Origin of the sequence: Pseudomonas sp. T1.Ur, from assembly GCF_023516725.1 — a bacterium.
Lineage (GTDB): Bacteria > Pseudomonadota > Gammaproteobacteria > Pseudomonadales > Pseudomonadaceae > Aquipseudomonas > Aquipseudomonas alvandae.
The window spans coordinates 4335628-4392644 of record NZ_JAMGSN010000001.1 but is presented as its reverse complement, the minus strand read 5'-3'; the positions used below and the strand labels follow the sequence as shown (position 1 = coordinate 4392644).

Genomic DNA, 57017 nt, shown 5'->3' with positions numbered 1-57017 from the left:
GCCGATCAGGAAGATGAAATCCTTGGATTCGGAGTCGAACGTGGACGTGGGCAACGCCATGGCGATGCCCATCAGTAAACTCAAGTAAAACAGCCAACCGGCGGCCTGAAGCAGGCCGTGCTTTAGCCTGTGCATAATCGGTATCCTAAAGTCAGTTGCAAGCTGCAAGGGGCAAGCTCCAAGCTGCAAGCTCAAGCAAATGGGCTTTGAGCTTGAGGCTTGCAGCTTGAAGCTTGCGGCTGCTTTACCAGCAAATACCTTCGGTCCGGCCACTCGGGGAGGTGGCCTTGGACATGAAACCAACCAGGTCGATGACCTGCTTGCCTTCCGGTACGTTCTCGGTCAGCGCGCGGAACTTCTCGTCGCGGTTGCCGAGAATGATGATGTCGGAGCTGTCGATCACCGCGTCGAAGTCGGAGTTGAGCAAGGACGAGACGTGAGGAATCTTCGACTCGATGTAATCCTTGTTCGCACCGTGGACACGGGCGTATTCGACGTTGCTGTCGTAGATGCGCAGGTCATAACCCTTGCCGATCAGCATTTCCGCCAGTTCTACCAGTGGGCTTTCACGCAGGTCGTCGGTACCGGCCTTGAAGCTCAGGCCCAGCAGGGCGACTTTGCGCTTGTCGTGGCTGGAGACGATGTCGAAAGCGTTCTGTACCTGGGATTCGTTGCTGCGCATCAGCGAGTTGAGCAGCGGCGCTTCCACGTCCAGCGAGCTGGCGCGGTAGGTCAGGGCACGCACGTCTTTAGGCAGGCACGAACCGCCGAAGGCGAAGCCTGGGCGCATGTAGTACTGCGACAGGTTCAGGGCCTTGTCCTGGCAGACCACGTCCATCACTTCACGACCATCGACGCCGACGGCCTTGGCAATGTTGCCGATCTCGTTGGCGAAGGTCACCTTGGTGGCGTGCCACACGTTGCAGGTGTACTTGATCATCTCGGCAACGGCGATGTCCTTGCGGATGATCGGTGCGTCGAGCTCTTCGTACAGCGATTGCAGGACGTCGCCCGAGGCGGTGTCGAACTCGCCGATGACGGTCATTGGCGGCTGGTCGTAGTCCTTGATCGCGGTGCTTTCACGCAGGAACTCAGGGTTGACCGCGACGCCGAAATCGACGCCGGCTTTCTTGCCGGAGCAGTCTTCGAGGATTGGGATGACCACATTGGCCACGGTGCCTGGCAGTACGGTACTGCGCACCACGATGGTGTGGCGGGTGGTCTTGTCGCGCAGGACAAAACCGATCTCGCGGCACACGGCTTCGATGTAGTTCAGTTCCAGGTCGCCATTTTTCTTACTTGGCGTGCCAACGCAAATCATCGACAGGTCAGTATCGCGAATGGCTTCGGCGAAGTTGGTAGTGCCGCGCAGCCGACCCGTTTGAATGCCCTGCGCCAACAGCTCGCCAAGACCCGGTTCAACGATCGGAGACTTACCGGCATTGATCATGTCGATCTTGTCTTTGGCGACATCTACGCCAACTACGTCATGGCCCCGTGCAGACAGGCAACCGGCACATACTGCACCGACGTAACCCAAACCAAATATGCTAATGCGCATCGCATTTACCTCTGTTTTCACGCCATTAAATGGCCGGAGTTAATAGTGTTCAGCGGTCATCGTGCACTCGGAAGTGTGGAATGCAGGCGCCACAGTGCCGTGTGCAGGCATACAAAGTTCCGAGTGTCTAAATAGTTGCACTCAAGTTGTGCGCAAAGCGGCCTAGTTGTTATGACCTGCCCTGTTATGCAGCCAGTCCTCGTTGGCGGGACGCTCGTGCAAAAGATCTTTCACTTCAGACTCCTGGCAAAAAGCCCACAAAATCAGAAGGTTGGGTGCTCGGGTGAGCACGTTAATAGGGGCGCAGCCTTGGCCTTGTAGGGGATAGTAATGGTGCGTTATCTCCCGTCCTTTAAGGGTGGATCCAATAAGACGACCGTTTCGCTAAGTTGTCGTTACAACTCCGTTACTTTGGACGACGTGCCTTGTAAGTTATCTCGTACACGCTCGGCGAGAATCGTTACGGGTGGTATGAGCCGTGCAATTTCACATAGTTCCGATCCGCTCATCGTGATTTTCGAAATTTTTCGAAATATTTGCCTAGATGGCACTGCTCTCATATTGATAGCACCGCCGATTTCGCCCTTTAGTTTCGGGGAGTTAAAGGGGGTAGATAGTTTTGTGCCAGTACTGAATAAAAAAATCGGTGCCACTACGGAAAATTCTGACATTTGTCGAGTGAAAGAAAAGTTAGTGCGGGGGGTGTTTGTTTTGTTGACGCCAAGAAAGTGGCGAAAGGGGCGGGGAAGTTGGATGACAAATTCGGCTTTGATCGAGGCCCCTTATCGGGGCCTGGAAATGACGCTGCGTTATTGCGGGGCGTGGTCGCGCAAGAAAACCAATTTTTCGGAAGAGGATTGCTCGGCGCTGTAGCGATACCCCTGCACATCGAATTGCTTGAGTGCCGCTGGATCGTTGATGCGCTGTTCAATGACAAACCGACTCATCAAGCCTCGGGCTTTTTTGGCGTAGAAGCTGATGATCTTGTACTGGCCATTCTTGAGGTCCTTGAACTCGGTATCGATGATGCGGGCCTTCAGTGCGCTGCGTTTGACTGCACTGAAGTATTCATTGGAGGCCAGGTTCAACAACAGATCGTCGCCCTGGTCGGCCAGCGCCTCGTTCAACCATTCACTGATGCGGGTGCCCCAGAAGGCGTACAGGTCCTTGCCCCGGGCGTTGGCCAGCTTGGTACCCATCTCCAGGCGATAGGGCTGCATCAGGTCCAGCGGGCGCAGCAGGCCATAAAGGCCCGAGAGCATGCGCAAGTGCTGCTGGGCATAGTCGAAGTCGGCTTCGCCAAGGCTTTGCGCGTCGAGGCCGGTGTACACGTCGCCCTTGAAGGCCAGCAGCGCCTGCTTGGCGTTGGCCGGCGTGAAGGCCGGGGTCCAACTGCCGAACCGCGCGGCATTGAGGCCACCGATCTTGTCGGAAACGTGCATCAATTCACTGATCTGGGCAGGCGAGAGTTCACGCAATTGCTCGACCAACTCCTGGGAGTGGTCCAGGTATTGCGGCAGGGTGAAGCGCTCGGTGGCCGGCGGTGTTTCGAAGTCGAGGGTCTTGGCGGGGGAAATCACCATCAGCATGCAAACGTCTCCTTTGAGGGTGCGGCGATTCTAGGGGGTTGTCCGGGTGGACTCCAGCTATTGGGGTGATAGGGGATGGATGGTGATAGTGATAATGGGGGGTGGTGGCGCTTTTGTGGCGAGGGAGCTTGCTCCCGCTCGGTTGCGCAGCGACCGCAAGATCTTGGGGCCGCTGCGCCCGAGGCGTCGGACCGACCCAGCGGGAGCAAGCTCCCTCGCCACAAAAGCACGTTCGCCGAGAAGGACGCAGTCGTAGGCGAGTGCCACACCAGGATCAGCTATCATGCCGCGCGGGTTTCGTTATGGAGACATCCCTTTTGCGTATCGTCCTTCTACTGTCGGTGTGGTTGTTGAGCTTCGGTGCCATCGCCGCGCCCAATGACGTCGCCACCCTGGACCGCAGCACCTGGCCCGAACAGCTCACCAACCCGACGCTGTTCGATGTGGCCTCCCGGGCCGAGGTGCTGATGTTTGCCCGGGTGTTGCTGGACACCGATGCCATGGACGAAATCGCCCTCAAGCAATACCTGGGGCTGCGCACGGTCAACATGGCGGCGGTCAATGCCCTGCGCGCGCGGCTGTGGCAGCGATTGCTGTCCAGCTACAACTTTGCCCAGCGAAGCTGCGAACTGGACGCGTCCTTCTGCTATCTGGTGGAAAACATGGCGACCTTGCGGGAAGAGGCGAGCAGGTTTCAGCTCGACGACAACTCGTATTACATCAAGTGGGCCGAGCCAAGCCGGATCTTCCACACCCGGTATCGGGACGAACTGCTGCGCAAGGCGGCGCTGTTTCCCCAGGTCACCAGCGAAATCGAGCGTTTCGCAGATTACGAGCGCAACGGCGAGCAGATGAATGACCGGATGTTCCTGCTGACCTTCGACAGCGGGGCCAACGTCGCGCCCGACAACACGCCGTGGCTGACAGATTACCTGCGCAAGTCGAACATGAGCGGGACGTTCTTCGTGTTGGGCAAGGACATCCAGGCGCGCCTCGCGGATCGCTCGGTCAATGATCTCCAGGCGGTCTATTCCGGGCAGTGCGTCGGTGTGCAGGGTTGGGAGTTCCGTTCCCACAGTTACTGGCAGGATTGGCAGGACTCGGTGCGGCGCAGTGTCGACCTGGTCAAGGGCAAGCTGCCGGAGAATTTCGTGCCGCTGTTCCGCCCGCCCCAGGGGCAGCGCCGGGGCGACGCGCAGTCATTCTTCCGGAACCAGGGCCTGCAAGTGGCGCTGTGGGATATCGATCCCCAGGACAGCGCCAACCGCCTCAAGCCCGAGCAGAGTGCCCAGCGTGTGCTGACCCTGATGCTGTTGTGGCGTCACGGCGTGATCAATTTCAACGCCAAGCAGGATGCGGTCAAAACGGCGGTGCCGTGGCTCATCGCGCAAACAGCGCAAAGCGGGATCGGTTGGGAAGATTGCCAGGACGCGTTTCGCTGAATGCGAAAGGCCTGTAAACGTTGGACTGGAGGTAAATTCGGTCGCGCTTTCATGGCGACCGGACTTCCGACTTTAACGGTGCAGCAACGGTACGCCAAGGGTTATTCGTCACTCTGAAAAATAAACTTCAAAAAACCGTCAAAGTGCTTTTTCCTGTCATGGTTTTTGGAGTATCTAGAAGACAGACCGCCGAAACCTGCAACACAGGTGGCGTCTTCCAAGACCCAGTTTGTGTGCAGTTCGCCCGAATCGTCGCGGGTGGATTCGGTGGCTACCTCGAGGCGCAGCACTGTCACGGTATTGCGTCGAATGGCCCCCACAAAGGTGACCGAGTATGGATGACCACGGACGTAGCCCTTCCTCCAACCAGCCAATCCTGTATGTACTCGATACCAACGTATTGATCCACGACCCAAACGCGCTGCTGAATTTCGAAGAACACCACGTTGCCCTGCCGATGACCGTCCTCGAGGAGCTGGACAAGCTCAAGAGTGGCCATCACAGCGTAGCGGCCGAATGTCGCCAGGCGATCCGCCTGATCGACAAGACCCTGGGCGACGCTTCTCCCGAAGACGTCGAGCTGGGCGTACCGATCCAGCGCGGCAAAAGCGGTCCCAAGGGCCTGCTTTCGATCCTGATGAGCAAACGCACCGAACCCAACCTGGTGCTGCCTGAACACCTGAACGACAACATCATCATCAACCAGTTGATCGACCTGCACGCGCGCAATAAGGATCAAGCCGTGGTGCTGGTGACCAAAGACATCAACATGCGCCTCAAGGCCCGCGCCTGCGGGATCGCGGCGGAGGACTACAGCACCGACCAACTGGTCGACGACGTGTCGCTGCTGCCCAACGGCTATCACACCATGACCGGCTCCTTCTGGGACCGCGTGAGCAAGGTCGAGACTCGCCAGGACCACGGTCGCACCTGGCACCAGGTGCAACTGATCGACAACCTGCCGGCGGTGCACATCAACGAATTCATCATTGACGAACAAGGCTTCGTCGGCTGGATCAAGGAAATCCAGGTCGACAAACTGCTGATCCTCGATTTGCATCAGGAACCCCTGCTGCACCAGGAGGCGTGGGGCCTCAAGCCTCGGGACATCTACCAGAGCCTGGCGCTGTTCGCCCTGCTCGATCCGGATATCCACCTGGTCAACCTGTCCGGCGCCGCCGGTTCCGGCAAGACCATCCTGGCCCTGGCCGCCGCCATCGAACAGACCATGGTCAGCAAGCGCTACCGGCGCATCATCGCTACCCGGAGCGTGCAGGGCCTCGACCAGGAGATCGGCTTCCTGCCCGGCACCGAAGCGGAAAAAATGGAGCCTTGGCTGGGCGCCATCACCGACAACCTCGAAGCCTTGCACATGGACGACGAGAGCACCCATGGCAGCGTCGACTACATCCTCAGCAAAGTGCCGTTGCAGTTCAAATCCCTCAACTACATCCGGGGACGCAGCTTCCAGCAGAGCCTGATCCTGATCGACGAATGCCAGAACCTGACCCCGCACCAGATGAAAACCATCATCACCCGTGCCGGCGCCGGTTCCAAAGTGGTGTGCCTGGGCAACCTGGCACAGATCGACACCCCTTACCTGTCCGCGACCAGCTCCGGGCTGACCTACCTGACCGAACGCTTCAAGGACTTCCCCAACGGGGTCCACATCACCCTGCAGGGCGTACCGCGCTCGATCCTGGCCGAATACGCCGAATCCCACCTGTAACTCCAGCCAAGCCGGGCGACCGCAAGGTCGCCTGGTTTTTTTATGGCGATACGAAACCTCCTGTGGGAGCGAGCTTGCTCGCGATAGCGGTGTATCAGATAAAAATAAATACCTGACCCCCTGTCATCGCGAGCAAGCTCGCTCCCACAAGGGTTTTGCAGTGACTTCCGAATCCAGGATGAAAGCAGGTGCGACAATCAGCCCTGCCGGAATCTGACTCACGGGTTTACAATCGACGCTCCTGATCAGGAGTAACCCTGTGCTGACTCATCTCGATTCCCGAGGTCGCGCCAACATGGTCGACGTGACCGACAAGGCCGTGACGTTCCGTGAGGCCACGGCTGAAGCTTTTGTGCGCATGTTGCCCGATACCCTGCAAATGATCGTCAGCGGCGGCCATCCCAAGGGCGATGTGTTCGCCGTTGCGCGCATTGCCGGTATCCAGGCGGCGAAGAAAACCAGCGATCTGATTCCGCTCTGCCATCCGCTGATGCTCACCAGCGTCAAGGTCGAGCTCAATGCCGAAGGCGAGGACCGGGTGCGCATCGTTGCCCGTTGCAAACTGTCGGGCCAGACCGGTGTGGAAATGGAAGCGCTCACTGCCGCCAGCGTCGCCGCGCTGACCCTCTACGACATGTGCAAGGCCGTGGACCGGGGCATGACCATCGAAGGCGTGCGGGTGCTGGAAAAGCTCGGCGGCAAGAGCGGCCATTTCCAGGCGGATGCCTCATGAAAATCACCGTGAAATTTTTTGCTCGCTATCGTGAAGCGATTGGCGTGGACTCGGTCAAGGTGGAAGGCGATTTTGCGACGGTCAACGACGTCCGTGCGTTGCTCGCGCAGCGTGACGGCGCCGAGGTGCTCACGGAGCAAAACCTGATGTGCGCACGCAACGAAGACCTGTGCCAACTCGACGAGCCTTTGGCCGACGGCGATGAAGTCGCGTTCTTCCCGACCGTGACAGGAGGCTGAGCCATGGCGATTCGGGTGCAGGCCGAGCCGTTCGATCCCGGGGCCGAGGTCAACGCGATGCACGCGGCGAATGTCGGCGTGGGAGCGGTAGTGAGTTTTGTTGGTTACGTGCGCGACTTCAATGACGGCCTCGATGTGTCCGGGATGTTCCTGGAGCATTACCCGGGCATGACCGAGAAAGCCCTGGGCAAGATCGCCATCGAGGCCGAGCAGCGCTGGCCGCTGCTCAAGCTCGAAGTGTTGCACCGCATCGGTGCCCTTGAGCCGGGCGAACCGATTGTCTTTGTCGGTGCCGCCAGTGCCCATCGCCAGGCGGCGTTCGACGCCTGCGCCTTTGTCATGGACTACCTCAAGACCCGCGCGCCGTTCTGGAAGAAGGAAAACACCGTCGACGGCCCACGTTGGGTCGAAGGACGGGACAGTGATCATGCGGCGGCGGATCGCTGGAAGCGGTAGTCAGCCTGTCATCTCTCATGTTGCCTGCGAGTGCGCTATTCGCGAGCAGGCTCGCTCCCACAATGGATCTTCGTTGTACACAATGTGAGTGTCCTGCACAGATCCCTGTGGGAGCGAGCTTGCTCGCGATGAGGCCATCAGCCTCCCATCACATTCCCTCTTTCCCCGATTGACGATATGTACATTAAAGTCCAGTATGGATTTATAAGTACAAATTAAGTCACGCCTATTTTTCTCTGCCAAACCAACAACAATCCGCGAGAGAACGACCATGAAAAAAATTCCCCTCATCACCGGCCTGGCCTTGAGCCTGTTGGCCTCCAGCAGTCTGTTCGCCGCTGATAAAACCTTGCGCATCGGTATCGAGGCGGCTTATCCACCGTTTGCCTCAAAGACCTCGGAAGGCAAGATCGAAGGTTTCGACTACGACATCGGCAATGCCTTGTGCGCGCAGATGCAGGTCAAGTGCGAGTGGATCGAAGGGGAGTTCGACGGGCTGATCCCGTCCCTCAAGGTGAAGAAGATCGACTTGGCGCTGTCGTCCATGACCATCACCGAAGAGCGCAAGAAGTCGGTGGATTTCAGCCACAAGTACTATTTCACTTCGTCGCGGCTGGTGATGAAGGAAGGCGCCGTGGTCGATGACCAGTACGCCAGCCTCAAGGGCAAGACCGTGGGCGTGCAGCGCGCTACCACCACGGATCGTTTCGCCACGGAAGTCTTCGAGCCCAAAGGCGTGACGGTCAAGCGCTACAGCAATAACGAAGAAATCTACATGGACCTGGCGTCGGGGCGCCTGGACGCGATTTTTGCAGACACCATCCCGCTGGAAGACTTCCTGTCGATGCCTCGTGGCAAGGGCTACGCGTTTGTCGGGCCGGAGCTCAAGGATCCGAAATACGTCGGTGAGGGCGCCGGGATTGCGGTGCGCAAGGGCAATACTCAATTGGTGGCGGATTTGAACAAGGCCATTGATGGGATTCGGGCGAATGGCGAGTATCAGAAGATCCAGGCCAAGTATTTCAAGTCGGATATCTACGGCGACTGATCAATAGCCTTCGCGAGCAAGCTCCCACAGGGGATCTCTGTTCAATGAGGTCCAGTGTGGGAGCGAGCTTGCTCGCGATGAGGCCAGTACAGGCAACACAAGACCTCAACCTTTCAACTCCTTCAAATGCTTGTACACCGTCGCCCGCCCCATATTAAGCACGTTGGCCACATAGTTGGACGCGCTTTTGCCCTTGAACGCGCCTTCGGCGTGCAGCGCCAGCACCAGCTCGCGTTTGTGGTCGCGGGTCAACAGGTTCAGGCTCAATTGACGCTCACGCATCCAGGCGTGGAGGAAGGTGTTGATCCGCTCCTGCCAATCATCGCGAAACAGCGAGTCGGGCTGCGCAATCAATTTGTTCGGTGACAGGAACAGATCCAACGCCGCCTTGGCGTTTTCGAACAACGAAATATTCAGGTTGATGCACAAGACTGCCAATGGGTGGCCCTTGGCGTCTCGCAGCACGCTGCTGAGGCTGCGGATCTTTTGCCCGTCCCAATTCAGCTTCTCATAGGGCCCGATGTTTCGTTCGCTGACGTCGTCGCTGAGCATGTCTTCCAAGGAAGAGTCATCGCCAATTTCGCGCTTGGACAGGTTGTTGGCGATGTAATCGACCCGTTGCGTGCGCAGGTCATGCAGCACCACTTCGGCGTGGGGGTAGAAAAGGGTGGCGATGGCATCGGCGATGGTGCGGAAATTATCCAGCGCCGGATCGACTTGCGGGGCATTCATGAGAGGACTCCATGCGGTCAGCGCCCCGTGAAGCAGGGGCGCGGGGGAGTGTGCAGCAATAGAGGCGACGCGTCACCCCGGTGAAGATCAACCCAGGCGTGCGGGCGACAACATCGCAGCGTTCAGGCCGAAACGGGCCAGGGCCTCGGGCAGCGGTTCGCCACGCACCAGCGCCGCGCTGGCCTGGCCCATGGCCGGTGAGGTCTGGATGCCGTAGCCGCCCTGGGCCGCAACCCAGAACAGTCCGGGCACCTGAAGATCGAAGCCGGCCAGCAGATCGCCGTCATGCACGAAGCTACGCAGTCCGGCCCAGGTGCGGGTCGGGCGGCGGATGGTCAGCGTGGTGGCTTCTTCGATCTGGTAGATGCCCATGGCGATGTCCAGCTCTTCGGGCTGCACATCGTGGGGTTCCACCGGGTCGGCGTTCGCTGGCGAGCCGAGGAACATGCCCGCGTCGGGCTTCATGTAGAAGGATTCGTCGAGGCTCACCAACATCGGCCAATCATGAATGTCCACGCCCTCGGGGCCGGCAAAAATGAACGCCGCCCGCCGCTTGGGTTGCAGGCCCAGCTTGCGTGCGCCGGCCATTTCGGCCACCTGATCGGCCCAGGCGCCGGCTGCGTTGACCAGCACGGGCGCGCGGAAGGTCTGGCTGGCGGTCCTGACTTGCCATTGCCCTTGATCGTCGCGGATCAAGTCGAGCACTTCGCTGTCGGTATGCACCTCGCCACCGCTGCGACGAATGCCTCGCAAGTAACCCTGGTGCAGCGCATCGGTGTCGATGTCGCAGGCCGTGGGGTCATAGATCGCGCCATGGACTTTTTCCCGGCGCAGGATCGGCAATCGCACGCAAGCGTCTTCGGCGCTGAGCAGTTGCATCTGCGGCACCGTGGCCTTGGCGCTGAGGTATTGGTTGTTCAGTTCGGCCGGGTCACCGGTGAAATCCACCGTCATTTCGCCGCGTGGAATGAGCAGCGGATGCTCGCAGAAGCCGGTCGGCGGAGCATCGAAAAAATCTCGGCTGGCCTGGGTCAGCGCCCTGACCTGTGGCGTGCCATAAGCGGCGGTGTACAGCGCCGCCGAACGACCGGTGGAGTGATAGGCCGGATGCGATTCGCGTTCAAGCACGATGACCCGGCCGTGGGGCGCCAGCCAGTAGCCGGTGGAAGCACCGGCGATGCCGCCGCCGATGATGATGAAGTCTGCTTGTGTCATGAAGCTCTCCTGTCGAGCACGGTGCCGGGAGTTTCCGAGAACCTGTGGGAAAAGGGCGTCTCAGTGATGAAGTCGATACAGTGCATTCGCCAGCGCAACATCCTCCAGCCCCAACCCAATGGAACGGAAGAACACATGGCGCTCATAGTTCGGACGCGCCACCCGTTCGCTCAGCAGATCGGGCAAGTCACCCACAATGCTTGAAGGCTCCCAGCCATGCTGTTCAGCGGCGATCAACATCTCGCCGGCCGAGCCCGGGGTGGTCTGACGATAGTCGCAGAACACGTCCATGTCGTTGAGGCTCTGGGGCGGTACTTCATGGGCGCGCGGGGCGTTGGTGCTGATGGAGGTGATCAACGCCGGTTTGCCGAGTGTCTGCGGGTCGAGCACTGCCTTGGCGGATGAGGTGCAGAGCATCACCACATCGGCGTCGTGCAGTGCCGCTTCAAGGGTGTCGGTGATTTGCAGGCGCGGGTCCAGGTCGGTGAGCGAGGCCGATGCGTGTGCCGGCTTGGCCTTCAGGCCTGGCGAATAGAGACTGATGGCTTGCCAATCCCGCAGTCCCTTGACGTATTGCACATGGGCCCGCGCCACCGCGCCGCTGCCGATCACTGCCAGGCGCCTGGCCTTAAGTGGGGCGAGGGCGTCAACGGCGACGGCGGTCGTGGCGGCGGTGCGAACCGTCGTCAGCTCGGCGGCATCGCACAACAGCAGCGGCTGGCCGGTGCGCATCGACATCAGCAACGTCCAGGCGGTGACCAACGGACCCTGTTCGCGGACGATATAGGGTGATGTCTTGACACCGTAGACCTGGTCTTCAGCCAGCACGCCCAGGTAATTGATGAAATCCCCGGCGCCTTGGGGGAACTCCGCCTGTTGCTGGGGCGGCTGCACGGCTTGCCCGGCGGCGAGATCACGGAACAGCTTGCGAAGGATTTGCAGCACATCGACGTCTTCGAGCAGCGTTCGGGCCTGGGCTTGGGTCATGACATGAGGCGTGCTGGTCATCGTGTGCTCCGGATACCTGGAATAAACTAATTTGTCCATTATGGACTTTTAGTTTATTCGAGCAATATCCCAAGGCAAAAAAAGCGCAGCCTGTTTTGGCTGCGCTGATCATTCCCACGCTCTGCGTGGGAAATGCCTCGATGGACGCTCTGCGTCTAAGGCCGCTTGCGCTCAACCGGCCGCAACAGATGAGTCGGTGGCATCTCGCAACTGATCTTGCGACCCAGCAGCGCTTCGATCGACGGCAGCTGGTAGGAATCGTCCTCGCCGGCGAAGCTGATCGAAACACCCGCGGCTCCGGCACGACCGGTGCGGCCAATACGATGCACGTAATCGTCCGGCACTTCGGGCAAGGTGAAGTTGATCACATGACTGATGCCGTCGATGTGGATGCCGCGACCGGCCACGTCGGTGGCGACCAGCACGCGGATCTTGCCTTCGCGGAAACCTTCGAGGGTCTTGATGCGCTTGTGCTGCGGTACGTCGCCGGAGAGCTGGGCGGCGTTGACGCCATCGCGCACCAGACGCTCTTCGATACGGCGTACTTCGTCCTTGCGGTTGGCGAACACCATCACCCGCTCCCAACCGTTGTCGTTGACCAGGTTGTAGAGCAGCTTGTACTTGTCGGCACCGGCGACTGCGTAGATATGCTGCTCCACATTTTCGCTGGCAACGTTCTCGGCTTCGATCTCGACGATGGCCGGATCGGTGGTCCACTGCTTGGCCAGGTTCATCACGTCGTCGGTGAAGGTGGCGGAAAACAGCAAGGTCTGGCGTTCGCTTTTCGGTGGGGTCTGGCGAATGATCTGGCGCACCTGCGGGATGAAGCCCATGTCGAGCATGCGGTCGGCTTCGTCCAGCACCATCACCTCGACCATGTCCAGGTGCACGTCGCCGCGCTGGTTGAAGTCCAGCAGGCGGCCCGGCGTGGCGACGAGGATGTCGCAGTGGCGGGCTTCGAGGTGCTTGAGTTGCTTGTCGAAATCCATGCCGCCCACGAACGTCATCACGTTCAGGCCGGTGTACTTGGTCAGGTCGGCGGCGTCCTTGGCGATCTGCACCACCAGTTCGCGAGTCGGCGCGATGATCAGTGCCCGCGGTTCGCCCATGTAGCGTTCCTTGGGCGGCGGGGTCTGGAGCAACTGGGTGATGATGGAGATCAGGAACGCGGCGGTCTTGCCTGTACCGGTCTGGGCGCGGCCGATGGCGTCTTTGCCGGCGAGGGTGTAACCGAGCACCTGCGCCTGGATCGGCGTGCAATAGGGGAAACCCAGGTCCTGGATGGCGTGCATCAGTTCAGGGGCGAGCTTGAAATCATGGAAGCGGGTCTTGCCTTCCTGGGGTTCTACGACGAAATCTTCAAGCTTCCAGGCAACGACGGGCGGTTTTGGTGCGCGTTCGCGGCGTGGCCTTGGCGCTTCGCTACGTGGCTTTTCCTGGGCCGGTACGGCGACAGGCTGGGCAGCGGGTGAGGTCGTCGGCGTTGTCATGGCCTGCGCAACCGGCGGAGCGGTCCGGCGCGGTTGTTGCGCATCGGTGCGGCTCGGGGCTTGGACTGGCGCGCTGGAAACGGGCGCGAGCTGCTCGGCCTCGCTTTTACCGAACATCTTCTTGAGTGCTTTGAGCACGGTCATCTCATCGATTGGTTAAGGAATGTACGCCGGCCAGTGTAATGCAAGAAACGGGCGCGGCGTAGTGTGATCATCAAAGCGCTGGCGTGGCGATTTGCCTCTTAGCGCAGCCGTTCGGCCAGCCAGGTGCCGATGTCGCGAATCTCCTCGGGTAACACTTCGTGGCCCATTGGGTATTCCTGCCATGTCACGGTGACACCATGCAGCTTCAAATACTCTTGGGCAGTCCTGCCCATGGGGTTGAGCACCACTTCATCATATTGCCCATGCAGCGCCAGGACCGCGATGCGTTGTTGACTGGCAGACAACTGCAGCGCTTCGCTGAATGTTGGCGCGTAGGTGGACAGGGCGATCACGCCCCCCAGCGGTCCCTGCCATTTCACGAAAGCGGTGTGATAAACCACCGCGCCGCCCTGGGAAAACCCTGCCAGGAAAATTCGCGAGGCGTCTATCCCGCTGGTTCGCTGGGTATCGATCAGGTCAATGACCCGTTGCGCCGAGGCTTCCAATTGGTCTTCGTCAATGGCCCGGGCCGGGCTCAGGGCGCGAATGTCATACCAGCTGGGCATGGCATAGCCGCCGTTGATCGTTACAGGCTGGGTCGGTGCCTGGGGCAGAACGAAACGCGTCGTGAGCAGGCTTTGCTGCAACATTTCGGCAACCGGCAGGAAATCAAAACGATCGGCGCCCAGGCCGTGGAGCCAGATAACGCATGCGTCGGCGGTGCCGGAGGGCTCGAGAATCAAGGGGTCGGACATGGTGTGCTCCAAAAATGTGCGGGCGCGCTCAATCAGTGCGTGATTACGGTGCGGGCCTGGTGTCTCAGTTAATTAGATGTCGCAATACTACAACTTTTTGTCTTGACCTCTTCAGTAAGGGGCAAGCGCAGCGGTGTGGTACGGGCTTTGCTATGGGTGTAGCTGAGTGATGATTCTTACGCTGCGCGGTAACACTATCAGCTCGACGCGACGCATGGGATATCAGAAATCCGGTGATGGATGTTCGCCAATAGCCGCTACGGGCTTCGCGAACGTGAAGGGCTACAGCCCGTTCGGCCGATTGGTGAGAAGTGAGCAGCCCCACTGTTTATTGGCGCTCTCATTAATAGACTCATAGCGAAGGCCCAGACGTCGGTTGACCCTAAAAAAAGCCAACAAGGGTCGGCAATGCCCCAAAAGGGTGCGACAGGGTTCGAGCTCCGACACAACAAGAGCAAAACTGGAGGTTTGAATGAAGTTACTGAAATCCACCCTGGCAGTCGTGACTGCAGCAGCAGTCCTCGGTGTCAGCGGGTTCGCTCAGGCGGGTGCAACCCTGGATGCCGTGCAGAAGAAAGGTTTTGTGCAATGTGGTGTAAGTGACGGCCTGCCGGGTTTCTCGGTGCCTGATTCCACCGGCAAGATCGTCGGTATCGACGCTGACTTCTGCCGTGCCGTTGCCGCAGCAGTGTTCGGCGATGCAACCAAGGTCAAGTTCAGCCAGTTGAACGCCAAGGAGCGCTTCACCGCGCTGCAATCCGGCGAAATCGACTTGCTGTCGCGCAACTCCACCATGACCAGCTCCCGCGATGCGGGCATGGGCCTGAAATTCCCAGGCTTCATCACCTATTACGACGGCATCGGCTTCCTGGCCAACAGTAAACTGGGCGTCAAGAGCGCCAAGGAACTGGACGGTGCAACCATCTGCATCCAGGCCGGTACCACCACCGAGCTGAACGTTTCCGACTACTTCCGCGCCAATGGCCTGAAGTACACCCCGATCACTTTCGACACCTCCGATGAAAGCGCCAAGTCGCTGGAATCCGGTCGTTGCGACGTGCTGACCTCCGACAAGTCCCAACTGTTCGCCCAGCGCAGCAAGCTGGCTTCGCCGAAGGACTACGTGGTGCTGCCGGAAACCATTTCCAAGGAACCACTGGGTCCGGTCGTGCGTAACGGCGACGACGAGTGGCTGGCCATCGTTCGTTGGACTGGCTACGCCATGCTCAACGCTGAAGAGGCAGGCGTGACTTCGGCAAACGTCGAAGCCGAAGCCAAGTCCACCAAGAACCCAGACGTCGCTCGTATGCTGGGCGCTGATGGTGAATACGGCAAAGATTTGAAGCTGCCGAAAGACTGGGTCGTGAAGATCGTCAAGCAAGTGGGTAACTACGGCGAAATGTTCGAGCGCAACCTGGGCAAGAAGACTCCGCTGGAAATCGATCGCGGCCTGAACGCTCTGTGGAACGCAGGCGGCATTCAATACGCACCACCAGTGCGCTGATGGTTCTATCACCCGGTGGGCCAACCACCGGGTGATGTTCTGTTCCATTCTTTGCGGGGCACTTCATGCAAAATTCAATCGGCGCACCTAAGCAGAGGCTCAGCCTCAGCGATCCACGAGTGCGTGCGTGGGTATTTCAGATCGTCACCATCGTGGCGGTCATCGCGCTGGGCTGGTTTCTGTTCGATAACACGCAGACCAACCTTGCACACCGGGGCATCACTTCCGGTTTCGGCTTTCTGGAGCGCAGTGCCGGTTTCGGCATCGCCCAACACCTGATCGACTACACTGAAGCGGACAGTTATGCCCGCGTCTTTGTCATCGGTCTGCTCAATACTCTGTTGGTGACCTTCATTGGCGTGATCCTGGCGACCATCCTGGGGTTCATCATCGGCGTCGCACGCTTGTCGAAGAACTGGATAATCTCCAAGCTGGCGACCGTCTATGTGGAGGTCTTTCGTAACATCCCACCGCTGTTGCAAATCCTGTTCTGGTATTTCGCGGTCTTCCTGACGATGCCGGGACCACGGGCTGCCCGCAACTTCGGCGACACCTTCTTCGTCAGCAGCCGAGGCTTGAACATGCCGGCGGCGCTGGTGGCCGACGGGTTCTGGCCGTTCGTGATCAGCATCGTGCTGGCGATTGTCGCGATCGTGCTGATGACGCGCTGGGCCAACAAGCGTTTCGAAGCAACGGGCGAGCCGTTCCACAAGTTCTGGGTCGGCCTGGCGCTGTTCCTGGTGATCCCTGCGCTTTGCACCCTGGTTTTCGGGGCGCCTGTGCACTGGGAGATGCCGGAGCTGAAAGGCTTCAACTTCGTTGGCGGCTGGGTGTTGATCCCTGAGCTGCTGGCGTTGACCCTGGCCTTGACCGTGTACACCGCGGCGTTCATCGCCGAGATCGTGCGTTCGGGTATCAAGTCGGTCAGCCATGGCCAGACCGAGGCGGCTCACTCCTTGGGGCTGCGCAACGGTCCGACGTTGCGCAAGGTGATCATCCCGCAAGCCCTTCGCGTGATCATCCCGCCGTTGACCAGCCAATACCTGAACCTGGCGAAGAACTCTTCCCTGGCCGCCGGTATCGGTTACCCGGAAATGGTTTCGCTGTTTGCTGGCACGGTGTTGAACCAGACCGGCCAGGCCATCGAGGTGATCGCGATCACCATGAGTGTGTACCTGGCGATCAGTATCAGCATTTCCTTGCTGATGAACTGGTACAACAAGCGCATTGCGCTGATCGAGCGGTGAGGAAAAGCGCATGACATCCCATACTTTCAAACCTGATATGCCGCCACCGAGCAAAGTGTTCGGGCCGATGGCATGGATGCGCGCGAACATGTTCTCCAGCTGGATCAACACGCTGTTGACCCTGTTCGCGTTCTACCTGATCTACCTGATCATCCCGCCGATCCTGGATTGGGCGATCCTGGATGCCAACTGGGTAGGGACCACGCGCGCCGATTGCACCAAGGAGGGCGCCTGCTGGGTGTTCATCCAGCAGCGCTTCGGCCAGTTCATGTACGGCTACTACCCGACGGAGCTGCGCTGGCGCGTGGACCTCACCGTGTGGTTGGCCGTGATCGGCGTGGCGCCGCTGTTCATCTCGCGCTTCCCGCGCAAGGCGATCTACGGCCTGAGTTTCCTGGTGCTGTATCCGATCATCGCCTGGTGCCTGTTGCACGGCGGCGTGCTGGGCCTGGCCTCCGTGGCGACCAGCCAATGGGGCGGCCTGATGCTGACCCTGGTGATCGCCACCGTCGGCATCGCCGGCGCCTTGCCACTGGGCATCCTCCTGGCGCTGGGCCGTCGCTCGAACCTGCCGGCGATTCGCGTGGTCTGCGTGACGTTCATCGAGTTCTGGCGCGGCGTGCCGTTGATCACGGTGCTGTTCATGTCGTCGGTGATGCTGCCGTTGTTCCTGCCTGAAGGCATGAACTTCGACAAGCTGCTACGGGCGTTGATCGGCGTGATCCTGTTCCAGTCGGCCTATGTGGCCGAGGTGGTGCGCGGCGGCCTGCAAGCGATTCCCAAGGGGCAATACGAAGCGGCCGCGGCGATGGGCCTCGGTTACTGGCGCAGCATGGGCCTGGTGATCCTGCCGCAAGCCCTGAAGCTGGTGATCCCGGGTATCGTCAACACCTTCATCGCGTTGTTCAAGGACACGAGCCTGGTGATCATCATCGGCCTGTTCGACTTGCTCAACAGCGTGAAACAAGCTGCCGCCGACCCGAAATGGCTGGGCATGGCCACCGAAGGCTATGTATTCGCCGCCCTGGTGTTCTGGATTTTCTGTTTTGGTATGTCCCGCTATTCCATGCATTTGGAACGCAAGCTGGACACTGGCCACAAGCGTTAGGAGTTGACTCATGAGTGAAGCGATCAAACAGCCTGTGAGCCCTGAAGGCATTATTCAGATGCAGGGCGTGAACAAGTGGTACGGCCAGTTCCACGTGTTGAAAGACATCAACCTGAACGTCAAGCAGGGCGAGCGTATCGTGCTGTGCGGCCCGTCGGGTTCCGGCAAGTCCACGACCATCCGCTGCCTCAACCGCCTGGAAGAACACCAGCAGGGCCGCATCGTGGTCGACGGTGTCGAGCTGACCAACGACCTCAAGCAGATCGAAGCGATCCGTCGTGAAGTCGGCATGGTGTTCCAGCACTTCAACCTGTTCCCGCACCTGACCATCCTGCAGAACTGCACCCTGGCGCCGATGTGGGTGCGCAAGATGCCCAAGCGCAAGGCCGAGGAAATCGCCATGCATTACCTGGAGCGCGTTCGCATTCCAGAGCAGGCGCACAAGTACCCGGGCCAGCTCTCCGGCGGTCAGCAACAGCGCGTGGCGATCGCCCGTGCCCTGTGCATGAAGCCGAAGATCATGCTGTTCGACGAGCCGACCTCGGCCCTCGACCCGGAAATGGTGAAGGAAGTTCTCGACACCATGATTGGCCTGGCCGAAGACGGCATGACCATGCTCTGCGTGACTCACGAAATGGGCTTCGCCCGTACCGTGGCCAACCGTGTGATCTTCATGGACAAGGGTGAAATCGTCGAACAGGCCGCGCCTAACGACTTCTTCGACAACCCGCAGAACGACCGCACCAAGCTGTTCCTGAGCCAGATCCTGCATTGATCGGCGTTAGGCAGTGAAATAAACCCGGACTTGTCCGGGTTTATTTTTTTGCAGTGCCGGCGGCTCAGGAAACCGTGAGGGTTTCGTGCTCCTTGTGCACTGTCGTCTTGAATCCTCTCAAGTCCGTGCCCTCAGCCAGGGCCTGTGCATCTGCAAGCAAATGCGGGTAGCGATCAAGCAGGCGCATCAGCAATGTCAGTGCTTTTGGCGCCAGGACCTCGCCACGCTCATAGCGGGAAAAAGCGTTGTGTCCGCCGCCCGATAGCAGCAGTACCGCTTCCTTTTGCGATAGATGCAGTTTGCGCCGGACACGTTTGATCTCTTCACCGATCATTCGCCTGGCCGCATTGACCAGTTCATCACCTGCCTGGTCGTAGCGATCCGAGCAGCTTGAATCGAGCTCGACTTCGCCGCACATCTGGCATTCCCAGCCAGACAAGTCATCGACCCGGCGTTCCAGCCCCTTGACGCTGATGGTTTCGCCGCGACCTTCGAAATGCAACATGCCCTCCGGGGCACCACAGCTGAAGCATTGCTGGTGTTTCATGAGTTTTTCTCCTTGAAGGAAATTACCGGTGGGCCTCCGCAGGGGCGGTACGTCACCTTCAGGTAAATCTGCAGACCGTGTGAATTGGCGTGGTAGACGTCATGCCAGACTCGATGATCGTCATAGGTGGTCATCGATTTGTAGAACTGTTTTCGCTCAAGCCCATGGACGACGTGCTGCATCTCCGAGACGTTTAAACCGAGCGTTCGAGCAGTGTTCTTCGCAGTGCTGGTGAAAGCTTTTCCTTTAAGCCGCCTGACATCCGCCTGTATCGCTACCAAGGCGTAATGGGGTGTGTTCTTTTCCATGGAACGGTGCGCCTTGTTCGTAAAATTACCCTTAAAGGGTAATTTTGACTAGTCGAAAATGTCGTTTCTTTGGCCTCCCATTGACCCTAGGCGGTTGCCGTCCTACACGAAGCTGACTAACATGTCAGAAAATTCATCCTATGATTGGATGAAAAGGCGAATCCCATGTCCGATATTTTTCTCCATTGATAAAGCGCTCCTTGGTCGACCAGGCCTTGGAGCAATTGCGCCAACGCATCAGCGACGGCGTCTGGCCGGTAGGCCAGCGCTTGCCCACCGAGCCGGAGCTGGTGGCCGAGCTGGGCATCAGCCGCAACACCGTGCGCGAAGCCATGCGCGTGCTGGCGTTCTCCGGGTTGATCGAGATTCGCCAGGGCGACGGCAGCTACGTCCGGGCGGTGGTCGATCCATTGGACACGCTCAAGGCGTTGTCCCGCTGTTCGCTGGAACAGGCTCGGGAAACCCGGCACATCCTGGAGGTGGAGGCCATTGGCCTGGCGGCGCTGCGGCGTACCGAGGACGACTTGCTTGCCTTGCGCCAAGCGTTGAAAACCAGCGGCGAGCACTACCACGGCGACCTGGAGCATTACATCGCCTGCGACCTGATCTTCCATCGTCTGTTGGTAGATGCCGCCCACAATCCGGCCCTCAGCGAGCTGTATCGCTATTTTTCCAGCGTGATCGGCGCGCAATTGCGCCACAGCCTCAACATCATTCCCCGCCATCAACACGTGTTCGATCTGCACATCGAGATTCTCGACGCCGTCGAGCGACAGGATCCGGAGCGGGCCAAGGCCCTGTGCCGGCAGTTGATCAATGAACCCTGAAACAGAGCTTTCCATGTCCCGCGATCCGATAGCGCACCCCACCGCCGCCGCGCACAAGCGCGCCGCCGAACTCGAAGAATTGTTGATCGACGCCGAAGCGGACGATGAGCAAACCCAGCAGGACCACCCGTTGGTGCGTCGGCCCTGGCTGTTGTTGCTCGGGCTGATCCTGGTGGCGTTGAATTTGCGTCCGGCGCTGTCGAGCATGGCGCCGCTGCTCAGCGAGGTTTCAAAGAGCCTGGGGCTGTCGGCTGCGCAGGCGGGTTTGTTGACGACGCTGCCGGTGCTTTGCCTGGGCCTGTTCGCGCCGTTGGCGCCGCTGCTGGCGCGGCGTTTCGGTGCCGAGCGCGTGGTGCTGGGGATCTTGCTGACGCTGGCCGGTGGAATCGTCCTGCGCAGTTCGCTCGGCCAGTTCGGCTTGTTCGCCGGCAGCATCCTGGCGGGCGCGAGTATCGGGATCATCGGCGTGCTGTTGCCGGGTATCGTCAAGCGCGATTTTGCCAAACAGGCTGGCACCATGACCGGTGTCTACACCATGGCGCTGTGCCTGGGCGCCGCGATGGCGGCCGGGGCCACGGTGCCGCTGAGCGAGCAGCTCGGCGAAAACTGGGCCTTGGGCCTGGGATTCTGGGTGGTCCCGGCGCTGCTTGCTGCGGTGTTCTGGCTGCCGCAAGTGGGGCAGAAACACGGCGCCCACCAAGTGGCGTATCGGGTCCGTGGCTTGCTGCGTGATCCGTTGGCCTGGCAAGTGACCTTGTACATGGGGCTTCAATCGTCCCTGGCCTACATCGTGTTCGGCTGGCTGCCCTCGATTCTCATCGGTCGAGGGCTGAGTCCGACCGAGGCTGGGCTCGTGCTGTCCGGCTCGGTCATCGTGCAACTGATCAGTTCCCTGAGTGCGCCCTGGCTGGCTACGCGTGGCAAGGACCAGCGCCTGGCCATCGTGGTCGTCATGCTCATGACCCTGGGCGGCTTGTTCGGTTGCCTCTACGCGCCCATTGACGGTTTGTGGGGCTGGGCGATCCTGTTGGGGCTGGGGCAGGGCGCGACGTTCAGCCTGGCGCTCACCCTGATCGTGTTGCGTTCGCGGGACGCCCATGTGGCCGCCAACCTCTCCGGCATGGCCCAGGGCTTTGGTTATACGCTGGCGTCGCTGGGGCCGTTCGCGGTCGGCGTGGTCCATGACTTGACCGGCGGCTGGAATGCCCTGGGCTGGATCTTTGGCCTGATTGGCCTGGGGGCGATCATCGCGGGGCTGGGGGCTGGACGGGCGCGATACGTCCAAGTGACCAGCGAAAAGCTTTAGTCCGGTCGCCCCGCAGGTGCCGCCAGTCGGTGAGCGGGGCTACAGATAGACCACCTCCAGCGTTGCCGAGCCGTCGAGCCGGGTGTCGGTGTTCAAATCCAGGTTTTGCGTGGCGTTTATCACCGCTTCGATGTCAACGGTGGTACTCAGCGTCTGGATGGGCGTAGGCCCGGTGGTGCTGCCTTCGCTGTCGGTAAAACCCAGGTAACTTCGGGCACCGATATAAATGGGGTTCAGGTTGGCGGTACGCCAGGCCAGGCCTGCGGTGGTGGACTCGGTGCCATAAATCGGCGCGGCGTTGTCGACCTGGGTTCTCTTGGGGTCGAAGACCATGGAATAGACGCCCAGGGGCGTGCCCTGGCGATCGAACCCCAATCCATAATAAATCTCACTGTTCACCAAGGCCGAGCCATCGCGATTGTCGCTCATGCGCAGGGCGAAGCGGCTCGGGCCATGACACGTGACGTTGACCTGCAGGTGCTTGACCGGTAGGCGCGTACGTCGATCAACGTTGAGGTCTTGTCGGGAAATCGTGCCGTAGTCAATCAGTCCGCCGCCGGGCATCAGCGGTGTGCAGGCGGTAGGGACGATCAGGCCGCTGACGCGCAAGTCCACGTTGGAGGCGGCTACGGTGTGCTGGGAGATGGACAGGATCAATAAGGCACAAACGACGATGAGCTTTTTCATGAACGGCAGACGCACTTTATAAGTAGATGATTTCCAGCGTGCCGGAACCGTTGAGGTGCACCACGTTGCGCAGGTCCAGGGATTGGGTGGGCGCCAGATAGACCCTGACGTGCACCGTGCCCGCCAGGTTCTGGATCGCCACGGGGCCGAGGGTGCTGCCAGCCGTGTCGGTAAATCCCATCACGCTGCGGGTCGCCATGGCGATTTGCCGGGAATTGGCGCTGCTCCAGGCTGCGCCGCCACTGGTGGAGTCGGTGCGGTAGAGAGCGGTGAAGGCATCGGCTGTGAACTCCGTTGGATCGATGCTCATGTAATAGCGACCGATTTTGTTCTGGCTGTTGTCGACGTCCAGGCCGTAGGCCGTTTCATCGGTGCCACCCGTTGCCGAGCCATGGCGGTTGTCATGCATTTTCAGGGCGAAACGGGTCGCCGCGTCGCAACTGACCGAGAGCTGCAGCGTCCGGCTGGGCAGTGGGGTTTCGGTGGTGACATTCAAGTCCTTGGCCAACAGCGTGCCGTAGTCCACCAGGCCCGCGTTGGACAGCTGTGGCGTGCAGGCGACCGGGGCGAAATGGGCGCGTAACACCAGGTCCCGGGTGCGATCGCTTCGGGGGCCATGAAGCGTTCCGGATGTCTCCCAGGTGGTGGCGTCCTTGACGTGAGTGGCGGCGGCATCGGCCCAGGCGGTGATCGTCAATTGCATGGACAGGCTTTTGCCTATCAGCACCGAACCGCCTTGCACCGGCGCGATCCCATGGCCCGGACGCCAGTCCAGCACAGCGCCGCTGGTCACGGGCGCCTGGCCGTTGGCCGGCAACAGCCCCAAGTCCACCGATTTACCGTCGACCACGCCATCGCTGACCTCCATTTCATAGCTGCCTTGCCCGGTAAATTGCAGCCGTTGCGTATCGGCGGCCAGGGCGCGATAGAACAGGCTCAGGTCCGCCGGTTGCGGGCAATTGAAGCTGATGCGCAGGCGACGTTCGCCGAGCAGGCGCTGGGGAGCGCTATCGTTCTGGGCGCCACGGTTCATCTGGCCGAAATCCAGCAGTGTTTCGCTGAGGCTCAGTTGGCACGCGTCCTGGGCGTAGGCGTGACCGGCAAGGCCGGATATCACGATTGCGACACTCAGGCGCCGCAACAGGGTTGCAAGGGGCATGGCAGTCATCCTCAAGGTGTGTGGCAGCGGGCGGGGGCGGTTTCGTAGTACAGGGTCGGATCGCCTTTGTCCGGCAGATCGAAGCCCAGTTCGCAGCGCTCCATTCCCGGGGCGCTTATCCACAGGGTGGGCTGTTCCAGCACATTGGGCAGAAAGACCTGGCCGCCGCCCTGGACCAGCGTGACGAACTGTCCATCTTCGGTGCTGACCATGGCGCCTCGCGGCAGCGGTTGCCCGTTGTCGGTGCTGACACTCAGCAATACCCGGCGGGTCAGTGTTACGCCGAAATCGACGCGGTCCACCGCGCCGCGTCCGGCCGATATCATCGCCAGGCCGTTGTCGATGTCGGCGTTGCGTGGCAGTGAGCGGGTCTGGACTTCCACCGGGCTGCGGCCATAGGCGCTGACCTGTGACACCACGGCCTGGCCCTGCCAGTCGGTCCAGACCGGGCCGCTGGGTGTACTGAGCTTGATGCCGTGCATGTCGCCGACCGAGACGAGGGCGAAGGTGTCACGCACCTGATACGGCGATAACGTAACGCCACCGCCGTGCATCACCACGCCGCCGCGCGCGCTGCCCTGGTAGCTCGACCGTTCGGCGTCGGAGCGGCTGTAGCTGAAATCGAACTGGCTGTAGCGAGGCAGCGCGGAAACGCCCAGGGTGGTTTCGACTTGCTGGTCGCGTGAGTCGTGTTCGGCGCTGACCCGGTAACCGAACTGATCGTTGAGCTGTTCGCTCAGCCCTACGCCCTTGCGGGCTTCTCCTCCAGAATTGCGTACCCAGCCACGAACCCGGCGATTGCCTCCCAGGGGCACGCTGACGTTCAGGTACACGGCGTTATCCTGGTACTGGCTGCCGCCCATCTGCCACTCGGCGTTGGCCGACAGCGACACGTTGCCGATGCTCGTTCCCCAGGCCGCCAGGGCCCGGCTGCTGGTGTCGCCGGCAAAATTACTGGAGCGCGACATCCCCAGGCTGAATGCTCCGAGCTTGGGATGAGACCAGCCCAGCATGGCGCTTTGCTGGTCGCGATAACGCGCACTGCCTTGTTGAGCTGCCTCGGATTCGTAGGTCGCTTCTTCCAGCTCCCGATAACCCGGGGTGCGCCAGGCATTGGCGGCACTGAACGACCATTGATCCCCCAGGCGCTGTGACCAGGACAGGTTGTTTTGCACGCCGCGGGCCTTGTCCCAGCCCTGGGCATCGGACAGTTGGCTGGACCACTGGAGCTGGCCGTCCAGCCACGGCAGCCAGCCCAGGCTCCAGCCGGCGGAGCGGTATTGGCTGGAGACCAGGGCGCCGCCGCTCAAGGACAACTGCGGGTGCACGGCACCGGTCCAGCCCAGGCTGGCGACCCACGGGGCGTCATCCTGGGCGTTGGAAATAGTGCGCACGCGCCCGGCGGCAACCGAATAACCCGGCGCCGGCAACCCAAGGCCGAGCATGGCGGCCGGTACGGTGAAGCGTCGTTCTTCGCCGGTGCTTTCCTTGACCGTGACTTCGACGTCCGAGCGAGTGTTCAAGCGGCGCACATCGGTCAGGGAGAAGGGCCCGGCGGGCACCACCGTGGAGTAGATCAACGCACCGTTCTGCCGAACCTCCACTTGCGCGGGACTGTTGGCGATGCCATCGATGGTCGCGCCCTGGTTCTGGTCCTGGAGGGCTTGTTCGGTGAGTACCTGGACCCCAGTGACCTGCGCACCGGACAACACCGGGTTATAGAGGTTGATCTGCCCGGCCTGCAGCACGGCCTGGTGGCTGGCGAACGTGCGTTGGGCATAGGCCTCCAGATGCGTACTGCGGGACTGGCCGTCCTGCCAGCTCTGCGCTTGTCGGCTGCGCACGATCCAGTCGCCGGCGTTGAATCCCACCTCGGTATTGGCCGAGCCAAAACGGCTGGCGTCATCGCCGTAGCGGTTGTAGAAACCGGTCAGGTCGTAGTTGAGCAGGCCGGCGAAACCGCCGGTTTCATATCCGGAAATATCCTGCTGCAACGCACGCATGGCTTCGGTGGGCACCACCAGGGATACCGTGAGCGTGGCGGGATCGGGCTCCACCAGGGTTTGCGGGTATCGGCTGAGGAAATCGTGGCAACGGGTATTGTCGTCGGGAACGACAAGATGGGCGGCGTCGAGCAGCGCCCGGTCAAAACACAGCGTGCCTTGCGGGTCGAAACTCACATGCAGGCGGCCACGGCGTTGGCCATTGACACGCAGGCTGACGGGGTGCTGCCCGGGGGCGAACCGCGGGGCTTCCAACAGCAGGCTCGCCAACTGCGGGTCGATGCCCCGCTGGTGCAGGGTCTTGGCGTCAAAACCGGGGCGATCCTCGGCCCAGGCCTGGGCGGGCCACAGAGTGAGGGCCCATACCAGCTTCGGCAGAATGACGCGCAAGGTTGTGGCGGGCACGGCTTTGCCGTCACGGTCACTCAGTACTGTTTTCACGAAAGGCACTCGATGATGGACATGCTGGCGTCCTGGTGACGGTCATTGAGCCGTCACTTCCTTATGCAGGCGCGCAGGGCGCCTGTGGTTTTCAGTGGTTGACCGGGGCCTCATAGGCGTCCACGGCGAAGCCATAGACCGTGGCCGGCTGCAGTCGAACTTGAGTGGCCGCGCCGCCTGTGGCCGGCACGCTCAGCTGTTCGCCCGGCAGCACATAGGTGCGCGGCAGCATCGCCTTGCCGCCACTTGGCAACAGGTTCAATTCCTGGGCCAGCCGGACCACATAAGGGGTGTCGTTGCGCACTTGCAACTGGTCTGCTTTCAAGGTCCAGGTCAGGCCGGTCCAAGGGGTGCGATTGGGGGCCAGGCCCTTGGGATGGATGATCACCGGCAGGTTCTGGCGCAACGTCACGCCGACCCGGGCGTGTCCGGCTTCGGTGACGGGGCGGCCTTGGGGCATGCCTTCGAAGATCACTCGCTTGAGCCGCTGGGTCCGCAGCGGTTCCGGGCTTTGCAGGATGAAGCGCACCAGCTGTGATTTGGAGGCCTCCACCCGTGAAAGCGGAGGGGTGACCACCAGCAATTGTTCGGTGTCTTCGGGGATGTCTTCCAGGGTGACGTGCAACAACGCGAGGTTGTTGTCGGTATTGGTCACCGAAACGGCGGCCTCGCCTTCGGCTTCGTGAACGATCACGACCGAGGTGTCCGGGACCATGCCATCGGCCCGCGCCGGGTGGCTGAACATCAGCGCGGCGAGACAGAGTACAGATTTCAACAGCGTCGTCATTACAGGGTTTTCCAGGGCGTAGGCAAGACCGATGCCGGTAATCGGATCGCCGGACACAGGAAGGGATTCATCGGTCGGTTGCCGGTGGAGACAATTGGGGGCGCGACGAGTACCGGTGCCCGTCGGTGGTTTCGGGGCATAGAGTGATCTCATTACAGGGACTTCATTTGCAGCGTGGCCGAGCCGTCAATGGACACCTCTTGGCTCACAGTCGGACGCCCCTGCCTGTCACCGATGACAGGCAGGGGGACGGACCTTTACAGGTACTTCACCTCAAGGGTGGCCGAGCCGTCGATTGAGACTTCGTCGCTCAGGTCTAGGCCATTGGCGGGCGCGATGTAGGTCCAGACGTCCAGTTCGCTGGTGAACTCCTTCACCGGCAGCGGCTGGCTGGGATCATCCATAGCCGCGACGGACAAGTAATGGGTTGGGTTCCAATCGCCATATTTTATCCAGCTGTTGCCACCATCCATGGAAATGATTGGTCTGGCCTCTACACCATCGGCGATCGTCCGGCGGGCAACCAGATAGAAATGCCCTAGCTTCTGTGTTCCGTTGATCAGCCCGAGGCCAAATCCTGCGTCGACATGATTGTTGGAGGAGCCGGCGCGGTTATCGATCGCGTTGAGGGCCACCAGAATGGTGCCATCACACACCACGGTCAAAGTCATCTTGTGATCGGGAAGCAGTGTGTCGTTGTCCTGATTCAGGTCCTGGGCGGATATCTTGCCGTGGTCAACCACGCCTCCATTGGACAGGCTGGGCGTGCAAGCGCTCGGGACGATCAGGCCGGTGACCGTCAAGTCGACGGTGGAGGCGGCGAAAGCGCTGGCGGAGCCGAATAGCGCGAGACCGGTGGCAAGGGCTGTGAGCGAGAATTTCATGGTGGGATCGGATCCTTGGATCAGTTTGTTAGAGGTATTTGAGTTGTACGGTGGCATGCCCATCCACAGGCACTTCATCGGTAAGAGTCAGGCTGGCGGCGGGGGCGATATGGGTGTACAGGCCGATTTCGGCGTCGAACTCGGCGACCGCGCCGGGCTGCATCGTGCCGGGATCTGTCTCGATAGCGGTCAAGGTGGTTGGGCCGAGCCCGTTGCCCAGTTGCCATGTTCCCCCGTTGTCCCACGACACCAGGGTGCGTACCGAAGCGCCGTCGGCGACGCTGGCGTGCAGCCCGAAGTAGGCGCCACCGATCTTTTCGGAGCTGGGCGTCATCCCCAGTCCATGCCAGTTGTCATGGTGCGCCGACGACCCGGCCCGGTTGTCGATGGTGCTCAGTGTGAAGAAGGTAGCGCCTTCACACCTCACGCTCAGGTGCAGCGTTTGCCGGGGCAAGGGCGTGGGTTGGTCGTCGTTCAGCGTCTTGGACGACATTCTTCCGAAGTCCACCATGCCGCCACTCGAGATCAGCACGCCACAGGCGCTTGGGGTGATCGAACCGACGACTGCCAGTTCCGCAGTGCCGGCGGCAAGCGCCAAGGAAGAGGTGCTGATCAGCAGGGTGGCGCCGAGTGCAGCCAATGGTTTTTTCATGTCTCGCGGTTCCGGTATGCCTGGCAACGACCTGCCCCAGCGAAGCTGGCGGCCTGGACGGTGTTCGGGTGTGGGATTTGGCCGTCGGGCTTGCAAATGGCAGGCTGCTGGCGCGCTTGGTGAATCTAGTGGCCAATGACTGCCCGGCAAATACAACTTTTACGAAAGTGCACTCGAGGCTTGGAGTGCGTGATGGCGCTACAGGTACTTCACTTCAAGGGTGGCCGAGCCATCGATGGTGATGTCATCACTCAGGTCCAGGTTGTTGGTGGGCTCGATCCACGTCGTCATCGCCAGTTTTGCCGTCAGCTCCTTGAGAGGCGCTGGCTGCAAGGGCGTATCCGGGGATGCGGCGCACGTGTAGCGGCCTGGATACCAGCGCCCGGTTTCGGTCCAGGTATCCCCTCCATCCGCCGAGATGATCGTCTGCTTGGGGGCGCCATCGTGTAGAAAAGTTGCTTTTTCGTAGTTTTTGTATAGCACCCAGATCGCTCGCCAAGGTATTTTCATGGCGCGATCGCAGTCGGCAGGTTCCACCGTTCGACTGTTACGTCAGTGCCGCATAGTGGGGGGGAGCTCATTGCGCTGGAATGTGAAAAAACAATGAGGGGCACTCAGCGTGTTGCCGAGCGTTGTCGTTTCGCAGGAACTGACACGCTTCTCCCCGCCGCCGGGTCATTGGCGGCTATGCAGCGTGTTGGTGGTGGAAGATCACTCCACCTATAGAACCATGATGGATCTGCAATTGCAGAAGCTGGGGCTCGCCTGCCAATTGGTCGAGGACGGCCAGGCGGCGTTGATGGCCCTGGCATGTGGTCGCTTCGACCTGATAATCAGCGATTGCCGGATGCCCCGAATGGACGGCTACGCCTTGACCCGGGCCATTCGCCGGCGCGAGCGTGCGCTGGGGCTGGCACGGGTTCCGATTATCGCGTTGACCGGCCACCTTGAGCCCGGCACCTGGCAACGCTGTCGCGAGGCCGGCATGGACACCTGTTTGTCCAAGCCGTTGCCGCTTGGACGCTTGCGTGACGAACTGGAGCGTTGGTTGCCGGCCCGACAGGCCCTGCCACCGCCGGAACGACGGCTGGCGACCTGGCCGACCCGCGCCACGCTCATGGACGCGTTCGGCAGCGCGCAGATGGTGAACCGCATGCTGGACAGCCTGTTCGCTGAAGCGCGTAAAGACAGCGCGGCCCTGACCCGTGCGCGAATGACCCTGGACGTCGGACTGACGATTGATCACCTGCATCGCCTGGTGGGCAGCTTCGCCTTTTTGGGCGTGACCGATCTGGAAGCGAGCGGCAAGGGCCTGATCGATGACATTCGCGCCTCTGGCCTGGTGAGCAATATTTCCCGGTTGGAAGCTTTTCAAGAAGACTTGACGGCTTGCCTGGCCTACATGGGCACGTTATGAGGGAGGTCTCCATGCTTCGCGTCATTCTTGCCGATGATCACCCCCTTATCCGCATCGGCCAAAAAGTGGTGATCGAGGCGTCAGGCAAATACAAGGTCGTGGGCGAAGCCGACGGTCCGGATCAACTGCTTGAGCTATTGGACACCACTGCATGCGATGTCCTGGTGACCGATTTCGCCATGCCTGGCGACCAGCAGATAGACGGCTACGGTTTGTTGAGCCTGCTGCATCGCCAGTACCCGGCATTGCCCGTGGTGCTTGTGACGATGTTCGCAAGCGTCGCCACGTTGCGTGCCTCGTTCACCCATGGTGTCCAGGCCATCGTCGCCAAGAGAGCCTCGGCCAAGGATTTGCCCCAGGCGCTCAATGCCGTTATCGCCGGCCAGCGCTTTGTCAGCGAATGCCTGCGGGCTCAGTTGCTGGAAGCGGGGGCGGGGGATCAGTGCCGGTCACCGCAGTTATCCGACAAGGAGCGCGAAGTGGTGCGCATGCTCGCCAGCGGCATGACCGTCAGCGAGATTGCAGCGCGGGTCAATCGCAGCATTTCGACCATCAGCAAACAGAAAAGCACGGCCATGCGCCGACTGTGCATTTCCACCGATGTGGACCTGTATGCCTACGCCCGCAGTTGCGGCATGGTGCCCTAAGGCCATATCCCGGGTATTTGCGGCATAAATGCCATTAGTGTTCGCCGCGGTATCGGATTATCGTGCCCGCCTACTGAAATGAAGTTCGGAGCCTACCCATGAGTGAAGCCCACAACGCCTTGATCACCCGTTTCTATGAGGCGTTCCAGCGCCTGGATGCCGAAGCCATGAGCGCTTGCTACACCGATGACGTGGTGTTCAGCGATCCGGCATTCGGCGAACTGCGCGGGCGCGATGCTGGTGATATGTGGCGCATGCTGACGACCCGGGCCAAGGACTTTTCCCTGACCTTCGACAACGTGCGCAGCGACGAGCGCAGCGGCGGTGCACATTGGGTGGCGACGTACCTGTTCAGCCAGACTGGCAACATTGTGATCAATGACATCCAGGCGCGCTTCGTTTTCCGTGACGGCAAGATTTGCGAGCACCATGACAGCTTCGATCTGTGGCGCTGGTCCCGCCAGGCGTTGGGCACCAAGGGCCTGCTGCTGGGTTGGACGCCGCTGGTGCGCAATGCCGTCAGGGCCCAGGCGCTGAAGGGGCTGCGGGCGTTCCAGGCCAGTCACTGATAAGATCGCGGCTTGTTTCCTACGTGCTTGCTGAACATTTCGTGACGACCGCCAACGAATCTTCCGACCTGTCTGTGGCGACGGCGAGCGAGCCGGGCAAGCCCTGGTTCGTCTACCTGGTGCGGGCCGCCAACGGCTCGCTGTACTGCGGCATCAGCGATGACCCGGTGCGGCGCTTCGCCAAGCATCAGAGCGGCAAGGGCGCTCGTTTCTTCCTGTCCAGCCCGGCGGTGGCCCTGGTGTATACCGAGGCCTGTCGCGACAAGGGCGAGGCCCTTCGCCAGGAGCGGCTGATCAAGAAGCTCAGGAAGAGTGCCAAGGAATGCCTGGTGGCCAGTGCAACGGTGCTCGATCAACCGCACTGATAGTCCTTCATCAGGCGGGTAGGCTGCTGGTCCTTGGCGCGCTAAAGTGCGGGACTTCCTACCTGCATTGGCGAATCTCATGTCAGAGCTGATCCTTCACCACTACCCGACATCTCCTTTCGCGGAAAAGGCCCGCCTGCTGCTGGGCTTCAAGGGCCTGGCCTGGCGTTCGGTGAGCATCCCGCCGATGATGCCCAAGCCCGACCTGACGGCATTGACGGGCGGCTATCGCAAGACGCCGGTGTTGCAGGTTGGCGCGGATATCTATTGCGACACGTCGCTGATGGCCCGTCGGCTGGAGCAGGAAAAAGCCTCGCCGGCGCTGTTCCCGGAAGGTCGTGAAATGATCGCAGCGTCTTTCGCAGCGTGGGCTGATTCGGTGGTGTTCCAGCACGCGGTGAGCCTGGTGTTCCAGCCTGAATCGGTGGCGGTGCGTTTTGCCAGGCTGACGCCTGAAGCCATCAAGGCGTTCATCAGCGACCGCGCCGGCCTGTTCAGTGGCGGCACGACCACGCGTCTGTCTGCCGAACAGGCCAAGCACCAGTGGCCAACGATCATGGCGCGGCTTGAGGAGCAACTGCAGCGTGAAGAAGGGGATTTCCTGTTGGGCGATCCGTCGATTGCTGACTTCGCCATGGCGCATCCGCTGTGGTTTCTCAAGGGCACGCCGGTTACCTCGCCGTTGGTGGATGAGCATCCGGCTGTGTCGGCTTGGCTCGCGCGGGTGCTGGGCTTTGGCCATGGCGCGCCGAAAGAGATGAGCTCTGAAGAGGCGTTGGATGTGGCCCGGAACACTGCACCAGCAGCGCTGCCGGATGAATTGTTCAATGAGCCGAATGGCTTTGCGATGGGGCAGCAGGTCACCATCGCCGCGACGGATTATGGTGTCGATCCGGTGGTCGGTGAATTGCTGTTTGCCGGGCGCGAAGAGCTGATCCTGCGCCGTGAAGATGAGCGCGGCGGCGTTGTGCATGTGCACTTCCCGCGGTTTGGCTTCCGAATCGAGGCTCAATGAACAACCAATGACTCTGTGGGAGCGAGCTTGCTCGCGATAGCGCTAGACCAGTCACTACGATGTTGAAATGTTAGTCCGCTATCGCGAGCAAGCTCGCTCCCACAAGAGATATGTTGTTCACGGGAGCTGCGTTTGCCGCTAATCACTGTGTGGGAGCGAGCCTGCTCGCGAACGGGCCGTCACTGTTGGGGGGCGTCTTAAATCACAGACAACGCCCTGAGGATATTTTCCGGCTCATACCCGCGAATCAACCTGCCGTTCACGTCGAGGATCGGAATCCCTCGGCCGCCCAGCGCCTCGTAGGCCTTGCGCGCCTCGGCGTCTTTCTCGATATCGAACTCGCGAAACGGTACGCCTTTCTCATCCAGGAAACGCCGGGTGGCCTTGCAGTAACCGCACCAATCGGTGGCATACAGCACGACGCGGGCGTTGCTGCGAATCTGCTCTGAAACCATCTGCGACGGGTTGAACACCCGCTCGATCTTGCCCCAATTCTGGTAAGCCACCACCACCAGAAGAACCAGCAGGCATTTTTTCAGCACGCCACCCAGCATCAGTTGCGGCGCTTGAGCTGATCGGTCAGCGACGTCGGCAACCCCTTGATGATCAGCGTGCCCGCCTCTTCGTCATACTCGATCTTGGAGCCCAGCAGATGCGCTTCGAAGCTGATGGACAAGCCTTCGGCGCGGCCGGTGAAGCGGCGGAACTGGTTGAGGGTGCGTTTATCCGCCGGGATCTCCGGCGACAGGCCGTAATCCTTGTTGCGTATGTGGTCGTAGAACGCTTTCGGGCGCTCTTCGTCGATCAGTTCGGACAGTTCCTCCAGGCCCATGGGTTCGCCGAGCTTGGCCTGGCTGCTGGCGTAATCCACCAGGGTCTTGGTCTTTTCCCGGGCATCGTCTTCGGGCAGGTCTTCGCTTTCGACGAAGTCGCTGAAGGCCTTGAGCAGGGTACGGGTCTCGCCGGGGCCGTCGACGCCTTCCTGGCAACCGATGAAGTCGCGGAAGTACTCCGAGACTTTCTTGCCATTCTTGCCTTTGATGAACGAAATGTATTGCTTGGATTGTTTGTTGTTCTGCCATTCCGACACGTTGATCCGTGCCGCGAGGTGCAACTGGCCCAAGTCCAGGTGCCGGGACGGGGTGACGTCCAGTTCGTCGGTGACGGCAACGCCTTCGCTGTGGTGCAACAGGGCGATGGCCAGGTAGTCGGTCATGCCTTGCTGGTAATGGGCGAACAGTACGTGGCCGCCCACTGACAGGTTGGATTCTTCCATCAATTTTTGCAGGTGTTCCACCGCCACGCGACTGAACGCGGTGAAATCCTTGCCGCCATCCAAGTACTCCTTCAGCCAGCCGCTGAACGGATGTGCCCCGGACTCGGCGTGGAAGAAACCCCAGGCCTTGCCTTGTTTGGCGTTATAGCTTTCATTGAGGTCGGCGAGCATGTTCTCGATGGCCGTGGACTCTGCCAGTTCGGAGTCGCGGGCATGGAGTACAGCAGGGGTGCCGTCGGGTTTTTTGTCGATCAGGTGGACGATGCAATGACGGATCGGCATGGATTTCTCGGCTGATGAAAGAGAGGAGGGCGCGCTCCCCGAAAAGGGCCCAGTGTACCGCAATCACTGGTTTTGCGACGCGTCGAAGGCCCTTTCAGACCCTTCCGACACCCTGCGGGCGTTTTTTTACCGATTTAGCGCAATAAAGCTGACCAAATGGGTAGGTAGAGGCGGATATTTCACAGGCGTTGTGCTAGTTTTGCCCGGTCTTACGCGATGTCACTGCGTTAAGCGTGCATTCAGCATTTGTCAGGTCGAACCAAACCCGGATTTCGGCATCTATTACCCCGATCCGTCGTGGTGATGACCGAGGGCGGCTGATCAGATAGATCGGGCTCGATGGCTGACACTGCACTCTGCAATCCATATGAATTTGATAGGGAAGGAACACTACATGGCTCTTACTAAAGACCAACTGATCGCTGATTTGGCTGAATCTGTAGACGCACCAAAAGCTACCGTGCGTGCTCTGCTGGACCAACTGGGCCAAGTCGTTGCCGATCAGCTGGAAAACGGCGGCGAACTGACCTTGCCAGGCGTTGGCAAGCTGAAAGTCACCGAGCGTCCTGCCCGCACCGGTCGCAACCCTTCGACTGGCGCAGCCATCGAAATCCCGGCCAAGAAAGTGATCAAGCTGGTTGTGGCCAAAGGCCTGACCGACGCTGTGAACAAGTAAGACGCAGCGATAAAAAAACCGTGTTTCGGAGTGATCCGGACACGGTTTTTTATTGCCTTGAAAACCACCCGTAGGAGCTGCCGAGCGAAGCGAGGCTGCGATCTTTCTCCTGGCAGTTGAATCTCAAGAGAAAGATCAAAAGATCGCAGCCTTGCTTCGCTCGGCAGCTCCTACAGTAGAGCAGCGTCTTTCTAATCCTTGCGGACCCAGCGCTCACGCCGCCATATCTGCTGCTCGGACTTGGTCTGGAAAGTCCACGCCACAAAACGACTCTGCTTCTGCCCCTGCGACATCTCCACCACCTGGCTCTCCAGCGCGCCAGCCTTCTTCAGCGCGGTTTCGATGGCCGGCAGGTTCGAGGCTTTCGATACCAACGTGCTGAACCACAAGACTTTGTGTTGGAAGTTCGCACTTTCGGCAATCAGCTGCGTCACAAAACGCGCTTCACCGCCTTCACACCACAGCTCTGCCGATTGCCCGCCAAAGTTCAGCACCGGCAGCTTGCGTTTCGGGTCAGCCTTGCCCAAGGCGCGCCACTTGCGCTCGCTGCCCTTGGTCGCTTCTTCCATCGAGGCGTGGAACGGCGGGTTGCACATGGTCAGGTCGAAACGCTCGCCCGGTTCCAGCAGGCCGATGAGGATGTGCTTGCGGTTTTCCTGCAGGCGCAGCTGGATGACCTTGCTCAAATCGTTGGATTGAACGATGGCCCTGGCGGCCGCGACCGCTGTCGGGTCAATCTCGGAGCCGAGGAAGTGCCAGCGGTATTCGCTGTTGCCTATCAGCGGATAAACGCAATTGGCGCCCATGCCAATGTCCAGCACATTGACGATCGCACCACGCGGCACCTTGCCGTCGTTCATGCTCGCCAGCAGGTCAGCGAGGAAGTGCACGTAATCGGCGCGGCCTGGAACCGGAGGGCAGAGGTAATCCGCCGGGATGTCCCAGTGCTGGATGCCATAGAACGCCTTGAGCAATGCCCGGTTGAACACTCGCACCGCGTCGGGGCTGGCGAAGTCGATGCTTTCCTTGCCGTACGGATTGGTGATCACAAACTTGGCCAGTTCGGGTGTGCTCTTGATCAGCGCCGGGAAATCATAGCGGCCCTGGTGGCGGTTGCGCGGGTGCAGGCTGGCCTTCTCCCGCGGCGCCACGGGTTTGGCCTCGGTGGTGGGCTTGGTCTTCTGGCGGGCAGGTTTTGGAGCGCGAGGGGCAGTCATGGGCGGGTCGATTCGGGGAGGGTTCAGAAATTGGCGGACATTGTCCCACTATTCAAATGTGGGAGCGAGCTTATGTGGGAGCGAGCTTGCTCGCGATAGCGGTGGGTCAGCTTACCCCCTGTTGAATGCACTGCCGTCATCGCGAGCAAGCTCGCTCCCACAAGGGTTTTTCATTGTCTGGTAGAAAGGGGCGGGCATAAAAAAAGGAGGTCCAACTGGACCTCCTTTTTCCGTTGCGAACAAGCGTTACAGACTGGCAATCCGCGCGTGCTGCTCAGCCAGCTTGCCCAGGGCCTGTTCGGCCTCGGCCAGCTTGGCCCGTTCCTTCTCGATGACTTCGGCCGGCGCCTTGTCGACGAAGCCAGCGTTGGACAGCTTGCCGCCGACCCGCTGGACTTCGCCTTTCAGGCGCAGGATTTCCTTGTCCAGGCGCGCCAGTTCGGCTGCCTTGTCGATCAGGCCGGCCATCGGCACCAGCACTTCCATCTCGCCGACCAGTGCCGTGGCCGACAGAGGCGCTTCTTCGCCCGCAGCGAGCACGGTCACCGATTCAAGCTTCGCCAGCTTCTTGAGCAGTGCTTCGTTCTCGTTGAGGCGACGCAGGTCTTCAGCGTTGGCGTTTTTCAGGAACAGGGTCAGCGGCTTGCCTGGGCCGATGTTCATTTCGGCGCGGATGTTGCGCAGGCCGAGCATGAAGGTCTTCAGCCATTCGATGTCGTCTTCGGCTGCCGGATCGATGCGGCTTTCGTTGGCTACCGGCCACGGCTGCAGCATGATCGTCTTGCCTTGGATGCCCGCCAGCGGCGCGATGCGCTGCCAGATTTCCTCGGTGATGAACGGCATGAATGGATGCGCCAGGCGCAGGGCCACTTCCAGTACGCGCACCAAGGTGCGACGGGTGCCGCGCTGGCGCTCGACCGGCGCATTTTCGTCCCACAACACAGGCTTGGACAGTTCCAGGTACCAGTCGCAATACTGGTTCCAGATGAATTCGTACAGCGCTTGTGCGGCCAGGTCGAAACGGAATTGGTCGAGTTGGCGGGTCACTTCGGCTTCGGTGCGTTGCAACTGGGAAATGATCCAGCGATCGGCCAGGCTCAGCTCGTAGGCTTCGCCGTTCTGGCCGCAGTCTTCGCCTTTGTCCAGCACGTAGCGCGCGGCGTTCCAGATCTTGTTGCAGAAGTTGCGATAGCCTTCGACGCGACCCATGTCGAACTTGATGTCACGGCCGGTGGACGCCAGCGAGCAGAAGGTGAAACGCAGTGCATCGGTGCCGTAGCTGGCGATGCCCTCGGCGAATTCTTCGCGGGTGGCTTTCTCGATCTTCTTCGCCAGTTTCGGCTGCATCAGCCCGGAGGTGCGTTTCTGCACCAGGGTTTCCAGGTCGATGCCGTCGATGATGTCCAACGGGTCCAGGACGTTACCCTTGGACTTGGACATCTTCTGGCCCTGGCCGTCGCGCACCAGGCCGTGGACGTAGACCGTCTTGAACGGCACTTGCGGCGTGCCGTCCTCGTTCTTCACCAGGTGCATGGTCAACATGATCATCCGGGCGACCCAGAAGAAAATGATGTCGAAGCCGGTGACCAGCACGTCGGTGGAGTGGAATTTCTTCAGGAACTCGGTCTGTTGCGGCCAGCCCAGTGTGGAGAAGGTCCACAGGCCCGAGCTGAACCAGGTGTCGAGGACGTCGTTGTCCTGCGCCAGGGCAACGTCCGGGCCGAGGTTGTGCTTGGCGCGGACTTCGGCTTCATCGCGACCGACATAGACCTTGCCCGACTCGTCGTACCAGGCCGGGATGCGATGGCCCCACCACAGCTGGCGGCTGATGCACCAATCCTGGATGTCGCGCATCCAGGAGAAGTACATGTTTTCGTATTGCTTGGGCACGAACTGGATGCGGCCATCTTCGACGGCGGCAATCGCAGGCTCGGCCAGCGGCTTGGTGGACACGTACCACTGGTCGGTCAGCCACGGCTCGATGATGGTGCCGGAACGGTCGCCTTTCGGGACTTTCAGGGCGTGATCATCGACGCTGACGAGCAGGCCGGCGGCTTCGAATGCCGCGACGATCTGCTTGCGTGCTTCGAAGCGGTCCAGGCCGGCGTATTCAGCCGGAATCTGGCCGTCGACGCTTTCGTTCAGCGTGCCGTCGAGGTTGAACGCCTGGGCCGCTGGCAAGACATTGGCGTTCTTGTCGAAGATGTTCAGCAGCGGCAGGTTGTGGCGCTTGCCGACTTCATAGTCGTTGAAGTCGTGGGCCGGGGTGATTTTCACGCAGCCGGTGCCGAATTCAGGGTCGCAGTAATCGTCGCCGATGATCGGGATGCGACGGCCTACCAGCGGCAGCTCGACGAACTGGCCGATCAGCGCCTGATAGCGCTCGTCGTTCGGGTTCACCGCTACGGCGGAGTCGCCCAGCATGGTTTCCGGACGGGTGGTGGCGACGATCAGGTAATCCTTGCCTTCAGCGGTTTTCGCGCCGTCGGCCAACGGGTATTTCAGGTTCCACAAGAAACCCTTCTCGTCGTGGTTCTCCACTTCGAGGTCGGAAATGGCCGTGTGCAACTTGGTGTCCCAGTTGACCAGGCGCTTGCCGCGATAGATCAGGCCGTCTTCATGCAGGCGGACGAAGGCTTCCTTCACCGCCTCCGAAAGGCCGTCGTCCATGGTGAAGCGCTCGCGACTCCAGTCCACGGACGAGCCCAGGCGACGGATCTGGCGGCTGATGTTGCCACCTGACTCGTCTTTCCATTCCCAGACTTTCTCGAGGAATTTCTCCCGACCGAGGTCATGACGATTCTGGCCCTGGGCTTCGAGACGACGCTCCACCAGCATCTGCGTGGCGATACCGGCGTGGTCGGTGCCCGGTTGCCACAAGGTGTTGCGACCTTGCATGCGACGGAAACGGATCAGGGCGTCCATGATCGCGTTGTTGAAACCGTGGCCCATGTGCAGGCTGCCGGTGACGTTCGGCGGCGGGATCATGATGGTGTAGGAATCGCCCGCGCCTTGCGGAGCGAAATAATTCTCGGACTCCCAGGTGTTGTACCAGGAAGTTTCAATGGCGTGCGGCTGGTAGGTCTTATCCATGCGCGGCGGGACCCTATTGGCATTTATTCAGGAAAAGCCGGGAAGTATAGCGGGGGGGGCAGCTACAAGCCACAAGACACAGCCGCAAGCTACAAGCTACAAGCTACAAGCGGGGTCCGGCTTTTGCTTTTGCTTTTGCTTTTACTTGCAGCTTAAAGCTTGCCGCTCGTAGCTGCGGCGAGCAGCCGCTCCATCCTTGCATCCAGCCGGCGCTTGATCTCGGTCTCGATGTGCGGGGCGAAGTCGTCGATGACGTCTTGCATGATCAACTGTGCGGCGGCGCGAAGTTCCCGGTCCAGGTGCAGCAAGGCATCGGGCCCTTTGGGTTCGGGCTGGGGGGCTGGCTGGGGTTCGGGTTGGCCGTTGATCGGGTCGAACAGCAGCGGGATCTGTTCGTCATGCACCGGCTCGTGTTCCACCGTGTCGGTCAACAGTGGCGGTTGCAGGTTGTCGTCGCCAAGCAACTGGCGGATCGACTCGAGGTCATCCAGCAATTGGGCGGGTTTTTGCGGCGGTTTAGGAGTGTCCATCGTAGGCTCAGAGTCGCTGTAAACGGTGGTCTTGCAGAGGATAGCCCTGTTCGCGGTAGAAACGGAAACTCTCCCGCGCGGCTTGCCGGATGGCCGGGTCCTCCACCACCACTTCCGCCACGCGGGCGAAGCGCTGGGCGAAGGCCGGCACTTTCAGGTCAAGGTTGACCAGCAGGTCTTGATGTTGCCCGCAGTCATTCCCCAGGCCGAGCACGATCAAGCCCTCGGGCTCGCTTTCTGCCGGGCCATGGGGCACGAAGCTTTCGCCCTTGAAGGCCCACAGCCGTGCGTCGAGGTCCTCGCGCTGGGCGGCATCGCTGCAGTGCAGGTAGATGCGATGGCCCATTCGCCAGGCTTTCTCGGTGAGCTTGCAAGCGAAATCCAGCCGTGCCGACGGGTCGGCGCTGGGCAGGATATAGAAATCGACTTTGGTCATTGCGGTTCCTGAGCAGCCGCTGGCGCCACCCGAGGGCGACGCCAGCGGCAGTCATTGGTGTCAGGCCTTGGCGCGGTCCAGCAGGTATTGGGTCAACAGGGGAACCGGACGGCCGGTGGCGCCCTTGTCCTTGCCGCCGCTGGTCCAGGCCGTGCCGGCGATGTCCAGGTGCGCCCAGTTCAGGTTCTTGGTAAAGCGCGACAGGAAACACGCCGCAGTGATGGTCCCGGCTTTCGGGCCGCCGATGTTGGCAATGTCGGCGAATGGGCTGTCCAGTTGTTCTTGGTACTCGTCGAACAATGGCAACTGCCAGGCGCGGTCATCGGCTTGCTGGCCGGCGCTGAGCAGCTGGCCGATCAGTTCGTCGTTGTTGCCCAGCAGGCCCGAGGTGTGGGCGCCAAGTGCAACGACGCAAGCGCCGGTCAGGGTGGCGATGTCGATCACCGCCTGTGGCTTGAAGCGCTCGGAGTAGGTGAGGGCATCGCACAGCACCAGGCGGCCTTCGGCATCGGTGTTGAGGATTTCGACGGTCTGGCCGCTCATGGTGGTGACGATATCGCCAGGACGCGAGGCCGTGCCACTGGGCATGTTCTCGGCGCAGGCCAGGATGCACACCAGGTTGATCGGCAGTTGCAGTTCGAGCACGGCGCGCAAGGTGCCGAGCACGCTGGCGGCGCCGCCCATGTCGTATTTCATTTCATCCATGCCGGCGCCGGGCTTGAGGCTGATGCCGCCGGTGTCGAAGGTGATGCCCTTGCCGACCAGTGCGTAAGGCTTCTCGGCTTTCTTGCCGCCGTTGTATTGCATGACGATCAGGCGTGGCGGCTGGGCGCTGCCCTGGCCGACGGCATAGAACGAGCCCATGCCAAGGTCCTTGATTTTCTTCTCGTCGAAGACTTCGACCTTGAGGCCTTTGAATGCCTTGCCCAGTGCCTTGGCCTGTTCGCCCATGAAAGTCGGGTGGCAGATATTCGGCGGCAGGTTGCCCAGGTCGCGGGTGAAAGCCATGCCGTTGGCAATCGCGGTGGCATGGGTCACGGCGCGCTGGACTTCGGCCTGGGCGGCCTTGATGGTCAGCAGGGTGATTTTCTTCAGGGCGCGGGGTTCGGCTTTCTGGCTCTTGAACCGGTCGAATTGATATTCGCCATCCACCAGGGTCTCGGCCAGCAGGCGGTTCTTGCCATAGCTGTCGCGGCCCTTGACCACCAGCTCGTCCAGCGCCAGGGCTGCGTCGCCGCCGCCGAGGTTCTTCAGGGTGCCCAGCACGCCGGCAATGATCTTGCGGAACGGACGGTCGCCCAGTTCAGCTTCCTTGCCCACGCCGACCAGCAGCACGCGCTCGGCCTTGAGGTTGGGCAGGCTGTGCAGCAACAGGCTCTGGCCGACCTTGCCGGCCAGGTCGCCGCGCTTGAGCACGGCGCTGATCGCGCCGCCGCTCAAGGCGTCGAGCTGGGTGGCGACGACGCCGAGCTTGCGGTTTTCACCAACGGCAACCACCAGCGTGGCGGTCTTCAACGTTTCTGGGCTGACGCTTTTTACAACCAGTTCCATGTCCGGATCCCTGAGTGAATGGTCAAGAGGCCAGGCGCCGAGACGGTGGCGCGCTGAACAGCTGTCTTCTATCTATGAGGCAACTTCGAGCGGCAAGCTTCGAGCGGCAAGCTGAAGCAGTACGCGTACTGCTCTGAACTTGCCGCTTGGAGCTTGCCGCTTGCAGCTGACCTTATAAAAGAAGCGCCGGTACTTGCCGGCGACAAAGGCCGCAGTTTGAACCTCGGCGCCCGAGCCTGACAACCCTCGCAGTCGTTAACTTTTTGGCCATGAAGCGTCTGGTTAAAGCGTGCGCAGTGACAGGCGCGTCCAATCACAGGATAATGCGGCTCTTTTTTCGGCGGCTCGCTGCGTGAGCTGGCTCGATACGTTTCCTTGTTTGGCCGCCATAGCCTGACAATCGTGGAGTGTCTGGTTTGATCGTCTTCCGTTATCTGTCCCGCGAAGTCCTGCTGACCCTGAGCGCGGTCAGCGCCGTGCTGCTGGTCATCATCATGAGCGGGCGCTTCATCAAGTACCTCGCGCAGGCGGCCTCCGGCGCCCTGGACCCGGGCTCGTTGTTCCTGATCATGGGATTCCGCCTGCCGGGCTTCCTGCAACTGATCCTTCCGCTGGGGTTGTTCCTCGGCATCCTGCTGGCTTACGGTCGCCTGTACCTGGACAGCGAAATGACTGTGCTGTCCGCCACGGGCATGAGTCAGCAGAGACTGTTTCGCATCACGTTGTTCCCGGCGACGCTGGTGGCGCTGGTGGTAGCCTGGCTGAGCCTGAGCCTGGCGCCCCAGGGTGCCAACCAATTCCAGCTGCTGATCAACCAGCAGGACGCCATGACCGAATTCGACACCCTGGTGCCGGGGCGCTTCCAGGCCCTGCGTGACGGGACGCGTGTCACCTACACCGAACAGCTTTCGGATGACCGGATCAACCTGGGGGGCGTCTTCATCACCCAGAAAAACCTGTCTTCGGATGCCAAGAAAGACCGCGGGATTTCCGTGCTGGTGGCTGAGAAGGGTCGCCAGGAAATCAACCCGGACGGTAACCGCTACCTGATTCTCGAGAATGGCTACCGCTACGACGGCAAACCGGGCCAGGCCGATTATCGCGCCATCAAATACGACACCTATGGCGTGTTGCTGCCCAAGCCCGAGGCCAGCGACGAAGTCACCGATCGCGATGCGATGCCGACTTCAAGCCTGCTGGGCAGCAATGACATCCGCGCCCGTACCGAGCTGCAGTGGCGCTTGTCGCTGCCACTGCTGGTGTTCATCGTGACGCTCATGGCGGTTCCGTTGTCGCGGGTCAATCCCCGCCAGGGCCGTTTCCTCAAGCTATTGCCAGCGATCCTTTTGTACATGGCTTACCTGACCATCCTGATTTCCGCCCGCAGCGCCCTGGAAAAAGGCAAGATCCCGCCGGCGCTGGGCCTGTGGTGGGTGCATTCGATATTCCTCGCCATTGGCCTCGGGTTGCTCTATTGGGAGCCCATGCGCCTGAAGCTCGCCAGCCGTCGCAGCGCGCTGGAGGTGGCCCGTGGTTAAACTCGACCGCTACATCGGCAGCAGCGTATTCATGGCGATCCTTGCTGTGTTGGGGATCATTCTTGGCCTGGCGACCTTGTTCGCGTTCATCGATGAAATGAGCGACGTCAGCGACACCTACACCTTGGCGGACGTCCTCAGCTACGTGTTGCTGACCGCGCCGCGGCGCTTGTATGACATGTTGCCGATGGCCGCGTTGATCGGCTGTCTGATTGGCTTGGGCAGCCTGGCGAGCAACAGCGAATTGACCATCATGCGCGCTGCTGGCGTGTCCATCGGTCGGATTGTCTGGGCGGTGATGAAGCCGATGCTGGTGCTGATGCTGGTCGGTGTGCTGATCGGTGAATACGTTGCCCCGGCCACCGAGAACACCGCCCAGGCCAACCGTTCCCTGGCCCAGGGTGGCGGCGATGCGCAAAGCGCCAAGCACGGCCTGTGGCACCGCCAGGGTGATGAGTTCATCCATATCAACTCGGTGCAGCCGAACGGCACGCTGTATGGCGTGACTCGCTATCGTTTCGACGATCAGCGGCACATGCTGTCTTCGAGTTTCGCCAAGCGCGCCAAATTCGCCGAGGATCATTGGCAACTGAGCGACGTCACCACCACCCTGTTCCATGACAAGCGCACCGAAGTGGTTGCCGCTCCAACGGAGCGCTGGGACGTGGCGTTGAGCCCGCAACTGCTCAGCACCGTCGTGATGGCGCCAGAATCGCTGTCGATCACCGGCCTGTGGGGCTACATCCACTACCTGGCGGACCAGGGCCTGAACAATGGGCGCTACTGGCTGGCTTTTTGGGTCAAGGTGTTGCAACCGCTGGTGACCGCTGCCCTGGTGCTGATGGCGATTTCCTTCATCTTCGGTCCGCTGCGTTCGGTGACCCTCGGCCAGCGGGTGTTCACCGGCGTGCTGGTGGGCTTTACCTTCCGTATTGCCCAGGACTTGTTGGGGCCATCGAGCCTGGTGTTCGGTTTCTCGCCGCTGTTTGCGGTGCTGGTGCCGGCCGGTGTTTGCGCGTTGGCCGGCCTCTGGCTGCTGCGTCGGGCGGGTTGATCGATGCCCTTGTGGCGAGGGAGCAAGCTCCCTCGCCACGCATGCTCATCGACAGGCGAACGTGACGCTTGGTCAATGGATCAGGTACAATTCCCGGCTATTTTTCGGCGGGCCTTGCCTGCAGCCTTTTTGAGTGTTGATCCGTGAGTGATTTGAGTCATATCCGCAATTTCTCCATCATCGCCCACATTGACCATGGCAAGTCGACGCTGGCTGATCGCTTCATCCAGATGTGCGGCGGCCTGGCCGAGCGTGAAATGGAAGCCCAGGTCCTGGACTCCATGGACCTCGAGCGTGAACGCGGGATCACCATCAAGGCCCACAGCGTTACTCTCTACTACAAGGCCAAAGACGGCATTACCTACCAGCTCAACTTCATCGATACCCCTGGCCACGTTGACTTCACCTACGAAGTCAGCCGGTCACTGGCGGCCTGTGAAGGCGCGTTGCTGGTGGTCGATGCCGGCCAGGGCGTCGAGGCCCAGTCCGTCGCCAACTGCTACACCGCTATCGAGCAAGGCCTGGAAGTCATGCCGGTGCTGAACAAGATCGACCTGCCACAGGCCGATCCGGAGCGCGTGAAGGAAGAAATCGAGAAGATCATCGGCATCGACGCCACCGACGCGGTCACCTGCAGCGCCAAGACCGGCCTGGGTGTCGACGAAGTGCTCGAACGCCTGGTAACGACCATTCCCGCACCGACCGGCAATATCGAAGATCCGCTGCAAGCGTTGATCATCGACTCCTGGTTCGACAACTACCTGGGCGTGGTCTCCCTGGTTCGCGTGCGCCACGGCCGCGTGAAGAAAGGCGACAAGATCCTGGTCAAGTCCACCGGCAAGATCCACCTGGTGGACAGCGTCGGTGTCTTCAACCCGAAACACACCGCCACCACCGACCTGAAAGCCGGTGAAGTGGGCTTCATCATCGCCGGTATCAAGGACATCCACGGTGCGCCGGTCGGCGACACCCTGACCTTGAGCACCACCCCCGACGTCGAAGTGCTGCCCGGTTTCAAGCGTATCCAGCCACAGGTCTACGCCGGCCTGTTCCCGGTCAGCTCCGACGATTTCGAGGATTTCCGCGAAGCCCTGCAAAAGCTGACCCTGAACGACTCGTCCCTGCAGTACACCCCGGAAAGCTCCGACGCCCTGGGCTTCGGTTTCCGTTGCGGGTTCCTGGGCATGCTGCACATGGAAATCATCCAGGAGCGCCTGGAGCGCGAGTACGACCTGGACCTGATCACCACGGCGCCAACGGTGATCTTCGAACTGTTGCTCAAGAACGGCGAGACGATCTACGTCGACAACCCGTCCAAGCTGCCGGACCTGTCGGCCATCGAGGACATGCGCGAGCCGATCGTGCGCGCCAACATCCTTGTGCCTCAGGAACACCTGGGCAACGTCATTACCCTGTGCATCGAAAAACGCGGTGTGCAGCACGACATGCTGTTCCTCGGCACGCAGGTCCAGGTGACCTACGACTTGCCGATGAACGAAGTGGTGCTGGACTTCTTCGATCGGTTGAAATCCACCAGTCGCGGCTATGCTTCGCTGGACTATCATTTCGATCGCTACCAATCGGCTAATCTGGTGAAGCTGGATGTGCTGATCAACGGCGAGAAAGTCGATGCCCTGGCATTGATCGTGCACCGTGACAACGCGCACTACAAAGGTCGCGCGTTGACCGAGAAGATGAAGGAACTGATTCCGCGGCAGATGTTCGACGTGGCAATCCAGGCCGCCATTGGCGGGCAGATTGTGGCGCGTACAACCGTCAAGGCGCTCAGAAAGAACGTATTGGCCAAATGCTACGGCGGCGACGTCAGCCGTAAGCGCAAGCTGTTGGAAAAGCAGAAGGCCGGTAAAAAACGCATGAAGCAGGTCGGTAACGTGGAAATTCCACAGGAAGCCTTCCTTGCGGTGCTCAGGTTGGATAGTTAGGTCCTATGTCGCTAAATTTCCCGCTGTTGCTGGTTATCGCCGTGTTTGTCTGCGGCCTGTTGGGGTTGCTTGATCTGTTGTTCCTGGCGCCCCGGCGCCGGGCCGCCATTGCCTCTTACCAGGGCAGCGTCAGCCAGCCTGATGGCGTGGTCATTGAAAAGCTCAACAAGGAACCGCTGCTGGTCGAATACGGCAAGTCGTTCTTTCCAGTGCTGTTCATCGTGCTCGTGCTGCGCTCGTTCCTGGTGGAGCCGTTCCAGATCCCGTCCGGCTCGATGAAGCCGACCCTGGACGTGGGCGATTTCATCCTGGTGAACAAGTTTTCCTACGGGATCCGGCTGCCGGTGATCGACAAGAAAGTCATCGAGATCGGCGACCCGCAACGCGGCGATGTCATGGTGTTCCGCTACCCAAGCGATCCGAACGTCAACTACATCAAGCGCGTGGTCGGCCTGCCAGGCGACAAGATCCGCTACACCGCCGACAAGCGCCTGTTCGTCAATGGTGAGCTGGTTGCCGAGCAACTGATCGGCTCCGAGCCGGGCACGCTGGGCAGCGCCGAACTCTACAAGGAAAAACTCGGCGAAGCCGAACACCTGATCCGCAAGGAAATGAGCCGCTACCGCGCCACGCCGGACCATTCGTGGACCGTGCCGGCGGAGCACTATTTCATGATGGGTGACAACCGCGACAACTCCAACGACAGCCGCTACTGGGATGATCCGAACATTCCCAAGGACCTGCTGGGCATGGTCCCCGACCGCAACATTGTCGGCAAGGCCTTTGCGGTCTGGATGAGCTGGCCGGAACCCAAACTCAGCCACCTGCCGAATTTCTCGCGGGTTGGCCTGATCAAGTAATCACACACGGCGCTGTTGAACACAGCGCCGAATGCTTTTCTGGAGCCCGCACAAGGTCGCCCGAAGGCATGAAGCCAACGATAGTCAGGACGTCATTTTTGAACACAGCGTTAATTGTCCCAAGCCAGCGGCGCCTCGTCGCCGTGGCGGTGGAATCCAGCCACGAACTCAGCGTGGGTAAACCGTGAGCGTTTCTCTAAGCCGCCTCGAGCGTCAGCTCGGCTACACTTTCAAGGATCAGGAGCTGATGCTCCTGGCGCTCACGCACCGCAGTTTTGCCGGGCGCAACAATGAACGCCTGGAATTTCTCGGCGATGCCATCCTCAACTTCGTGGCGGGCGAGGCGCTTTTCGAACGCTTCCCGCTGGCCCGCGAAGGCCAATTGTCGCGGCTGCGCGCTCGATTGGTAAAAGGTGAGACCCTTGCTGTACTGGCCCGTGGTTTTGACCTGGGCGACTATTTGCGCCTGGGGTCGGGTGAATTGAAAAGCGGCGGTTTCCGTCGCGAGTCGATCCTCGCCGACGCCCTGGAGGCATTGATTGGCGCGATCTACCTGGACTCGGGCATGGAAATGGCGCGCGAGCGCGTGCTGGCCTGGCTGACGTCCGAGATCGACAGCCTGACGCTGGTGGACACCAACAAGGATCCCAAGACCCGCTTGCAGGAATTCCTGCAGTCGCGCAGTTGTGAACTGCCCCGCTATGAAGTGGTGGATATCCAGGGTGAGCCGCATTGCCGAACCTTCTTCGTCGAGTGCGAAGTGGTCCTATTGAATGAAAAAAGCCGAGGCCAGGGCGTGAGCCGTCGTATTGCCGAACAGGTCGCGGCCGCTGCAGCACTGATCGCCTTGGGCGTGGAGAATGGCAATGACTGATACAACCGTCACCCGCTGCGGCTATGTCGCCATTGTCGGTCGGCCGAACGTGGGCAAGTCCACGCTGTTGAACCACATCCTGGGCCAGAAGCTGGCGATTACCTCGCGCAAGCCGCAAACCACCCGCCACAACATGCTGGGCATCAAGACCGAAGGCGACGTGCAGGCGATCTACGTCGACACTCCGGGGATGCACAAGGGCGGTGAAAAGGCCCTGAACCGCTACATGAACAAGACTGCTTCGGCGGCGCTGAAAGACGTCGACGTGGTGATCTTCGTGGTCGATCGCACCAAATGGACCGAAGAAGACCAGATGGTCCTCGAGCGCGTCCAGTACGTGACCGGTCCGCTGATCGTGGCACTGAACAAGACTGATCGCATCGAAGACAAGGCAGAACTGATGCCGCACCTGAGCTGGTTGCAGGAGCAGTTGCCGAATGCCCAGATCATCCCGATCTCTGCCCAGCATGGCCATAACCTCGACGCGCTGGAGCGGGTGATTGCCGAGCACCTGCCGGAAAACGATCATTTCTTCCCTGAAGACCAGATCACCGACCGCAGCAGCCGCTTCCTCGCCGCTGAACTGGTGCGCGAGAAGATCATGCGCCAGATGGGCGCCGAGCTGCCGTACCAGATCACCGTCGAGATCGAAGAGTTCAAGCAACAGGGGAAGACCCTGCACATCCACGCCTTGATCCTCGTCGAACGCGACGGCCAGAAGAAAATCATCATTGGCGACAAGGGCGAGCGCATCAAGCGCATCGGCACCGAAGCGCGCAAGGACATGGAGCTGCTGTTCGACTCCAAGATCATGCTCAACCTGTGGGTCAAGGTGAAGGGCGGCTGGTCCGATGACGAGCGGGCCTTGCGTTCGTTGGGTTACGGCGATCTCTGATTAGCTGGATATACCGAGAACCATTGTGGGAGCGAGCTTGCTCGCGATGAGGGCCTGATATTCAACATGGACGTTGACTGACAGACCGCTATCGCGAGCAAGCTCGCTCCCACATTGGTTTCGGGTTGTTTATAAAATTTTGCTCGCCCAGTGAGAACTGCGACTTTAATGTCCCAACCCACCGCCCAAGCCGCCTACGTCCTCCACAGCCGCGCCTACCGCGAAAGCAGCGCCCTGGTGGATTTCCTCACGCCCCAAGGGCGGCTGCGGGCGGTGTTGCGGGGCGCGCGGGGCAAGGCCGGGACGCTGGCGCGGCCGTTCGTGCCGCTGGAGGTCGAGTTTCGCGGGCGGGGCGAGTTGAAGAACGTCGGGCGCATGGAAAGCAATGGCGTCGCGGCCTGGCTCAACGGCGAAGCGTTGTTCAGCGGCCTGTACCTCAATGAGCTGTTGATCCGCCTGCTGCCCGCCGAAGATCCCCATCCCGCGGTTTTCGATCATTACACCGCGACGCTGCTGGCCCTGGCCGAAGGCCGGCCGCTGGAGCCGTTGCTGCGCTCCTTCGAGTGGCGACTGCTGGACGACCTGGGCTACGGTTTTTCCCTCGACACCGACCTGCACGGCCAGCCGATCGCGGCGGATGGCTTGTATCGCTTGCAGGTGGATGCGGGCCTGGAGCAGGTCTACCAGTTGCAACCCGGGCTGTTCAATGGCGTTGAGCTCTTGGCCATGGCCGAAGCCGACTGGACCGCGCCCGGGGCGTTGGCAGCCGCCAAGCGTTTGATGCGCCAAGCGCTGGCGGTTCACTTGGGTGGCCGGCCGCTGGTCAGTCGCGAGCTGTTTCGCAAGCCCTGATCTCCCCGTATGCTGTGGGCCGAATCTCTGTCCATTCAGGAGCGCTTTTCGTGAGCACCAGCAATCGCATTCTTCTCGGCGTGAACATCGACCATGTCGCCACCCTCCGCCAGGCCCGTGGTACGCGCTACCCGGATCCGGTCAAGGCCGCGCTGGACGCCGAAGAGGCGGGGGCCGACGGCATCACCGTGCACCTGCGTGAAGACCGTCGCCACATCCAGGAGCGCGACGTGTTGCTGCTCAAGGACGTGCTGCAGACCCGCATGAATTTCGAAATGGGCGTGACCGAGGAAATGATGGCGTTCGCCGAGCGCATCCGCCCGGCGCACATCTGCCTGGTACCGGAAACCCGGCAGGAACTGACCACCGAAGGCGGCCTCGACGTCGCGGGGCAGGAGTCGCGGATCAGCCTGGCGGTGGAACGCCTCTCGAAGATCGGCGCCGAGGTGTCGCTGTTCATCGACGCCGACGAGCGGCAGATCGAAGCCTCCAAGCGGGTCGGCGCCCCAGCCATCGAATTGCACACCGGTCGTTACGCCGATGCCGAGACGCCCGCCGACGTGGCTGATGAACTGCAACGAGTGGCCGACGGCGTCGCTTTTGGCCTGGCCCAAGGCCTGATCGTCAACGCCGGCCATGGCCTGCACTATCACAACGTCGAAGCCGTCGCGGCGATCAAGGGCATCAACGAACTGAACATCGGCCATGCGCTGGTGGCCCATGCGTTGTTCGTCGGGTTCAAGTCGGCCGTGGCGGAGATGAAGGCGCTGATCCTGGCGGCTGCTAAGCCTTAAAGTCACTACGGGCCCCTGTGGGAGCGAGCTTGCTCGCGATGACGGCCTGACAGCCAACATTGATATTGACTGTCAGTCTGCTATCGCGAGCAAGCTCGCTCCCACAGGGATCGGTGGCGTGTCTTAAAGCTGCGGGGATTCCTGGTTCGGCTTGCTCTTGTCCACACCCGGCACATGCAGGTTGCCTTCGGCCACCTGATTACCTTCGAGCTGCGGCTGCGTCACCCAGGTCAGGATGTCGTAGTAGCGACGGATGTTCGCCACGAAATGCACCGGCTCGCCGCCCCGGGCATAGCCGTAGCGGGTCTTGCTGTACCACTGCTTCTGGGAGAGGCGCGGCAGGATTTTCTTCACATCCAGCCACTTGTTCGGATTCAGCCCTTCCTTGGCCGCGAGCTTGCGCGCATCGTCGAGGTGGCCGCTGCCCACGTTGTAGGCGGCGAGGGCGAACCAGGTGCGGTCCGGTTCTTCGATGCTCTCGTCCAACTGATCCTTCATGTAGGCCAGGTATTTGGCGCCGCCCATGATGCTCTGCTTCGGATCCAGGCGATTGGACACGCCCATGGCCTGGGCGGTGTTCTGGGTCAGCATCATCAAGCCGCGCACGCCCGTCTTGGACGTGACCGCCGGTTGCCAGAGGGATTCCTGGTAACCGATGGCCGCCAGCAGGCGCCAATCGACCTTTTCCTTCTTGGCATAGGCCTTGAAGTGTTGCTCATACTTGGGCAGCCGTTGCTGCAGGTGTTGGGCAAAGGTCGTCGCGCCCATGTAGCCGAGGACATCGACGTGGCCGTAATAGCGGTCCTTGAGGCGTTGCAGCGTGCCGTTCTTCTGCACCTTGTCCAGGTACGTGTTGATTTCGTTGAGCAGGCTGTTGTCTTCGCCGGGGCCGACCGCCCAACTCTGGCTGCGGGCATCGCCCAGGTCGAACGCCACGCGCACGTTGGGGAAGTACACCTGGTTCATCGCCACTTCGTTGGAGTCGACGAGGGTCAAGTCGATCTGCCCCTCATCGACCATGCGCAGCAGGTCGACGACTTCCACCGCGTCGGACTCTTCGTATTCGATGCCAGGATATTGCTGTTTCAGCTGTGCCAACTGCTCGGCATGGGTGCTGCCCTTGAGCACCATGATCTTCTTGCCGGCCAGGCCTGCCGCGTCGGTGGGGCGTGACTGGCCGTTGCGGTAGATGATCTGTGGGGTGACTTCCAGATACGGATGGGAGAACCGCACCTGCTGCTTGCGCGGCTCGCTGCTGACCAGGCCCGCGGCGGCCAATACCGGCCCATTCGGCTTGCCGATCTGGCTGAACAGGTCATCCAGGTTGTCGGCGGTCTCGATTTTCAGCTCGACCCCCAAATCCTCGGCGAAGCGCTTCACCAGCTCGTATTCGAAGCCGGTCTCACCATTGCGATCCTGGAAGTAGGTGGCGGGGCTGTTGCGGGTTACCACCCGCAGCACGCCATCCTCCTTTACGCGCTCCAGTGTGTTGGGTTTCTCAACACAACCACTGAGCACCAGGAAGAGTCCGGTTGCGATCAGCCATCTGGCGTACCGCGGACGCAAAGCCGTTGGGGAAAACATCTGCGCAGTATACGCAAACGGCCTCGACCGCCATATATCGACAGCAAAAGGCCAGTCTGCTAGAGATTGCAAAACCTGTCCGCGAGCCAGGCGGGCTGGCGCGCGGCGGGGTTCCTTCCGATAAAAAATAACTCCGGGGCGCGCGCCCGATGACCGCGCCAGGGAGCGGCCGGCGGCACGACCGACGTTCGGCTGGCATCACACGTAGCGTTTCGGGTGCCGTCGCCAGCGGTTTAGGCTAGAATGCACGGCCTCAAAGCACACCCCTTCCCGAGGCTGTCCCGAAGATGTTGATCCTGCGCGGCGCTCCTGCCCTTTCTGCCTTTCGCCACAGCAAACTTCTTGAGCAACTGAGCCAGAAAGTACCGGCTGTCAGCGGCTTGTATGCTGAATTCGCTCACTTCGCCGAAGTCACTGGCGGTTTGACCGGCGACGAACAGCAGGTGCTCGCGCGCCTTCTGAAGTACGGTCCAAGTGTTCCGGTCCAGGAGCCCACCGGTCGCCTGTTCCTGGTATTGCCGCGTTTCGGCACCATTTCGCCATGGTCGAGCAAGGCCAGCGACATCGCCCGCAACTGCGGCCTGGCGAAAATCCAGCGCCTGGAGCGCGGCATCGCCTTTTATGTCGCCGGTGAGTTCAGCGAGGCCGAGGCCCAACTGATCGCCGATGGCCTGCACGACCGCATGACCCAGGTCGTCCTGGGCAACCTGGAGCAGGCTGCCGGCCTGTTCAGCCATGCCGAACCCAAGCCGCTGACCGCCATCGACGTGCTGGGCGGTGGCCGTGCCGCGTTGGAAAAAGCCAACGCCGAGCTGGGCCTGGCCCTGGCCGAAGATGAGATCGATTACCTGGTCAACGCCTTCCAGGGCTTGAAGCGCAACCCCCACGACATCGAACTGATGATGTTCGCCCAGGCCAACTCCGAGCACTGCCGCCACAAGATCTTCAACGCCAGTTGGGACATTGACGGCCAGAGCCAGGAAAAAAGCCTGTTCGGCATGATCAAGAACACCTACCAGATGCACAACGAAGGTGTGCTGTCGGCCTACAAGGACAACGCCGCGGTGATCGTCGGCAACGTTGCCGGTCGCTTCTACCCGAACCCTGAGACCCGCCAGTACGGTGCGGTCCAGGAGCCGGTGCACATCCTGATGAAGGTCGAGACCCACAACCACCCGACCGCCATTGCCCCGTTCCCGGGCGCGTCCACCGGTTCCGGTGGCGAGATCCGCGACGAAGGCGCCACCGGTCGCGGTGCCAAGCCCAAGGCCGGCCTGACCGGCTTCACCGTGTCGAACCTGCAGATCCCGGGCTTCGAACAGCCGTGGGAAAAGCCGTACGGCAAGCCTGAGCGCATCGTCAACGCCCTCGACATCATGATCGAAGGCCCACTGGGCGGCGCGGCGTTCAACAACGAATTTGGTCGTCCGGCCCTGACCGGCTACTTCCGTACCTTCGAACAGTCCATCACCACCCCGCGTGGTGAAGAGGTTCGCGGCTACCACAAGCCGATCATGCTCGCGGGCGGCATGGGCAACATCCGCGCCGAACACGTTCAGAAAGGCGAGATCGTGGTCGGCTCCAAGCTGATCGTCCTCGGCGGCCCGGCCATGTTGATCGGCCTGGGTGGCGGCGCGGCGTCCTCCATGGCCACCGGCACCAGCTCGGCCGACCTGGACTTCGCTTCGGTCCAGCGGGAAAACCCGGAAATGGAACGCCGTTGCCAGGAAGTCATCGACCGTTGCTGGCAGTTGGGTGAACACAACCCGATCAGCTTCATCCACGACGTCGGCGCGGGCGGCCTGTCTAACGCCTTCCCGGAACTGGTCAACGACGGTGGCCGTGGTGGCCGCTTCGAATTGCGCAACATTCCGAACGACGAGCCGGGCATGGCCCCGCACGAAATCTGGAGCAACGAATCCCAGGAACGTTACGTCCTGGCGGTCGGCCCGGCTGACTTCGAGCGCTTCCAGGCCATTTGCGAGCGTGAGCGTTGCCCGTTCGCCGTGGTCGGTGAAGCCACCGCCGAGCCGCAACTGACCGTGACGGACAGCCACTTCGGCAACAGCCCGGTGGACATGCCGCTGGAAGTGCTGCTGGGCAAGGCTCCGCGCATGCACCGTTCGGCCGTGCGCGAAACCGAGCTGGGCGACGACTTCGATCCGTCCACCCTCGACATCGCCGATTCCATCGAGCGCGTGCTGCATCACCCGGCCGTGGCGAGCAAGAGCTTCCTCATCACCATCGGCGACCGCACCATCACCGGCCTCGTGGCCCGTGACCAGATGGTCGGCCCGTGGCAAGTACCGGTGGCCGACGTGGCCGTGACCGCCACCAGCTTCGACGTCTACACCGGCGAAGCCATGGCCATGGGCGAGCGCACGCCGCTGGCATTGCTGGATGCCCCGGCGTCGGGCCGCATGGCGATCGGTGAAACCCTGACCAACATCGCGGCTTCGCGCATCGGCAAGATTTCCGACATCAAGCTGTCGGCCAACTGGATGTCCGCGGCCGGTCACCCGGGCGAAGATGCCCGGCTGTACGACACCGTCAAGGCTGTCGGCATGGAGCTGTGCCCTGAGCTGGGCATCACCATCCCGGTGGGCAAGGACTCCATGTCCATGGCCACGCGCTGGAACGATGACGGCGTGGACAAGAGCGTGACCTCGCCGCTGTCGCTGATCGTGACCGGTTTCGCCCCGGTCACCGATATCCGCCAGACCCTGACCCCGCAACTGCGCATGGACAAGGGCACCACCGACCTGATCCTGATCGACCTGGGCCGTGGCCAGAACCGCATGGGCGCCTCGATCCTGGCCCAGGTGCATGGCAAGCTCGGCTCGCAAGCGCCGGACGTCGACGATGCCGAAGACCTGAAGGCGTTCTTCGCCGTGATCCAGGGCCTTAACGCCGACGGCCACCTGCTGGCCTACCACGACCGTTCCGATGGCGGCTTGCTGACCACCGTGATGGAAATGGCCTTCGCCGGCCACTGTGGCCTGAACCTGACCCTGGACAGCGTCGCCGAATCCGCCGCCGAGATCCCGGCCATCCTGTTCAACGAAGAGTTGGGTGCGGTGATCCAGGTTCGCCAGGACGCCACCCCGGACATCCTCGCCCAGTTCAGCGCCGCCGGCCTGGCCGAGTGCGTCTCGGTGATCGGCCAGCCGATCAACAATGCCCACATCAACATCACCTTCAATGGCGACACCGTCTTCGAAGGCCAGCGCCGCCTGTTGCAGCGCCAGTGGGCCGAGACCAGCTACCAGATCCAGCGCCTGCGCGACAACGCCGAATGCGCCGAGCAGGAATTCGACGCGCTGCTGGAAGAAGACAACCCGGGCCTGAGCGCCAAGCTCAGCTACGACGTCAACGACAACGTGGCCGCGCCGTACATCAAGAAAGGCATTCGCCCGCAAGTGGCCGTCCTGCGCGAGCAGGGCGTCAACGGCCAGGTGGAGATGGCGGCGGCGTTCGACCGTGCCGGTTTCAACGCGATCGACGTGCACATGAGCGACATCCTCGCCGGTCGTGTCGACCTGAACGACTTCAAGGGCATGGTCGCGTGTGGCGGCTTCTCCTATGGCGACGTGCTGGGTGCCGGTGAAGGCTGGGCCAAGTCGGCGCTGTTCAACAGCCGCGCCCGCGATGCGTTCCAAGGCTTTTTCGAACGCACCGACAGCTTCACCCTCGGCGTGTGCAACGGCTGCCAGATGATGTCCAACCTGCATGAGCTGATCCCGGGCAGCGAGTTCTGGCCGCACTTCGTGCGTAACCGTTCCGAGCAGTTCGAAGCCCGCGTGGCGATGGTCCAGGTGCAAGAATCGAACTCGATCTTCCTGCAGGGCATGGCCGGTTCGCGCATGCCGATCGCCATCGCCCACGGTGAAGGCCATGCGGAGTTCCAGAGCGAAGAGGCGTTGCTCGAAGCTGACCTGTCCGGTTGTGTGTCGCTGCGTTTCGTCGACAACCACGGCAAGGTCACTGAAACCTACCCGGCCAACCCGAACGGCTCGCCGCGCGGGATCACCGGCCTGACCAGCCGCGACGGCCGCGTCACGATCATGATGCCGCACCCTGAGCGAGTCTTCCGCGCGGTGCAGAACTCGTGGCGTTCGGACGACTGGAACGAAGACGCGCCATGGATGCGCATGTTCCGCAACGCCCGCGTCTGGGTGAACTAAGGCGGTGTACAAGCTCTGCTTCTTCGTCCCGGCCAGTCATGTGGACGAGGTCAAAAGCGCCGTATTCGCTGCCGGTGGCGGACGAATCGGCGACTATGACCACTGCGCCTGGCAGGTGCTGGGCCTGGGTCAGTTTCGCCCGTTGGACGGCAGCCAGCCGTTCATCGGCGAGGCGGGGCAGGTCGAGCAGGTCGAGGAGTGGAAGGTGGAGCTGGTGGTGGCCGATGAGTTGATCCGCCCCGTGGTGGAGGCGCTGAGAAAGAGCCATCCCTACGAGACACCGGCATATGAAGTGTGGCGGTTGGAGGATTTCTGATCCGCCTTGTGCCGAAATAAAAAACCCGCTGATTGATTCGGCGGGTTTTTTATTGGCCTCCATTTCTGTTTACATATAACTGTGGCGAGGGGATAAATCCCCTCGCCACAAATTGTGTCCTGTTAGGGATTATATTGTGGGGCTCTAAGCCTTGATCCCAGCCCTCGGGCTCACCATCACCGCCTCCAACGCCCGCCACAACCCCGACGCTTTCTCCCCCAGCAGCAAGTGCCACACGCCATCTTCCAGCGGACTGACCCCCTGGCAACCCAGCGCCTTGAGCTGGCTTTCCGACAACCCCTTGCCATCAACCAGTTGCACGCGCAAACGGCTCGTCGCCACGCAATCGAGCTGCAACACATTCCCGCCACCGCCCAGGGCCGCGAGCCATTGCTGTGCTTCGGCCTCGGAGACGACTGTCGGCGGGACGGGCTCAGCTACGGCGGCCACGGGCGCGCTGGCTGGTCGTTCGGAGGAGGGCAATGCCAAGCGAATCTCATCGGCGATACTGTCAGCCATCGGCCCCACCACCACTTGCAAGCTGCCGCCATTACCCGGCCTGACCACGGCCATGGCGCCGAGGGCCTTGAGCTGGGCGTCGGACGCTTTGTTGCGATCCACCATGTCCAGGCGCAAGCGCGTCGTGCAGGCGCCGACGGTGATCAGGTTACCG

General features: G+C 61.1%; 54 protein-coding genes (2 of these 54 only partly in view). 28 read left to right on the top strand and 26 right to left on the bottom strand.

Annotated features, from left to right (window positions below):
• From alg8 to yaaA, 3 genes are all read right to left on the bottom strand, one after another.
• On the bottom strand, positions 1-135 hold the 5' portion of the coding sequence (gene alg8, locus M8Q45_RS19535) for a mannuronan synthase (RefSeq protein ID WP_283939059.1). Its footprint begins 1347 nt before the window's first position; the window shows 135 of its 1482 coding nt (coding positions 1-135); the start codon lies at positions 133-135; the stop codon falls past the left edge of the window.
• Positions 136-244: 109 nt separating this feature from the next.
• Positions 245-1561 carry a nucleotide sugar dehydrogenase gene (locus M8Q45_RS19530; RefSeq protein WP_030139647.1) on the bottom strand — a complete coding sequence of 439 codons (1317 nt, stop codon included), beginning with the start codon at positions 1559-1561 and terminating at the stop codon, positions 245-247.
• 809 nt (positions 1562-2370) lie between these two features.
• Complete coding sequence (gene yaaA / locus M8Q45_RS19525) at positions 2371-3150, bottom strand: peroxide stress protein YaaA (protein ID WP_249876041.1); 780 nt, start codon at positions 3148-3150, stop codon at positions 2371-2373.
• A gap of 317 nt (positions 3151-3467) precedes the next feature.
• On the opposite strand from yaaA, the gene M8Q45_RS19520 reads away from it, so the two are divergent.
• The 6 genes from M8Q45_RS19520 (at position 3468) to aotJ (ending at position 8797) form a co-directional block, all read left to right on the top strand.
• Positions 3468-4592: a polysaccharide deacetylase family protein gene (locus M8Q45_RS19520; RefSeq protein ID WP_249877358.1), complete on the top strand. Its 1125-nt coding sequence runs from the start codon at positions 3468-3470 to the stop codon at positions 4590-4592.
• A gap of 334 nt (positions 4593-4926) precedes the next feature.
• Positions 4927-6321, top strand: a complete 1395-nt coding sequence (locus M8Q45_RS19515) for a PhoH family protein (protein ID WP_030139644.1) — start codon at positions 4927-4929, stop codon at positions 6319-6321.
• A 259-nt stretch (positions 6322-6580) separates the two neighbouring features.
• Positions 6581-7054: a cyclic pyranopterin monophosphate synthase MoaC gene (gene moaC, locus M8Q45_RS19510; RefSeq protein WP_249876040.1), complete on the top strand. Its 474-nt coding sequence runs from the start codon at positions 6581-6583 to the stop codon at positions 7052-7054.
• Entirely contained in the window at positions 7051-7293 is a 243-nt protein-coding gene (moaD, locus tag M8Q45_RS19505; protein ID WP_249876039.1) for a molybdopterin converting factor subunit 1, read from the top strand. The genes moaC and moaD overlap by 4 nt, the downstream gene beginning before the upstream one ends.
• Before the next feature lie 3 nt (positions 7294-7296).
• Positions 7297-7749 (top strand): molybdopterin synthase catalytic subunit MoaE, encoded by a 453-nt coding sequence (gene moaE / locus M8Q45_RS19500; RefSeq protein WP_249876038.1) that lies wholly within the window; start codon positions 7297-7299, stop codon positions 7747-7749.
• Positions 7750-8020: 271 nt separating this feature from the next.
• A complete protein-coding gene (gene aotJ, locus M8Q45_RS19495) occupies positions 8021-8797 on the top strand; it encodes an L-arginine-binding protein AotJ (protein ID WP_249876037.1) in 777 nt (258 codons plus the stop codon).
• Positions 8798-8902: 105 nt separating this feature from the next.
• Here aotJ and M8Q45_RS19490 read toward each other — a convergent pair whose 3' ends face one another.
• From M8Q45_RS19490 to M8Q45_RS19470, 5 genes are all read right to left on the bottom strand, one after another.
• Entirely contained in the window at positions 8903-9529 is a 627-nt protein-coding gene (locus tag M8Q45_RS19490) for a helix-turn-helix transcriptional regulator (protein ID WP_249876036.1), read from the bottom strand.
• 87 nt (positions 9530-9616) lie between these two features.
• Positions 9617-10744, bottom strand: coding sequence for an NAD(P)/FAD-dependent oxidoreductase (locus M8Q45_RS19485; protein WP_249876035.1), 1128 nt, complete (start codon positions 10742-10744; stop codon positions 9617-9619).
• Between the two features lie 60 nt (positions 10745-10804).
• On the bottom strand, positions 10805-11752 hold the full coding sequence (locus M8Q45_RS19480; protein ID WP_249876034.1) for an ornithine cyclodeaminase family protein: 948 nt from the start codon (positions 11750-11752) through the stop codon (positions 10805-10807).
• Positions 11753-11907: 155 nt separating this feature from the next.
• Positions 11908-13386 (bottom strand): ATP-dependent RNA helicase RhlB, encoded by a 1479-nt coding sequence (gene rhlB, locus M8Q45_RS19475; RefSeq protein WP_249876033.1) that lies wholly within the window; start codon positions 13384-13386, stop codon positions 11908-11910.
• Between the two features lie 98 nt (positions 13387-13484).
• Positions 13485-14141, bottom strand: a complete 657-nt coding sequence (locus M8Q45_RS19470; RefSeq protein ID WP_249876032.1) for an alpha/beta hydrolase — start codon at positions 14139-14141, stop codon at positions 13485-13487.
• Positions 14142-14613: 472 nt separating this feature from the next.
• Between M8Q45_RS19470 and M8Q45_RS19465 the strand changes: the two genes are divergently transcribed.
• The 4 genes from M8Q45_RS19465 (at position 14614) to M8Q45_RS19450 (ending at position 18775) form a co-directional block, all read left to right on the top strand.
• The gene (locus M8Q45_RS19465) at positions 14614-15645 is read left to right on the top strand and encodes an amino acid ABC transporter substrate-binding protein (RefSeq protein ID WP_030139634.1); all 1032 of its coding nucleotides are present in this window, start codon (positions 14614-14616) and stop codon (positions 15643-15645) included.
• A 65-nt stretch (positions 15646-15710) separates the two neighbouring features.
• Positions 15711-16892, top strand: a complete 1182-nt coding sequence (locus tag M8Q45_RS19460) for an amino acid ABC transporter permease (RefSeq protein WP_249876031.1) — start codon at positions 15711-15713, stop codon at positions 16890-16892.
• Positions 16893-16902: 10 nt separating this feature from the next.
• Positions 16903-18000, top strand: a complete 1098-nt coding sequence (locus M8Q45_RS19455; RefSeq protein ID WP_249876030.1) for an amino acid ABC transporter permease — start codon at positions 16903-16905, stop codon at positions 17998-18000.
• Positions 18001-18010: 10 nt separating this feature from the next.
• Entirely contained in the window at positions 18011-18775 is a 765-nt protein-coding gene (locus tag M8Q45_RS19450) for an amino acid ABC transporter ATP-binding protein (protein ID WP_003178331.1), read from the top strand.
• Between the two features lie 64 nt (positions 18776-18839).
• Here the strand turns inward: M8Q45_RS19450 and M8Q45_RS19445 are convergent, their stop codons facing one another.
• Positions 18840-19322 carry a type II toxin-antitoxin system MqsA family antitoxin gene (locus tag M8Q45_RS19445; protein ID WP_249876029.1) on the bottom strand — a complete coding sequence of 161 codons (483 nt, stop codon included), beginning with the start codon at positions 19320-19322 and terminating at the stop codon, positions 18840-18842.
• Complete coding sequence (locus M8Q45_RS19440) at positions 19319-19630, bottom strand: type II toxin-antitoxin system MqsR family toxin (RefSeq protein WP_249876028.1); 312 nt, start codon at positions 19628-19630, stop codon at positions 19319-19321. Before M8Q45_RS19440 ends, M8Q45_RS19445 begins: the two co-directional genes overlap by 4 nt.
• Positions 19631-19830: 200 nt before the next feature.
• Here M8Q45_RS19440 and M8Q45_RS19435 point away from each other — a divergent pair, with 200 nt between their 5' ends.
• Together M8Q45_RS19435 and M8Q45_RS19430 are read left to right on the top strand one after the other, a co-directional pair.
• A complete protein-coding gene (locus M8Q45_RS19435; protein ID WP_249876027.1) occupies positions 19831-20457 on the top strand; it encodes a FadR/GntR family transcriptional regulator in 627 nt (208 codons plus the stop codon).
• Positions 20447-21763: a CynX/NimT family MFS transporter gene (locus tag M8Q45_RS19430; protein WP_249876026.1), complete on the top strand. Its 1317-nt coding sequence runs from the start codon at positions 20447-20449 to the stop codon at positions 21761-21763. The genes M8Q45_RS19435 and M8Q45_RS19430 overlap by 11 nt, the downstream gene beginning before the upstream one ends.
• Positions 21764-21802: 39 nt before the next feature.
• On the opposite strand, the gene M8Q45_RS19425 is transcribed toward M8Q45_RS19430, so the two are convergent.
• The 7 genes from M8Q45_RS19425 to M8Q45_RS28430 all read right to left on the bottom strand — a co-directional run bounded on the left by M8Q45_RS19425 (position 21803) and on the right by M8Q45_RS28430 (position 28709).
• Entirely contained in the window at positions 21803-22450 is a 648-nt protein-coding gene (locus tag M8Q45_RS19425; RefSeq protein WP_249876025.1) for a DUF1120 domain-containing protein, read from the bottom strand.
• A 16-nt stretch (positions 22451-22466) separates the two neighbouring features.
• The gene (locus M8Q45_RS19420; RefSeq protein ID WP_249876024.1) at positions 22467-23609 is read right to left on the bottom strand and encodes a DUF1120 domain-containing protein; all 1143 of its coding nucleotides are present in this window, start codon (positions 23607-23609) and stop codon (positions 22467-22469) included.
• Between the two features lie 11 nt (positions 23610-23620).
• The gene (locus M8Q45_RS19415) at positions 23621-26053 is read right to left on the bottom strand and encodes a fimbria/pilus outer membrane usher protein (protein WP_249876023.1); all 2433 of its coding nucleotides are present in this window, start codon (positions 26051-26053) and stop codon (positions 23621-23623) included.
• 91 nt (positions 26054-26144) lie between these two features.
• Positions 26145-26840 carry a fimbria/pilus chaperone family protein gene (locus tag M8Q45_RS19410; RefSeq protein WP_283939218.1) on the bottom strand — a complete coding sequence of 232 codons (696 nt, stop codon included), beginning with the start codon at positions 26838-26840 and terminating at the stop codon, positions 26145-26147.
• A 257-nt stretch (positions 26841-27097) separates the two neighbouring features.
• Positions 27098-27724 carry a DUF1120 domain-containing protein gene (locus tag M8Q45_RS19405; RefSeq protein WP_249876022.1) on the bottom strand — a complete coding sequence of 209 codons (627 nt, stop codon included), beginning with the start codon at positions 27722-27724 and terminating at the stop codon, positions 27098-27100.
• 28 nt (positions 27725-27752) lie between these two features.
• Positions 27753-28376, bottom strand: coding sequence for a DUF1120 domain-containing protein (locus M8Q45_RS19400; RefSeq protein WP_249876021.1), 624 nt, complete (start codon positions 28374-28376; stop codon positions 27753-27755).
• 198 nt (positions 28377-28574) lie between these two features.
• Positions 28575-28709, bottom strand: coding sequence for a hypothetical protein (locus M8Q45_RS28430; protein ID WP_283939058.1), 135 nt, complete (start codon positions 28707-28709; stop codon positions 28575-28577).
• Between the two features lie 286 nt (positions 28710-28995).
• Here M8Q45_RS28430 and M8Q45_RS19395 point away from each other — a divergent pair, with 286 nt between their 5' ends.
• From M8Q45_RS19395 to M8Q45_RS19375, 5 genes are all read left to right on the top strand, one after another.
• Positions 28996-29793 (top strand): response regulator, encoded by a 798-nt coding sequence (locus M8Q45_RS19395; RefSeq protein WP_249876020.1) that lies wholly within the window; start codon positions 28996-28998, stop codon positions 29791-29793.
• An 11-nt stretch (positions 29794-29804) separates the two neighbouring features.
• Positions 29805-30440 carry a response regulator gene (locus M8Q45_RS19390; protein WP_249876019.1) on the top strand — a complete coding sequence of 212 codons (636 nt, stop codon included), beginning with the start codon at positions 29805-29807 and terminating at the stop codon, positions 30438-30440.
• Between the two features lie 98 nt (positions 30441-30538).
• Entirely contained in the window at positions 30539-31009 is a 471-nt protein-coding gene (locus M8Q45_RS19385; protein ID WP_249876018.1) for a nuclear transport factor 2 family protein, read from the top strand.
• A 41-nt stretch (positions 31010-31050) separates the two neighbouring features.
• Complete coding sequence (locus M8Q45_RS19380) at positions 31051-31374, top strand: GIY-YIG nuclease family protein (RefSeq protein ID WP_249876017.1); 324 nt, start codon at positions 31051-31053, stop codon at positions 31372-31374.
• A 79-nt stretch (positions 31375-31453) separates the two neighbouring features.
• Positions 31454-32389, top strand: a complete 936-nt coding sequence (locus tag M8Q45_RS19375) for a glutathione S-transferase family protein (RefSeq protein ID WP_249876016.1) — start codon at positions 31454-31456, stop codon at positions 32387-32389.
• Between the two features lie 197 nt (positions 32390-32586).
• Here M8Q45_RS19375 and M8Q45_RS19370 read toward each other — a convergent pair whose 3' ends face one another.
• Positions 32587-32943 carry a glutaredoxin family protein gene (locus M8Q45_RS19370; protein WP_249876015.1) on the bottom strand — a complete coding sequence of 119 codons (357 nt, stop codon included), beginning with the start codon at positions 32941-32943 and terminating at the stop codon, positions 32587-32589.
• Positions 32943-33947 (bottom strand): nucleoid-associated protein YejK, encoded by a 1005-nt coding sequence (gene yejK / locus M8Q45_RS19365; RefSeq protein WP_030139623.1) that lies wholly within the window; start codon positions 33945-33947, stop codon positions 32943-32945. Before yejK ends, M8Q45_RS19370 begins: the two co-directional genes overlap by 1 nt.
• A 394-nt stretch (positions 33948-34341) precedes the next feature.
• Between yejK and M8Q45_RS19360 the strand changes: the two genes are divergently transcribed.
• A complete protein-coding gene (locus M8Q45_RS19360; RefSeq protein WP_030139622.1) occupies positions 34342-34623 on the top strand; it encodes an HU family DNA-binding protein in 282 nt (93 codons plus the stop codon).
• A 191-nt stretch (positions 34624-34814) separates the two neighbouring features.
• On the opposite strand, the gene rlmF is transcribed toward M8Q45_RS19360, so the two are convergent.
• The 5 genes from rlmF to M8Q45_RS19335 form a co-directional block, all read right to left on the bottom strand.
• Complete coding sequence (gene rlmF / locus M8Q45_RS19355; RefSeq protein ID WP_249876014.1) at positions 34815-35840, bottom strand: 23S rRNA (adenine(1618)-N(6))-methyltransferase RlmF; 1026 nt, start codon at positions 35838-35840, stop codon at positions 34815-34817.
• 246 nt (positions 35841-36086) lie between these two features.
• A complete protein-coding gene (locus M8Q45_RS19350) occupies positions 36087-38933 on the bottom strand; it encodes a valine--tRNA ligase (RefSeq protein ID WP_249876013.1) in 2847 nt (948 codons plus the stop codon).
• A 152-nt stretch (positions 38934-39085) separates the two neighbouring features.
• Positions 39086-39463, bottom strand: coding sequence for a DNA polymerase III subunit chi (locus tag M8Q45_RS19345; protein WP_249876012.1), 378 nt, complete (start codon positions 39461-39463; stop codon positions 39086-39088).
• Positions 39464-39470: 7 nt separating this feature from the next.
• Complete coding sequence (locus M8Q45_RS19340) at positions 39471-39899, bottom strand: DNA polymerase III subunit chi (protein ID WP_030139618.1); 429 nt, start codon at positions 39897-39899, stop codon at positions 39471-39473.
• Between the two features lie 60 nt (positions 39900-39959).
• Complete coding sequence (locus M8Q45_RS19335; RefSeq protein WP_249876011.1) at positions 39960-41450, bottom strand: leucyl aminopeptidase; 1491 nt, start codon at positions 41448-41450, stop codon at positions 39960-39962.
• A gap of 416 nt (positions 41451-41866) precedes the next feature.
• On the opposite strand from M8Q45_RS19335, the gene lptF reads away from it, so the two are divergent.
• From lptF to pdxJ, 8 genes are all read left to right on the top strand, one after another.
• Entirely contained in the window at positions 41867-42988 is a 1122-nt protein-coding gene (gene lptF, locus M8Q45_RS19330; RefSeq protein WP_030139616.1) for an LPS export ABC transporter permease LptF, read from the top strand.
• Positions 42981-44042 carry an LPS export ABC transporter permease LptG gene (lptG, locus tag M8Q45_RS19325; RefSeq protein WP_030139615.1) on the top strand — a complete coding sequence of 354 codons (1062 nt, stop codon included), beginning with the start codon at positions 42981-42983 and terminating at the stop codon, positions 44040-44042. The genes lptF and lptG overlap by 8 nt, the downstream gene beginning before the upstream one ends.
• Before the next feature lie 143 nt (positions 44043-44185).
• Positions 44186-45985 (top strand): translation elongation factor 4, encoded by a 1800-nt coding sequence (lepA, locus tag M8Q45_RS19320; RefSeq protein ID WP_249876010.1) that lies wholly within the window; start codon positions 44186-44188, stop codon positions 45983-45985.
• Between the two features lie 5 nt (positions 45986-45990).
• The gene (gene lepB / locus M8Q45_RS19315) at positions 45991-46845 is read left to right on the top strand and encodes a signal peptidase I (RefSeq protein ID WP_030139613.1); all 855 of its coding nucleotides are present in this window, start codon (positions 45991-45993) and stop codon (positions 46843-46845) included.
• A 184-nt stretch (positions 46846-47029) separates the two neighbouring features.
• Positions 47030-47719, top strand: coding sequence for a ribonuclease III (gene rnc / locus M8Q45_RS19310; protein ID WP_030139612.1), 690 nt, complete (start codon positions 47030-47032; stop codon positions 47717-47719).
• Positions 47712-48614: a GTPase Era gene (gene era / locus M8Q45_RS19305; protein ID WP_030139611.1), complete on the top strand. Its 903-nt coding sequence runs from the start codon at positions 47712-47714 to the stop codon at positions 48612-48614. Before rnc ends, era begins: the two co-directional genes overlap by 8 nt.
• 168 nt (positions 48615-48782) lie before the next feature.
• Positions 48783-49466 carry a DNA repair protein RecO gene (gene recO, locus M8Q45_RS19300; protein WP_249876009.1) on the top strand — a complete coding sequence of 228 codons (684 nt, stop codon included), beginning with the start codon at positions 48783-48785 and terminating at the stop codon, positions 49464-49466.
• Positions 49467-49516: 50 nt separating this feature from the next.
• On the top strand, positions 49517-50260 hold the full coding sequence (gene pdxJ / locus M8Q45_RS19295; protein WP_249876008.1) for a pyridoxine 5'-phosphate synthase: 744 nt from the start codon (positions 49517-49519) through the stop codon (positions 50258-50260).
• A 123-nt stretch (positions 50261-50383) separates the two neighbouring features.
• On the opposite strand, the gene mltF is transcribed toward pdxJ, so the two are convergent.
• Complete coding sequence (gene mltF / locus M8Q45_RS19290; RefSeq protein WP_249876007.1) at positions 50384-51844, bottom strand: membrane-bound lytic murein transglycosylase MltF; 1461 nt, start codon at positions 51842-51844, stop codon at positions 50384-50386.
• A 287-nt stretch (positions 51845-52131) separates the two neighbouring features.
• Here mltF and purL point away from each other — a divergent pair, with 287 nt between their 5' ends.
• On the top strand, positions 52132-56028 hold the full coding sequence (gene purL, locus M8Q45_RS19285; RefSeq protein ID WP_249876006.1) for a phosphoribosylformylglycinamidine synthase: 3897 nt from the start codon (positions 52132-52134) through the stop codon (positions 56026-56028).
• A gap of 4 nt (positions 56029-56032) precedes the next feature.
• Positions 56033-56344: a YqfO family protein gene (locus M8Q45_RS19280; protein WP_249876005.1), complete on the top strand. Its 312-nt coding sequence runs from the start codon at positions 56033-56035 to the stop codon at positions 56342-56344.
• Between the two features lie 144 nt (positions 56345-56488).
• Here the strand turns inward: M8Q45_RS19280 and nagE are convergent, their stop codons facing one another.
• On the bottom strand, positions 56489-57017 hold the 3' portion of the coding sequence (nagE, locus tag M8Q45_RS19275; RefSeq protein WP_249876004.1) for an N-acetylglucosamine-specific PTS transporter subunit IIBC. 1187 nt of this gene lie beyond the right edge of the window; the window shows 529 of its 1716 coding nt (coding positions 1188-1716); its start codon lies off the right edge, out of view; it ends in the stop codon at positions 56489-56491.

Bases quoted from the DNA above. Each gene is read 5' to 3' on its own strand.
- aotJ (WP_249876037.1), top strand. From the start codon at position 8,021: ATGAAAAAAATTCCCCTCATCACCGGCCTGGCCTTGAGCCTGTTGGCC.
- M8Q45_RS19370 (WP_249876015.1), bottom strand. From the start codon at position 32,943: ATGCTGGGTGGCGTGCTGAAAAAATGCCTGCTGGTTCTTCTGGTGGTG.
- moaE (WP_249876038.1), top strand. From the start codon at position 7,297: ATGGCGATTCGGGTGCAGGCCGAGCCGTTCGATCCCGGGGCCGAGGTC.
- M8Q45_RS19460 (WP_249876031.1), top strand. From the start codon at position 15,711: ATGCAAAATTCAATCGGCGCACCTAAGCAGAGGCTCAGCCTCAGCGAT.
- lepB (WP_030139613.1), top strand. From the start codon at position 45,991: ATGTCGCTAAATTTCCCGCTGTTGCTGGTTATCGCCGTGTTTGTCTGC.
- M8Q45_RS19480 (WP_249876034.1), bottom strand. From the start codon at position 11,752: ATGACCAGCACGCCTCATGTCATGACCCAAGCCCAGGCCCGAACGCTG.
- M8Q45_RS19390 (WP_249876019.1), top strand. From the start codon at position 29,805: ATGCTTCGCGTCATTCTTGCCGATGATCACCCCCTTATCCGCATCGGC.
- M8Q45_RS19445 (WP_249876029.1), bottom strand. From the start codon at position 19,322: ATGAAACACCAGCAATGCTTCAGCTGTGGTGCCCCGGAGGGCATGTTG.
- M8Q45_RS19350 (WP_249876013.1), bottom strand. From the start codon at position 38,933: ATGGATAAGACCTACCAGCCGCACGCCATTGAAACTTCCTGGTACAAC.
- M8Q45_RS19455 (WP_249876030.1), top strand. From the start codon at position 16,903: ATGACATCCCATACTTTCAAACCTGATATGCCGCCACCGAGCAAAGTG.
- M8Q45_RS19425 (WP_249876025.1), bottom strand. From the start codon at position 22,450: ATGAAAAAGCTCATCGTCGTTTGTGCCTTATTGATCCTGTCCATCTCC.
- M8Q45_RS19465 (WP_030139634.1), top strand. From the start codon at position 14,614: ATGAAGTTACTGAAATCCACCCTGGCAGTCGTGACTGCAGCAGCAGTC.
- mltF (WP_249876007.1), bottom strand. From the start codon at position 51,844: ATGTTTTCCCCAACGGCTTTGCGTCCGCGGTACGCCAGATGGCTGATC.
- M8Q45_RS19515 (WP_030139644.1), top strand. From the start codon at position 4,927: ATGGATGACCACGGACGTAGCCCTTCCTCCAACCAGCCAATCCTGTAT.
- purL (WP_249876006.1), top strand. From the start codon at position 52,132: ATGTTGATCCTGCGCGGCGCTCCTGCCCTTTCTGCCTTTCGCCACAGC.
- M8Q45_RS19470 (WP_249876032.1), bottom strand. From the start codon at position 14,141: ATGTCCGACCCCTTGATTCTCGAGCCCTCCGGCACCGCCGACGCATGC.
- M8Q45_RS19440 (WP_249876028.1), bottom strand. From the start codon at position 19,630: ATGGAAAAGAACACACCCCATTACGCCTTGGTAGCGATACAGGCGGAT.
- M8Q45_RS19360 (WP_030139622.1), top strand. From the start codon at position 34,342: ATGGCTCTTACTAAAGACCAACTGATCGCTGATTTGGCTGAATCTGTA.
- M8Q45_RS19530 (WP_030139647.1), bottom strand. From the start codon at position 1,561: ATGCGCATTAGCATATTTGGTTTGGGTTACGTCGGTGCAGTATGTGCC.
- M8Q45_RS19450 (WP_003178331.1), top strand. From the start codon at position 18,011: ATGAGTGAAGCGATCAAACAGCCTGTGAGCCCTGAAGGCATTATTCAG.
- yejK (WP_030139623.1), bottom strand. From the start codon at position 33,947: ATGCCGATCCGTCATTGCATCGTCCACCTGATCGACAAAAAACCCGAC.
- moaD (WP_249876039.1), top strand. From the start codon at position 7,051: ATGAAAATCACCGTGAAATTTTTTGCTCGCTATCGTGAAGCGATTGGC.
- rlmF (WP_249876014.1), bottom strand. From the start codon at position 35,840: ATGACTGCCCCTCGCGCTCCAAAACCTGCCCGCCAGAAGACCAAGCCC.
- M8Q45_RS19405 (WP_249876022.1), bottom strand. From the start codon at position 27,724: ATGAAATTCTCGCTCACAGCCCTTGCCACCGGTCTCGCGCTATTCGGC.
- M8Q45_RS19410 (WP_283939218.1), bottom strand. From the start codon at position 26,840: ATGACGACGCTGTTGAAATCTGTACTCTGTCTCGCCGCGCTGATGTTC.
- M8Q45_RS19490 (WP_249876036.1), bottom strand. From the start codon at position 9,529: ATGAATGCCCCGCAAGTCGATCCGGCGCTGGATAATTTCCGCACCATC.
- M8Q45_RS19385 (WP_249876018.1), top strand. From the start codon at position 30,539: ATGAGTGAAGCCCACAACGCCTTGATCACCCGTTTCTATGAGGCGTTC.
- era (WP_030139611.1), top strand. From the start codon at position 47,712: ATGACTGATACAACCGTCACCCGCTGCGGCTATGTCGCCATTGTCGGT.
- M8Q45_RS19375 (WP_249876016.1), top strand. From the start codon at position 31,454: ATGTCAGAGCTGATCCTTCACCACTACCCGACATCTCCTTTCGCGGAA.
- M8Q45_RS19420 (WP_249876024.1), bottom strand. From the start codon at position 23,609: ATGCCCCTTGCAACCCTGTTGCGGCGCCTGAGTGTCGCAATCGTGATA.
- yaaA (WP_249876041.1), bottom strand. From the start codon at position 3,150: ATGCTGATGGTGATTTCCCCCGCCAAGACCCTCGACTTCGAAACACCG.
- rhlB (WP_249876033.1), bottom strand. From the start codon at position 13,386: ATGACCGTGCTCAAAGCACTCAAGAAGATGTTCGGTAAAAGCGAGGCC.
- M8Q45_RS19345 (WP_249876012.1), bottom strand. From the start codon at position 39,463: ATGGACACTCCTAAACCGCCGCAAAAACCCGCCCAATTGCTGGATGAC.
- M8Q45_RS19430 (WP_249876026.1), top strand. From the start codon at position 20,447: ATGAACCCTGAAACAGAGCTTTCCATGTCCCGCGATCCGATAGCGCAC.
- M8Q45_RS19485 (WP_249876035.1), bottom strand. From the start codon at position 10,744: ATGACACAAGCAGACTTCATCATCATCGGCGGCGGCATCGCCGGTGCT.
- M8Q45_RS19400 (WP_249876021.1), bottom strand. From the start codon at position 28,376: ATGAAAAAACCATTGGCTGCACTCGGCGCCACCCTGCTGATCAGCACC.
- M8Q45_RS19335 (WP_249876011.1), bottom strand. From the start codon at position 41,450: ATGGAACTGGTTGTAAAAAGCGTCAGCCCAGAAACGTTGAAGACCGCC.
- M8Q45_RS19340 (WP_030139618.1), bottom strand. From the start codon at position 39,899: ATGACCAAAGTCGATTTCTATATCCTGCCCAGCGCCGACCCGTCGGCA.
- recO (WP_249876009.1), top strand. From the start codon at position 48,783: ATGTCCCAACCCACCGCCCAAGCCGCCTACGTCCTCCACAGCCGCGCC.